The sequence below is a fragment of the Amycolatopsis pretoriensis genome (assembly GCF_900107925.1).
Lineage (GTDB): Bacteria > Actinomycetota > Actinomycetes > Mycobacteriales > Pseudonocardiaceae > Amycolatopsis > Amycolatopsis pretoriensis.
This window is the reverse complement of sequence record NZ_FNUJ01000014.1, coordinates 55,354-110,217: the sequence shown is the minus strand read 5'-3', so window position 1 is coordinate 110,217 and position 54,864 is coordinate 55,354. Positions and strand designations below refer to the sequence as shown.

The window sequence follows — 54,864 nt, the reverse complement described above, 5'->3', positions numbered from 1 at the left end:
CGAACCGGGTGCACTGCCTGGTCCGCGCGCCGGACGCCGAGAGCGCGTGGAAGCGGATCGCCGAGACGGCCGACCGCTACGGCATCGGGAACTTCCTGGACCGCGACCGCGTCACGGCCGTACCGGGCGATCTCGCCGCCGACCGGCTGGGACTGTCCGAAAAGGACTACGACGATCTGGCCCACCGCGTCGGGACGATCCACCACACGGCCGCGCACATCAACTTCGTCGCGCCCTACGCGTCGGTGAAACAGGCCAATGTGGACGGTCTGGTCCGGGTCGTCGAGTTCGCGGCGGCCGGGCCGGTCAAGCCCGTGCACTACACCTCGACCGTGGCGGTGTTCTCGCCGAAGCCGCGTACCGAGCCGATCACCGAGGCCGACGTCCCGGACGACGCCGAAGACCTCACCATCGGCTACACGCAGAGCAAGTGGGTCGCCGAGGAGGTCGCGCGGCTGGCCCGCGACCGCGGCGTGCCGGTGACGATCTACCGCATCGGCCGGATCGCCGGCGACAGCGAGACCGGCGCCCTGCAGACCGAGGACTTCCTGTGGCGCCAGGTCAAGAGCTTCCTCGAGCTGGGCGTCGTCCCGCCGCCCGAGGAGCACGACACCGACCTGCTGCCGGTCGACTTCGTCGGCCGCGCCCTGGTCCGGCTGGCGGCGGCGCGGCCCGCGGAAAACCGGACGTGGCACCTGTTCAACCCGGACATCAAGACGTTCGACGTCGTCTACCGGGCCATCCGCGAACTGGGGTACCCGCTCGAGGAAATCCCGGTGGGGGAGTGGCGGGCCGCACTGGCCGACCGCGCCAACCCGCTGTCCGCGATGGCCCCGCTCTACCAGGAAGGCGCGCTCGACATCGGCGACAACACCTACGCCAACGAGCGCACCGGAGACGAACTGGCCCGGCTGGGCCTGCGCTGGCCGGAGATCACCCCGGCCGTGTTCACGAGAATGATCTCCTATTTCCGTGAAACGGGCGAATTCACCGGCTGAGGCCGCCTCGCCCCCGTTCTTTCCCGATTTTCCCTCTCCAGCAAGGAATGCGCGATGAGGAAGACGCTGCCCGCACGTGCCCGTCCGGTGCTGCACCGCACCCCCGATCCGGGCGCCGAGACCCTGACCGGCTACCCGGCCGCCCAGCAACCCCAGTGGCCCGACCGAGCGGAGCTCGCCGAGGTCCGCGACACCCTCGCCGAGCGGGAGGACGTCGTCGGCCCCGCCGAGGTGCTGCAGCTGCGGTCCCTGCTGGCCCGCGCGGCCGAAGGCGAGTTCTGCGTCCTGCAGGCCGGCGACTGCGCCGAGGACCCGGCCGACACCGGCGTGCGGGCGGTCGCCCGCAAGATCGGCATGCTCGACACGCTCGCCGAGGTGATGCGCGTCGGCTCCGGCCGCCCGGTCCTGGAGGTCGGCCGGATCGCCGGCCAGTACGCCAAGCCGCGCTCGGCGAACGTCGAGGAGGTCGACGGCCGGGAGCTGCCGGTCTACCGCGGCCCGATCGTCAACAGCCCCGAGCCGACGGCCGAAGCCCGCACCCCCGATCCGGCCCGGATCCTGGCCGCGCACCGGGCCGCGCTCGACGTCCGCGCGTCGATCGGGCGCCTGGGCCGGGGCTCCGGCGCCGACCCGGCCGAGCGGATCTGGACCAGCCACGAAGCCCTGCTGCTCGACTACGAGGTCCCGTTGGTGCGCGGGATGCCGGGCGGCCGCCGCTACCTCGCGTCCACGCACTGGCCGTGGATCGGCGAGCGGACCCGACGCCCGGACGGCGCCCACGTGCACCTGCTGTCCACTGTGGTCAACCCGGTGGCCGCGAAGGTCAGCGCGAAGGCGTCGATCGAAGACGTCCTCGAGCTGTGCGGCCGGATCGACCCCTTCCGCACCCCCGGGCGCCTCACGCTGATCCCGCGGTTCGGCGCGGCCCGGATCGGGCAGCTCGCGCCGCTGGTGCGGGCCGTGCGGGCCGCCGGGCACCCGGTGCTGTGGCTGTGCGATCCCATGCACGGCAACACCGTCGTCGCCGACGACGGGCTCAAGGTCCGCTGGCTCGAGGACATCATGAACGAGCTGCGCCAGTTCGTCCGGATCGTCACCGTCGAAGGCGGCGCGTGCGCCGGGCTGCACATGGAGGCCTCCCCGAGCGAGATCTCGGAGTGCCACGGCGCCGGCATCACGGCGTCGCGCGGGCCCGGCTACACGACGCTGTGCGACCCGCGGCTGAACCTGACCCAGGCCGTCGCGCTGACCGCGCACTGGCAGCCCGAGACCACCAGCGAACTGAGGACGGAGCTGGCGTCATGACCGTGACCCTGGTGACCGGCGCGGCGAGCGGCATCGGTGCCGCCACCGCGACCCTGCTCGCCGAGCGCGGGCACACCCTGGCGTTGTTCGACCGTGACGAGGACGCCCTGACCGACGTCGCGAAGCCGCTGCTGGACGCGGGTAGCAGCGTTTACACCTACACCGTGGACGTCACCTCCAGCGCGGAGGTCGACGCCGCCGTCGAGCGGGTCGAGAACGGCTTCGGGCCGATCTCCGGCCTGGCGAACGTCGCCGGCGTGCTGCGGATGGGCCGCGTCGCCGAACTGTCCGACGAGGACTGGAACGCGACCTTCGCGGTCAACGCGACCGGCGTCTTCCACGTCTGCCGGGCGGTGTCCCGCCGGATGGCTTCGCGGAAGGACGGCTCGATCGTCACCGTGGCGTCCAACGCGGCGGGGGTGCCGCGCAGCCACATGGCCGCCTACGCCGCGTCCAAGGCCGCCGCGACGAGCCTGACCCACAGCCTCGGCCTGGACCTCGCCCCGCTCGGCATCCGCTGCAACGTCGTCGCGCCCGGCTCGACCGACACCCCGATGCTCCGGTCCATGTGGACGGACGAGACCGGGTCGAAGTCCACTTTGGACGGCGACCCCGGGCAGTTCCGGCTGGGCATCCCGCTGGGGCGCATCGGATCGCCCGAGGACGTCGCCCGCAGCGTGGCGTTCCTGCTGTCCGACGAAGCCCGGCACGTGACCCTGGCGACCTTGCTCGTCGACGGCGGCGCGGCGCTGGGCGCCGTCTGAACGAGCTGAAGGAGGCCTGATGAGCGGCATCACGATCGAACCGTACGACCTGCCCACGACCGTCCCGGTCAGCACCGCGGGCTGGCGGCCCCACCCGGGCCGCGCGGCCCTGCTGATCCACGACATGCAGCGCTACTTCGTCGGCTTCTACGCCCAAGACGGCGCGCTGCGGCGGACGCTGGTCGCGAACATCGTCCGGGCCCGGGAAACCGCGGACCGGCTGGGGATCCCGGTGTACTACACCGCCCAGCCCGGTTCGATGACGCCGGAGGACCGCGGGCTGCTGCGGGACATCTGGGGCCCGGGCATGAAGGCCACGCCGGCCGACCGGCAGGTGATCGACGAGCTGACCCCGACCCCGGCGGACCTCGTGCTGACCAAGTGGCGCTACAGCGCGTTCCACCGCACCGACCTGCTCGACCGGCTGCGCGCGGCCGGCCGAGACCAGCTGATCGTCTGCGGGATCTACGCCCACGTCGGGTGCCTGATCACCGCGGTCGAGGCGTTCACCCACGACCTCGAGACGTTCTTCGTCGCGGACGCGGTCGCCGACTTCGGCCCGGCCGAGCACCGGCTGGCCGTCGACTACGCCGCGCGCAACTGCGCGGTCGCCACCACGACGTCCGCGCTGGTCGGGGAGCTGGAAGGCGCGGTGGTCGCGTGAGCCCGCTGCCGATCCGCGCGGGGTCGCCGTACGCGATCCTGCACCGGCCCGGCAGCGGCCGCGGCGACCACGTCGAGGTCGTCTCCGGGCCGGTCCGCACGGCCGGGCGGCTGGCCGACCTGACGCTCGACGACGGGTCGTGGGAAGGCCGGGGCCGGCACACGAAGCTGGTCCTGCTCCCGTACCGGCAGCTGGCCGAGCGCGGCTACGACTGCCCGGACGACCAGGTCCCGCTGCAGGTGATGGACATCGAGGCGCAGGCGACGCTGACGGTCGCCGAGACCCTGGCCGCGCTGCCCGACCGCGCCCCGCCGCTGGAGGACCGCGCGTTCGACCTCGGCGACGACGAGTACGCCCGCACGGTCGAGCGGATCCTCGACGACGAGATCGGGGCCGGCGAGGGCGCGAACTTCGTGCTCTCCCGCAGCCTGCGCGGCCGCTTCCCGGGCTTCGACGACGACGTCGCGCGGGCGGTGTTCAAGCGCCTGCTGGGCGCGGAGGCCGGGGCGTACTGGACGTTCCTGGTCTTCACCGGCGAGCGCTACCTGCTGGGCAGCACGCCGGAGCAGCACGTCCGGCTGTTCGACCGCACGGTCACGATGAACCCGATCAGCGGCACCTACCGCTACCCGGAAGGCGGCGCCGACGTCGACGGCCTGCTCGAGTTCCTCCACGACGAGAAGGAGGCCGACGAGCTCTGCATGGTCGTCGACGAGGAACTGAAGATGATGGCCGAGCTCTGCGACCGCGGCATCCGGGTGTCCGGGCCGCGGCTGCGGCGCATGTCGCGGCTGGCGCACACCGAGTACTCCCTCGAAGGCGAGACCGGCAAACCGCTGACCGAGGTGCTGCGGCACACGCTGCTCGCGCCGACCGTGACCGGCAGCCCGCTGGTCAACGCGTGCCGGGTGATCCGCCGCTACGAACCCAACGGACGCGGCTACTACAGCGGCGTCATCGGGCTCGTCGGCAGCGACGACGACGGCCGCCGTTCGCTGGACTCGGCGATCCTCATCCGCACCGCGGACATCTCGCCGGACGGCGACGTCCGGCTCGCGGCCGGGTCGACGATCGTGCGCGAATCCGCGCCGCTGTCGGAAGCCGCCGAGACGACGGCGAAGGTGTCGGCGGTCCTCAAGTCGCTCTCCGGCGAGGCCCGCCAGACCGCGACGCCCCCGCCGCCCACGTCGTCCGACGAGGTGCGCTCCGCGCTGAAAGCCCGCAACAGCGGGAAATCCCGGTTCTGGCTCGACGGGACCCGGCCCGGCCGCGGCTCGCGGGTGCGCATCGCGGTGGTCGACGCCGAAGACGCGTTCACCGCGATGCTGGCCTACCAGCTGAAGTCGGTGAACTGCGCGGTGACGACCGTCCCGTGGGACGCCGGCGAGCTGCCGGAGCACGACCTGGTGCTGCTCGGCCCCGGGCCGGGCGATCCCAACGACGTCGAGGGCGCGAAGGTCGGCCGGCTGCGCGTGATGGCCGCGGACCTGCTGCGTTCGGGGCGGCCCCTGGCCGGCGTCTGCTTGGGCCACCAGGTGCTCTGCGCCGAGTTGGGCCTGCCCGTCCGGCGGCTCGCCCGGCCCAACCAGGGGCGCCAGGCGCACGTGACGATCGACGGCGAGCGCCGGGCCGTGGGGTTCTACAACAGCTTCGCCGCGCGCACCGCCGACGACCGCGTCGCCGTGCCCGGCCGGGCACCCGCCGAGGTCGTGCGCGGCCTCGACGACCAGGTCATCGGCCTGCGCGGGCCGCGGCTGGCCACCATCCAGTTCCACGCCGAGTCGTTCCTCACCGAGGACGGCCCGGCCATCCTGCGTGATGTCGTCGACCACGCCACCGAAGGAGGAAACCCGTGACCACGACCGCCCCGGCGTTCGACCGCGCCCGGCTGAGGGCCTTCCTCGGCCACTTCACCACCGGTGTCACCGTCGTGACCTACCGCCGCGGCGAGCTGGTGCGCGGCGCGACCGTCAACGCGTTCACGTCCGTGTCGCTGGACCCGCCGCTCGTGCTCGTCTCGCTGGACCGGCGCAGCCGCTCGGTCGGCCACCTCGGCGACGGCCCGTTCGTCGTCAACATCCTGGCCGAGGACCAGCGCGACGTCGCCCTGCACTTCGCGGGCAAGCCGATGGAAGACGACGCCGTGCCCTGGGCCGACCTCGACTCGCCGGTACCGCGGCTGGCGGGCACGGTCGGGCACGTCGAGTGCACGCCGTGGCGCGCCTACGACGGCGGCGACCACGTGCTGCACGTGGGCGAGGTGACCGGCCTCGACCTGGCCGGCGGGCGGCCGCTGCTGTTCTTCGGCGGCGAGTTCCCGCGCCTGGCCGAAGAACCCGAAGCACCGCACTGGTCGTGGTCGCTGGACGACCCGATCGCGCCGCAGCCCTTCGCGGCGCCGCACCGATGGGAGGCAGGCAAGTGAGCGAGACGACGACCCGGCCGATGACCGGGGACGAGTACCTGGAGAGCATCCGCGACGACCGCGAGATCTGGGCGTATGGCGAACGCGTCGACGACGTGACCAAGCACCCGGCGTTCCGCAACACCGCGCGGATGACCGCCCGGCTCTACGACGCACTGCACGATCCGGAGAAGAAGGACGTGCTGACCACGCCGACCGACACCGGCAGCGGTGGGTTCACGCACAAGTTCTTCCGCGCCCCGAAGTCCACACAGGACCTGCTCGGCGACCGGGACGCGATCGCCGAGTGGGCCCGGATGAGCTACGGCTGGCTCGGCCGCAGCCCGGACTACAAGGCGAGCTTCCTGGCCACCCTGGGCGTCGACCCGGGCTACTACGGCGAGTTCGAGGGCAACGCCCGGCGCTGGTACGCCGAGGCGCAGGAGAAGGTCCTGTTCTGGAACCACGCGATCATCAACCCGCCGGTCGACCGGCACAAGGCGGCCGACGACGTCGGGGACGTGTTCGTGCACGTCGAGGAGGAACGCGACGACGGCCTGGTCGTCAGCGGAGCCAAGGTCGTCGCGACCGGGTCCGCGCTGACGCACGGCAACTTCATCGCCCACTACGGGCTGCCGGTGAAGAAGCGCGAGTTCGCGCTCGTGGCGACGCTGCCGATGGACTCGCCGGGGCTCAAGCTGATCTGCCGGCCGTCCTACGCGCTGCAGGCCGACACGATGGGCAGCCCGTTCGACTACCCGCTGTCGAGCCGCCTCGACGAGAACGACACGATCTTCGTGCTCGACAAGGTGAAGATCCCGTGGGAGAACGTCTTCGTCTACGGCGACCAGGCCAAGGCGGCGACCTTCCTGTCGGCGTCGGGGTTCCTGAACCGCTCGACGTTCCACGGCGTGACGCGGCTGGCGGTCAAGCTGGACTTCCTGGCCGGGTTGCTGCTCAAGGGCGTCGACGTCACCGGCACCAAGGACTTCCGCGGCATCCAGACCCGGATCGGCGAGGTCCTCGCGTGGCGCAACATGTTCTGGGGCCTGAGTGACGCGATGGCGCTGAACCCCGACCCGTGGAAGGACGGCGCGCTGCTGCCGAAGCTCGACTACGGCATGGCCTACCGCTGGTTCATGACGATCGGCTACCCGCGGGTGCGCGAGATCATCCACCAGGACCTCGGCAGCGCGCTGATCTACCTGAACTCGCACGCGAGCGACTTCCAGAACCCCCAGCTGCGGCCCTACCTCGACAAGTACGTGCGGGGTTCGTCGGGCTACGACGCCGTCGAGCGGGTCAAGCTGATGAAGCTGATCTGGGACTCCGTCGGCACCGAGTTCGCCGGCCGCAACGAGCTCTACGAGCGGAACTTCTCGGGCAACCACGAGAACGTCCGGATCGAGATGCTCACCGCGCAGCAGATGTCCGGGCAGGTGGACGGCTACAAGGGGTTCGCCGAGCAGTGCCTGGCCGAGTACGACCTCGACGGCTGGACCGCCCCGGACCTGATCAACCCCGATCGGCTCTGACGTGGGTCCGGAATGGACGGAGGGCCTCCCCGCGGCGCGGGAAGGCCCTCCGGTCGTGGGCTTCCTAGCTCTCGACGAGCATCAGGCAGAACCCGTCGTGGCCGCGGCTGCCGACGGTCTGCACGGTCGTCGCGGTGACGCGGGGTTCGTCGGCCACCAGCTGGTTGAACCGCCGCACGCCCTGGACCGCCGGGTTGGGGCTGTCGGCCTCCACGACGAGCCCGTCGAGCACCACGTTGTCCACGACGATCACGCTGCCCGGGCGGGTCAGCTTCAGGGCCCAGCCGAAGTACTCCGGGATGTTCGCCTTGTCGGCGTCGATGAACACGAAGTCGAACGGCTCGCCGCCCGCCAGCGCCGGCAGCGTGTCGAGCGCCTTGCCGACGCGCAGGTCGACCACATCGGACAGACCCGCGTTGTCGATGTTCCGCTGCGCCACCTCGGCGAAGGACGGTTCGGCCTCCAGCGTGGTCAGCGTGCCGCCCGCGGGCAGCGCGCGGGCCAGCCAGATCGCGCTGTAGCCGCCGAACGCGCCGATCTCGAGGATCCGGCGCGCGCCGTGGGTGCGGGCGAGCAGGTGGAGGAACTTGCCCTGGTTGGGTGCCACCGCGATCTCCGGCAGCCCGGCCTCGGCACTCGCCTTGGCCGCGAGGTCCAGGGCGGCGTCGTGCTCCACCATCAGGGTCGAGGTGTAGGTGTCGATTTTCGTCCACTGGTCTTCGCTCATGTCTCCCGATCGTACTTGAGGATCGCGTCGGACTTAAGGGAGAATCGAGATTCTTTTGCCACCAACTTGATTTCCCGACGGCAACCAATGTAGGCTCGAAGGAGATCGGGCGGTTGATTTCGCAGCTGCCCCCGCTGATCGATCGAGGCCACTCTCGAGGCGCCGTCTGGGAATGTTCGCCCGGCGCCGGAAGAAAGGATGGCGACCATGACCGAGCACGCTGTGGCGACCCTCGAGTCGCCCCGTCTCGCCCCGCTGCGCGCGGCCGCGTTCCACCACCTGGGCATCCAGACCGCCGACCTGGACAACTGCGTCTCGTGGTACCAGGACTTCTTCGGCTGCAAGGAAAACTGGTCCCTGGCGGAGTTCTCCGAGCTGACCACGAGCCGGCTGCCCGGCATCGTGAAGCTCGTCGAGCTGCGGGCCGGCGGCACCCGGTTCCACCTCTTCGAGCGCGCCGGCGAGGGGGCCGAAGCGCCCGACCCCGGCAACGCGCAGTTCCAGCACGTCTGCATGGAGGTCGGCTCGCCCGCGGAAATACACGCGTGGCAGCGGCACTGGATAAAGCTGTACGAATCCGGTCGATATCATTTCACCCGGGACGAGCCGGCGACGGAGATCGTCACCGACGCCGACGGCGTGCAGAGTTTCTACGCGTTCGACGTGAACGGCCTGGAATACGAATTCACCTGGATTCCGGAGGCCGCGTGATGACCGTCCCCGTGTTGACCGAGGTCCCCGTGCGCGAGGGGTGGGACTTCGGCGACTTCCCCTACGGTCTCGAACCGCTGACCATCCCGGACGCGGGCACCGAACCGGGCGGCGACGGGCCGTGTTCCCGGTTCGCGGGCCTGTGCACGCACCTGGAGCACCTCTCCCGCGGCGGTGCCCCGGGCGCGGTCGAACCCGTCGAGTCGTCCGACCGGCTCTACTGGTTCCGCTGGATCACCGGCCACCAGGTCACGTTCGTGCTGTGGCAGCTGGTCGCCCGCGAACTGGCGCTGGCCGAGCGCGGCGAGCGCGACCGCGAGGCGGCACTGGCCTCGGCGGCCCTGTTCACCCGCGGCTTCAGCGCGATGCTGCTCTACACCAGCTCGACGCCGATCGACGTCTACCACGAGGTCATCCGGCCCAGCATGTTCCTGCAGCACCGCGGGTTCAGCGGCACCTGGGCGCCGGACTTCGCCCCGGTCCGCGACCTCTACCGCGGCAAGGGCTTGCCGAACGACGATTCGCCCGGGGTCAAGGCACTGCGGGACGAAGTCGGCTTCTACCAACGGGTGCACGGCGGCATCGCCGCGAAGCTCGTGCCGAGTGGCCGGTCCCTGCTGCAGGACTCGACCGGCGCCACCGAGACGCACCACCCGGACGTCCTGGGCGCCGTCTACGACAACTACTTCATGACGCTGCGGGCGCCGACGTCGCTGCCGGACGTCGTCGCGCAGCTGCTGCGGCGGCTCAACGCCGTGGCGGTGGACGTGTCCGAGAACGGCGTCGACTCCGTGTCCGATGCCGCCGACCCGCCGGCGGAGCTGACCAGTCCCGAGGTCCGCTCCTGCGAGGCCGGGTTCGTCGGCCTGCTCGCCGACGTCGCCGCGTGCGCCGCCGGATCGCCGGCGGACTGAGCCGTGCGCCACGGCATCGTCCTGCTGCCCGAGCAGCGCTGGTCCGCCGCGCGGGACCGCTGGCGCCGCGCCGAAGAGCTCGGGTTCGACCACGCCTGGACCTACGACCACCTGATGTGGCGCTGGCTGCGCGACGAAACCTGGTTCGGCTGCCTGCCGACGCTGACCGCCGCGGCCGGGGTGACCTCGAAGATGCGGCTCGGCTCGCTCGTCGCGACGCCGACGTTCCGCCACCCGGTGCCGTTCGCCAAGGAACTGATGACGCTCGACGACATCTCCGGCGGCCGCTTGATCTGCGGGGTCGGTTCCGGGGCCGGGGGATACGACGAAAGTGTCTTTGGCGACGCACCCGGCGGGAGCCGCTCCGCGCGGTTCGCGGAGTTCCTCGAACTGACGGAACTCCTGCTGCGGCAGCCGCTCACGTCGTACGAAGGCCAGTACTACCGCTGCGTGGACGCGCGGATGGAACCGGGCTGCGTGCAGCGGCCGCACGTGCCGTTCGCCGTCGCCGCGACCGGCCCGAAGGCGATGGGCCTGGCCGCGCGGTACGGCGAAACGTGGCTCACCGCTGGCGCGCCGGGCCGGTTCGACGCCCGCCGCTGGGACCTGGTCGTGCCGGAGCTGAAGGACCAGCTCCGGGCGTTCGAAGACGCGTGCGTCGCGGCGGGCCGTGACCCGGCGTCGGCGGGGAAGCTGCTGGTGACCGGCGCGACCGTCGGGGGCGTGCTGGACTCCGCGCAGTCCTTTGCGGACGCCTCCGGCACGTTCGCCGACCTCGGCTTCACCGACCTGGTCGTGCACTGGCCCCGCGAATCGGAGCCCTACCAAGGGGACGAGCGCGTCCTCGACTCGCTCGATCTGTCCTGAGAGGAACAGCATGCCCGCGTACGAGATCGTCAACATGTTCGCCGACCACGTCTACGCCGGCAGCGCGCTCGGCGTCGTCCCGAAGGCCGGCGACCTCGACACCGCGGGCATGCAGGCGCTGGCCCGCGAGATCAACCACACCGAGACCGCGTTCGTCCTGCCGCCCACCGGGACCGGTGCCCACTACCGCGTCCGGGTCTTCACGCCGGAAGCGGAATCGCCGTTCGGCGGCCACTCCAGCGTCGGCACGGCGGTGACGCTCGCGCGGCTCGGCCTGGTGCCCGCCGGGCGCGTCGTGCAGGAGTGCGGGCCGAAGCGGCTGCCCCTGGACGTGTCCGCCGAGGCGGGCAAGATCACCGCGAACGACCCCCTGGAGAGCGCACCGCTCGACCCGGGGACCTTGCTCGGCGCCGTCGGCCTGCCCGCCCCCGCGGCCGACGGCGCCCTTCCCGCCGCGTGCGGCTTCGGCCCGGCGTTCCACTTCCTGCCGGTGCGCGCCGACGCCGTCGCGGCCGCGGTACCCGACTTCGCGGCCATGGCCGCCGCCGACCTCGCCGACGTGCTCGTGTTCAGCTGGGACCCGGCGACGAACACCGCGCACGGCCGCCTGTTCGCGCCCGGCTACGGCATGCCGGAGGACCCGGCGTGCTCCTCGGCCGCGCTCGGCCTCGGCGTCTGGCTCGTCGAGGCGGGGTGGCTCACCGGCGACGGCGTCCACGACTTCACGCTGCGCCAAGGCCGGGAGCAGGGCCGTCCATCCACTTTGTACTGTTCGGTCCGGGTCGACGGCGGCCGGCCGGTGTCGGCGTCGGTGTCCGGGGCCGTCTTGCCGGCCGGGGCCGGCGAGCTGGCCGACCCGGACCCGGAGAAGGGAAGCTGACGTGCTCGACCGACCCGAACTGCTCGGCACCCGCGGGGCCGTGTCCTCCACGCACTGGCTGGCCTCGGCCGCCGGCACCGCGATGTTCGACCTCGGCGGCAACGCGTTCGACGCGGCCGTCGCGACGGCGCTGGTCATCCAGGTCGTCGAACCGCACCTCAACGGCCCGGGCGGCGACGTCCCGATCCTGGTCCACGACGGCGCGACCGGCGACGTCGAGGTGATCTGCGGCCAGGGCCCCATGCCGGAAGCCGCGACACCCCAGGCGTTCCGCGACCGCGGCGTCGACGCGATCCCCGGCTCGGGCCTGCTGCCGGCCGTCGTGCCCGGCGCGTTCGGCGCGTGGCTGCGGCTGCTGCGCGACCGCGGCCGGCTCGACCTGGGCACGGTGCTCGCCCCGGCGATCGCGTACGCCGAAGACGGTTTTCCGTTGCTGCCCAAGGCCGCCGACATGATCGAGGTCCTCGAACCGCTCTTCCGTGAGGAGTGGACCGCGTCCGGCGAGGTCTACTTGCCCGACGGACGGCCGCCCCGGGCCGGCGCCCGGCTGCGCAACCGGCCCCTCGCGGCGACGTACCGGCGGATCCTCGCCGAGTCCGAGGCCGCCCCGGGCGGGCGCGAGAACCGGATCGACGCCGCCGTCGCCGTGTTCTACCAGGGGTTCGTCGCCGAGGCGATCGACAAGTACCTGGCCACGGCCGAGCCCTTCGACTGCACCGGCCGCCGCAACGGCGGCCTGCTCACCGGCCACGACCTGGCGTCCTGGCGGCCCACGATCGAGCCGGCCCTCGCGGGCGACTACCGCGGCCACACCGTGCACAAGGCGGGCCCGTGGTCACAGGGCCCGGTGTTCCTGCAGCAGCTGGGCCTGCTCGACGGGTTCGACCTGGCGGCGATGGACCACGGCGGCGCCGAGCACCTGCACACGGTCGTCGAGTGCGCGAAGCTCGCCTTCGCCGACCGGGAAGCCTTCTACGGCGACCCGGCGTTCTCGGACGTCCCGCTCGACCGGCTGCTCGATCCCGAGTACGCCGCCGCCCGGCGTGACCTGGTGGGGGAGCGGGCGTGCGGTTCACTTCGCCCGGGCCTGGACGGCTGGTTCCCCGAGCCGCCGCTGCCCGCCCCGGCCGACCCGGACTGGCGCGTCCAGCTCGCCGACGGCATCCCGGCGGTGGCGAAGCTGACGGCGGCCAAGGGCGACACGTGCTGCATCAGCGCGTCGGACCGCGACGGCAACATGGTCGTCGCGACGCCGAGCGGGGGTTGGCTGAAGAGCTCGCCGCTCATCCCGGGACTCGGCTTCCCGCTCGGCACCCGCGGCCAGATGGCGTTGCTCGTCGACGGACACCCGAACACGGTCGCGCCGGGCAAGCGCCCGCGGACCACGCTCAGCCCGACACTGGTGACCAAGGACGGCCGCCCGCACCTGGCATTCGGCACCCCGGGCGGCGACCAGCAGGACCAGTGGACGCTGAACTTCTTCGTCAGCCACGTGGACGGCGGTCTGCGTCCCCAGGCGGCGGTCGAGCAGCGGGCGTTCCACACCGACCAGGTCCCGTCGTCCTTCGCGCCGCGGTCGGCCCGCCCGAACCGCCTGGTCGTCGAGGCCGGGTGCCCGGCGGAAGTGGTCGAGCAGCTGCGCGAGCGCGGCCACGACGTCGTGCTGGCGGCGGAGAAGTCCTTGGGCAAGGTGTGCGCGACGGGCTTCGCCGACGGGTTCGTCCTGGCCGCCGCGAGTCCCCGGGGTCAGCAGGCGTACGCCGTCGCCCGCTGAGCGGCTACCACGGCACGGGTTCGCCGTGGCGGTCCAGAAACCGTAAGCCGGGCTTTCCGGCCTCGGCTTCGAGCACGTCGACGACCGCCGGGATGCTCTCCTCGGGATCGAGGGGAGCGTCGGGGCCGCCGAGCCGCGTGCGGTTGTGGCCGGGGTCGATGAGCAGCTTGGTCCGGCCGTCCCCGGCCGTGCGAGTCGCGTAGCTGCGCATCAGCTGGTTGAGGGCGGCTTTGCTGGCCTTGTACAGCTCGTAGCCGTCCTCGGTGTTCAGGGAGATGCTGCCCTGCTCGGACGACATGACGGCGATGGTCCCGTCGGGTGTGACGAGGTCGCCCAGGGCTTCGACGGTCCGCAGCGGGCTCAGCGCGTTGGTGACCATCACCTCGGTGAACACGTCGGTGGGGACCTCGCCGATGGGTGTGTTCCCGCGGTCGATGGCGGCGTTGACGAAGAGGAGGTCGAGGTTCCGGCCGGCCAGCCGTTCGCGCAGGGCGGCCAGTTGCACGGGGCTCGTCATCTCGAGTGATTCGATCTCGACGCCGGGCAGGTCGGGGCTGTCGCGGCGAGTGGTCGCGATGACGTGCCGGCCGCGTCGGACCAGCTCGCCGGCGAGGACGAGACCGAGCCCGCGAGAGGCGCCGACGACGAGGGCTTGCTTGGGGGACACGGGTTCTCCTTCGAATGGCTTCACCGCGAGACTAGACGCGACGTTGCGTCTAGACAAGACGTCGCGTCCAGTCAAGGGTGGCCGGGTAGGGTGACGCGCATGCCCGACAGCCGCCGCCCGCGCTCCGGAAACCGGCGCGACGAAGCCGCGCGCCTGGCCGTGCTGCACGCCGCGGACGACCTGCTCGTCGAACACGGCTTCGCCGCGCTGACCGTCGAAGCGATCGCGCGCCGCGCCGGGGTCGCCAAGCAGACGATCTACCGCTGGTGGCCGTCGAAGGTCGAGATCCTCCTCGACACGCTCATCGAGGACAGCGCCAAGCGCTTCCCGGTACCGGAGGGGAAGGCGACGGCCGAGGCCATCCGCGGGTACCTGAGGGCGTTCGCGAGGTTCTTGACCCGCGACCCGGCGGGCAAGGTCCTGCTGGCTTTGCTGGCGCAGGCCCAGCACGACCCGGCGACGGCCGAGAGCTTCCGGGAGCGCTATCTGGGGCCGCGGCGCGAGCAGGAGCGCGCGCTGCTGACCCGCGCGACCGAGGCGGGCGAGATCGCGCCCCGCTTGGGGCCCGACGCGGCGCTCGACGCCCTGGTGGGGCCGCTGGTGTACGCCGCGCTGACGGGTGCGGCGGTGCCGCGGGGCATGGTGAGCGCGCTCGTCGAGGACGTGCTGAAGCCGGCGCTCCCCGCGAACTGAGACCGCCGGCCGCCCCGTGTCTCGGTTCCCGCACGTAGCGTCGAGCCCATGCGCGCGGAGCTCGAAACCACCGGCGACATCGCGCTGTCCACCGGCCGTCGCGCCTGGACCGTGGGCGTCATGTGCACCGCCGTCGGCCTGGTGATCGCCATGGTGACCATCGTCAACGCCGCCCTGCCCGCGCTGGCCGCCGACACCGGGGCGACCCAGCCCGAGCAGACCTGGATCGTCGACGTCTACACCCTGGTCCTGGCCGCGCTCGTGCTGCCCGCCGGAGCCCTGGGCGACCGGTACGGGCGCCGCGGCGTGCTCGTCGCCGGCCTGCTCGTCTTCGCCGTGGGCTGCGCCGCGCCGGTCTTCCTCGACACGTCGACGTGGCTGATCGTCGCCCGGGCCGTCACCGGGTTCGGCGCCGCGATGATCATGCCGGCCACGCTGTCGATCATCACCGCGAGCTTCCCGGCGCAGCGGCGCGGACGGGCCATCGGGATCTGGGCGGCGGTGGCCGGCGTCGGCGGGCTCGGCGGGCTCGTGCTCGCCGGGGTCCTGCTGCAGCACTTCTCGTGGCACTCGGTGTTCCTCGGACCGGCCGTGCTGTCGATCGTCCTGGTGGCCGCGAGCCTGACCGTGCCGACCTCGCGCGGGTCGGCCGGCTTCGACGTCCTCGGCGCGGTGCTCAGCGCCCTCGCGATCGGAGCCGTGGTGTACGGCATCCTGCGCGTCGCCGATCTGGGCTGGGGGAGCGGTGTCGTGCTCGGCTCGATCGCGGGCGGGCTCGTGCTGGGCGCGCTCTTCGTCGGCTACGAGCTGCGTCGCGCGTCGCCGCTGCTGGACGTCCGGCTGTTCGGCAACGCGGCTTTCGCGGCCGGCTCGGTTTCGGTGACCGTCCAGTTCACCGCGGCGTTCGGGATGTTCTACGCGCTGGCGCAGTACCTGCAGCTGGTGCAGGGGTACTCGGCGCTGAAGTCCGGGCTGGCGCTGTGGCCGGTCGCGGTGTCGCTCTTCCCGCTGTCGCTGGCTTCGGCGCCGCTGGTCCGCCGGTTCGGGCTGCGAGCGGTGACGTGCGTAGGGCTCGCGGTGATCGTCGCCGGGATGGTCCTCATCGGACAGCTGGACGCCGGAAGTGGTTATGTCGCCTTGGCGATCGCGGTGTGCGTGCTGGGCGCGGGGATCGGCGTGACGGCCCCGGCCGCGACGAGCGCGATCCTCGACAACGTGCCGCCGGCGCAGTACGGCGTGGCATCGGCGGTCAACGACGCGACGCGCGAAGTCGGTGCGGCACTGGGGATCGCGCTCGTGGGCAGCGTCCTTTCGGCCGCGTACACGGATTCGGTCCGCTCGGCCACGGCTTCGCTGCCGCCGCAGGCACGCGAGGCCGCGGAGGGATCACTGGCGGGCGCGCTCGCGGTGGACGCGCACCTGGCCCCGGCCGCACGCGCGGCTTTCGCGCACGGCATGGGGATCAGCATGCTGGCGCTGGCGGCGGTCGTGGTGGCGGGCATCCTCGCGACGGCGGTGCTGGTGCGCCGGTAGCCGGGAATCGGCACGCTGACGGCGTTCTTCAACGCCTTGGCGGGCGCGGACTACCACCTGACGTACGAAGTCCACGCCGGCAGCTGATCACCCGGTGACTGGTTCGGCGGTCCACGAAGCCAGGATCCGCAACCCTTCGTGAGCCGCCGAGCCCGGTTCCGCCGTCAGGACCATCAGCCGCTGGCCGCTGCCGTCCGGGCTTTCCCACATGTCGCAGTCCAGGGTGAGGTCGCCGACCACCGGGTGGTGGTAGTGCTTGACGCCGTAGCCCTGACTCGTCACGTGGTGGGCCGCCCACCACGTGCGGAACTCCGGGTGGTGCACCGCCAGCTCGCCGACGAGTTCCGCCAGCTCCGGCGCGTCCGGGTCGCGCGCGGCTTCCAGGTGCAGGGCCGCCACCGCCGTCCGGGCCGCTTCGTCCCAGTCCGCGTGGAGCGCGCGCACCTGCGGGTCGGCGAAGAGCAGGTACACGTAGTTGCGGCGGTTAGCCGGGTAGCGCGCGAAATCGGTGAACAGCGCGGCGGCCGAGTCGTTCCACGCGACGACGTCCAGGCGGCGGCCGAGCACCATCGCGGGCGTCTCGGCCAGCTGCTCGAGAAGCCGTTTCATGGCCGGACGCAGCTTCTCGCCCGCCCGGCGCCGCGGCCGGCGGAAGGGCTTGCCGGCCAGTTCGTACACATAGGACTGCTGGTCGTCGTCCAGCCGCAGCGCCCGCGCGAGGGTGGCGAGCACCGACGACGACGCCTGCACGCGCCCCTGTTCGAGCCGAGTCAGGTAGTCGACGCTGATCGCGGCGAGCTGCGCGACCTCTTCCCGGCGAAGCCCGGCGACGCGCCGCGGCGAAGCAGGTTCCACCAGGCCGACGTCACGCGGGTTCAGCTGCGCGCGGCGTGCCTTGAGGAAGTCGCCGAGCTCCTTCGGCTGTCCGGTGGGCTCCATGAGATCGATTCTCCCCCGGGGCGGGCGGCTGTGGGTGGGCAGGTTTCGTCCCCCGGTGCCACGCGTACGGGTTGGCGGCGTGTTCTCGCAGGGCTTCGACCGCGGCCAGGTTGGATCGCCGCGCCCGCCCGCTTGCCCGTGTCACCCGCGCGTGTTCCCGGAGGGGCTTCGACCACCACTCTCGCGGCCGATCGCCGGGCACTTGCCCGCATCACCCGCGCAGCTCGGCGGCCTGTTCCCGCAGCGCCTCGACCGGGGCGGTGGCGGCCTGGCCGGATCGCCGCGCCCATTTGCCCGTGTCGCCCGCGCGGCTCGGCGGCGTGCTCTCGCAGGCTTCGACCTCGGCGATCGCGGCCAGGCTGGATCGCCGCGCCCACCCGCTTGCCCGTGTCACCCGCGCGTGTTCCCGGAGGCCTTCGACCACCGCTCTCGCGGCCGGAGCGCCGGGCCACTTGCCCGCGTCACCCGCGCAGCTCGGCGGCCTGCTCCCGCAGCGCCTCGACCACCGCTCCCGCCCCCGCCGAACGCCCCGGCCGGGTGACCACCACCGCACTCCGCCCGCGCCACGCCGGATCCTCCACCGGCACCACCACGACCCCGGCCGGCACCGACTTCGCCGCGACGCCCGGCAGCAGCGCGACCCCCAGCCCGGCCGCCACCATGCCCAGCCGGGTCGTCCAGCTCCGGACCGCCCACCCCACGCGCGGCTCGGACAGCGTCGGCCACGCCCCGAACTGGGGCTCGCCCCGGCCGCCGCGGCCGACGATCCACGTCTCCTCGCGCAGGTCCGCCACCTCGATCCGCCCCTGCCGGGCGAGCCGGTGCCCGGCCGGGATCGCGACGCGCAGGTCGTCCTCGGTCAGCACGTCCTCCCGCAGGCCCGCGAGGTCGTAGCCCGGCAGCCCCTCGCCGACACCGATCACCACCACCTCCGTGCGGCCGCCGCGCAGCCGGGCGAGCAGCGCCGGGGTCGCCCCTTCGTCGAGCGTGACGACCAGCCCGGGGTGCCGCGTGCGCAGGACGGCCAGCGCGCGGGGGACCAGGACCGCCGCCGCGGCCGGGAACGCGCCGACCGAGAGCCGGCCCGCCAGCCGGTCGCGCAGGCCGGCCAGCTCCTGCTCCGCGGTGTCGACGACCGCGAGCGCGCTGGTCGCGTGCCGGGCCAGCGACGCGCCGGCCGGCGTCGGGCGCACTCCACGCGCGTGCCGCTCGAACAACGCCGTGCCCGCCGCCGCCTCCATCATCGCCACCTGCCGCGAGATCGCCGACTGCGTGTAGCCCAGCGACGCGGCCGCCGCCGTGAACGAGCCGGTCGCCGCTACCTCGCGAACCACCCGCAGGCCGGTCAGCGTCACCTCGCTCATGCCGTCACCTTAGCCATGACCAGACCGCATGGCTCCTATGAAAAGGCATCGCTGGTGCTCATGGGAGAAGAAGCCCACCATGGAAGCATGATTTGGTTCATCACAGGATCTTCGAAGGGCTTCGGCCGCCACTGGACCGAAGCCGCCCTCGAGCGCGGCGACCGGGTCGCCGCGACCGCACGGAACCCCGAACAGCTCGACGACCTCGTCGAGAAGTACGGCGACGCCGTCCTGCCGCTCCGCCTCGACGTCACCGACCGCGCCGCCGCGTTCGCCGCCGTCCAAAGCGCCGCGGACCACTTCGGCGGGCTCGACGTCGTCGTCAACAACGCCGGCTACGGGCACTTCGGCCGCGTCGAAGAGCTCACCGAGGACGACGTCCGCGCCCAGCTGGAGACGAACTTCTTCGGCGCGCTCTGGGTGACGCAGGCGGCCCTGCCGATCCTGCGCGCGCAGCGTCACGGCCACATCGTCCAGGTCACCAGCGAGGGTGGCGTGGTCGCGTTCCCGGGCATCGGCGCCTACCACGCGTCGAAGTGGGCGCTGGAAGGGCTTTCCCAGTCCCTGGCGCAGGAAGTCGCGGAGTTCGGCATCCGCGTCACCAACCTGGAACCGGGGCCCTACGCCACCGAATGGCTGGACGTCGGCTCGCGCAAGAGCACGCCGAACCCGGACTACCCGGCCGCCGGCGAGGGCCACTGGGACGTCGGCGACCCGCACGCGACCCGAGCGGCGATCCTCGAGCTCGTCGACGCCGCCGACCCGCCCCTGCGGATGTTCCTCGGCAAGTCCCTCGCCGCGGTCACCGACGAGTACCAGGCCCGGCTCAAGACGTGGAACGACTGGCAGGACGTGGCCGTCCGGGCGTTCGGCTGAGCGCCGCGTGCGGGTCGTCGGCGGGCAGCCACCCGAGGTCCGGCGAGCCGACGTCCCGGGTGAGCGCCGCGATGGTCGCGCGGACCGGCGCGCGCGTCTCGTCGCGGCGGGACACCAGCGACCACGTCCAGAACGGCGCCGGACCGGTCACCGCCCGGCGCGCGAGGTCGGGCGGGACCGGCGCCGTCTGGCCCTTGGGCGAGTTCAGCACCGGGCGCCGCAGCCGACGGACGTGGTCGAAGAACGCCGCGCCGGTGATGCCGCCGTCGCCGATGCGCTCGACCCGCGCGCCGGTGGCCCGCGCGAACTCCTCGGCGTAGCCGTTCCACGACGCCCAGCTCGCGGTGTCGGCGTCGACGAGCACGACGACGTCCCGCGCTTCGACGTCCGCGGCGCCGGCGCCGATCGCGTGGAGCCGGTCCGCGCCGAGCAGGTGGGCTTCGAGGCCGTGTTCGGCCAGGTCGGCGGCCCGCGTCCAGCAGATCGCCAGGTCGATGCTCCCGTCGGCGACCCGGTTCAGCTGGGCGTGCGAGGGCAGCACCCACGTGTCGACGTGCAGGTGCGCGACGCCCGCGACGCGGTCGAGCAGGTCGGCGGGCCGCCAGTTGACGTACCCGAGCCGCACCGGTTCGCGGGCGGCGATCCCGGCCGCCGAGCGCCGCAGCTCGTCGGCCTGCTCCAGCAGCGCGCGGACCCGCGGCAGCAGCGACTCGCCGCATTCGGTGAGGGTCACCGAGCGGCGGTCGCGGTCGAAGAGCCGCACGCCGAGGTCGCGTTCGAGCGCCTTGATCTGCTGGGACAGCGACGGCCCGGCGATGCGCAACCGCTCCGCGGCCCGGCCGAAGTTCAGTTCCGTGGCGACGGCCACGAAGTACCGAAGCTGGCGTAGCTCCATACCGGGAGCTTAATGCGGTGGGAGGTCCGGCCTTCCAGCTGAGAGCGAACCGGTCGTGGCGGACGGCGTCCGCCGCGCTCATCCTCGGCTCAGGAAGCACCACCCACCAGGAGGTTTTCATGAGCACCCAGAAGGTCGCGGTCGTCACCGGCGCCTCACAGGGCATCGGCGCGGCCGTGGTCGAGGCGTACCGGAAGCTCGGCTACGCCGTGGTCGCGAACTCGCGGTCCATCACCCCGTCGGGCGACGCCGGGATCCTCGCCGTCGCGGGCGACATCGCCGACCCGGCGGTCGGCGCCCGCGTGATCGAGCGGGCCCTGGTGGCGTTCGGCCGCGTCGACACGCTGGTGAACAACGCCGGCGTGTTCGTCGCGAAGCCGTTCACCGAGTACACCGCGGCCGACTTCGACCTCGTGACCGGCGTCAACCTGCGCGGCTTCTTCGAGGTCACCCAGCGCGCGATCGCCGCGATGCTCGAGGTCGGCGGCGGGCACGTCGTCAACGTCACGACCAGCCTGACCGACCACGCGAACAGCGCGGTGCCCTCGGCGCTGGCGTCGCTGACCAAGGGCGGGCTGAACGCGGTCACGAAGTCACTGGCGATCGAGTACGCGACGCGCGGCGTGCGCGTGAACGCCGTGTCGCCGGGCATCATCCGCACGCCGATGCACCCGGCGTCGACGCACGACGCGCTCGCGGGCCTGCACCCGGTCGGGCGGATGGGCGACCCGGGCGACATCGTCGACGCGGTCGTCTACCTGGAGGGCGCGCCGTTCGTGACGGGCGAGATCCTGCACGTCGACGGCGGCCAGAGCGCGGGGCACTGACGTCATGGACATCCTCACCGGCGTGCTGGACGCGTGGAAGTCCGCGGTCGACGCGCACGAGCCGGCCCGGGTCGCGGAACTGTTCACCGAAGACGCGATCTTCCAGGGTCTGCACCCGTACAGCGTGGGCCGCGACAGCGTCGCCGCGTACTACGACTCGCAGCCGCTGGGCATGACGGCGGACTACCGGGTCGTGGAGTCCCGCCGACTTTCCGACGACGTGGTCCTCGGCTACGCGGCGGTGGATTTCGGCTTCACGGACCGGCCGACGCTGCCGGTGCACCTGAGCGTGGTCGTCCGGCGCGTCGGTGGGGCCTGGCTGATCGCGCACTACCAGGTATCGCGGCTCTGACGGTCGATCAACCCTGCGGCTCGTCCGGCTCGGCGTCTTCCGGAGCGGGCATGTGCCGGATGCTGTCGCTGCCCTTGTGGTCGTGGGCGCGGGAGTACCGGGTGTCCAGCGCCCGGCCCAGTTTGTGCGCCGCCCCGGTGTAGGCGTCGTCCACAGTGGCCGCGTGGTGGGTGACCGCGACGGGTTGCTTGCCACCCGGCCGCGCCTCGATGACGCACTTCTTGTCGTCGGGTTTGCTGCCGCCGTCCTCGCTCAGGTGCACCTCCACCCGGGTCAACCACCCGTCGAACCGGGAGAGGCTGTTCTCCAGTTCGGTGGTCACGTAGGTGGCCAGCCCTTCGCCACCGTGGATGTTGTGGTCGGTGTTGACCTGGATCTGCACGAGCACCCTCCAAAGCGGGACAGCGGTGAAACCGGTCAGTACCACGGTCGCGGCAGGCTCAAACCCGCCCGCCGGCGGGTATCGTCGCCCGATGGGGTTCGGCGAGCGGGCGCGCAGGGTGAGGAACGGCCGGCTGGCCCACGGCCGGCGGGTCGCGGCGTTGTGTTCGTGCGTGCGCATGTACCACCCGATCGGCCACCGGGCGACGTTGAGCTTCCTCGAGGAGCTGGCGGGGCCGTACCAGCAGCACGAAATGGCCTTGCTGCGCGCGTTGAAGGCGCTGGAGGCCAGCCGCACGGCGTGGCGCGAGGAGGTTGCGGCGTACGCGGACTCGCGGGTGAAGCAGAAGCAGCTCGGTCGGCGCGTGCCGGCGGACGGTGGTCCGCCCTCGGGCCGGATGGGCGGGCACTGGTACGCGTCGACCCCGGATGTGTCACGCCGCGCGGCGTTGCACGCACTGAAGCTGTGGGAACTCGAGCCGGGCGCCGAGGACGAGGAGGTGCGATCCCTCGTGCGGAGCTGCATCGCTACCGGCGGGCGGCTGACCGAGGAGCAGCTGCGGACTGCTTCGAATAGGCCGGAGTTCCGTTGGCCGATGACACTCGTGGCGTCCGCCGCTGGTGCGGTCCGGGCGTGACCCCGCCTCGGCCGGACATCGGCTTCCTTTTCAGCGCAGGGCGTTCTCGACCAGCGTGACGGTCTCGCGCGGGTCGTCGACCTGGAGGACCAGGCGGGCGTAGCGCTCGTCGGCGAGTTCGATCACGACCGCCTTCGACGCGTCTTTGACGTCCCAGAAGACCTTTTCGCCGTCGAGGTGGAACGTGCCTGCCGTGATCACGCCGGGCAGGTGGGCACCGGGCGCGCGGATCCCCTTGGGATCGGCGGCGATGCCGGGGTCCGCGGTCGCGCCGCGGACGTTGGCCAGCGGGATGGTCAGGCTGCTCTTTAAGGCCCAGAGCTTGTCGAGACCCTCGATGACGACGACGAGGTCGTTGCCGTCGATGTGGACCAGTGCCATGTCATTTTTCCTTGTCAGTCAGGAGAATCGAAGCGTCGGGTGAGCGCGGCGCCGACACCGTCGGGGTTGCCGCGCAGGAGGATTCCCAGTGCGGCGGCCGTGAGGCCGCCCGCCAGGGCGGTGGGAATGTCGAGCGCGCCGGCGATCGCCTGGTCGAGCGCGGCCAGTGCCGCGCTCACTTCGGTGGCCACCTCCTCGTCGGCCGGGGCCTGGTCGACCGCCGCGAGCAGCAGCAAACCGAGGTCGGCCGAGGTGACGAGCCGCAGCGCGGTCGCGGCATCCGGTGCCGCGGCGAGCGCTTCGGCCAGGGGGCAGACGTCGTCGGCGACGTGTCGACGCAGGGCGACCAGGTAGAGGCCGCGTTTGCTGCCGAACGTCTTGTAGAGGCTGTTGCGGTGCACACCGAGGTGGGTGACGAGGTCGTCGACGGAGACTCCGTCGAACGCACGGCCACCGAACAACCCCACGGCGGTCCGCACCACCTCGTCCTCGTCGAACGCCCGTCGCCTGCCCATGCCCTGACGGTATCCTTTTGAGGAACGATCAGTCAAGAACGATCGTTCCTCAAAATCACCGCTGTCGCTCATCGGGCACGTGAGGACGTTGCAACGCTCGATCTTGGTGTGGGATTTCAGCGGCGGCGGTCGAGCTGGGTGCGCAGGGCCCGGCCGAACCAGGTGAACACCGGTTCCAGGTCCGGGAGCGGGGGCCAGCCGTTGATGGTGGCCACCAGCTGCCAGTACCGCGTGACGCGGGGATCGTTGGCGATCTCGAGCCGTTCGAGGATCCACCGCTTCAGCTGGTCGTCGTCGGCCTTGCCGAACGTTCCGGCGTAGGACGCGGTGAGCGTGGCGACGATGCCGCCGGCCCGCGGTGAATCCGGTGCGATCCGCTCGGCCAGTGCCCGGCCGACGTCCTCGCGCACGGTCTCGGTCAGGTCGTGGTGCAAGCCGGTGGTGTCGCCGTCGGCGCGCTGGGCCGCCTGGTACTCGGCCATCCGCCGCACGGAAGTCCGGAAGTCGTTGTCCTGGATCAGTTCCACGAGCTCCAGCCAGGCCTCGACCTGGCCGGGCGTGGCGTCTTCGGGGAGCTCGGGCATGCTCGAACGCAGCAGTTCCACCATGGCCGGGTTGGCGTCGACACCGCCGAAGGTGTCGTCGACGAAATCGTGGACGAAGCGGCGCCGTTCGGCGTCGGACAGGTTCACCAGTTTGTGCATCAGGTCCATTTCCCGAGGGGTCGATTGCCGGTTCGCGACGGCGGTCAGCACGGCACGCCGCAGCCGCAGCACCCGGATGTGGGTGTCGAGGGCCGCGGCGTGCGCGGCCGCGACCTCGGCCAGCGAGGTCTCATCGGCCAGCACGCGCCGGACGGTGGCCAGATCGATGTCCAGCGCGCGCAGCGTGCGGACGAGTTCCAGCCGGGCCAGGGCCGCCACGTCGTAGAGGCGGTAGCCGGCCGGGCTGTGGCAGGTCGCGGGAACGATCCCCTTGTCGGCGTAGAACCGGATCGCCTTGACCGACAGCCCGGTCCGCGCGGCCAGGGCCCCGATCGTGAGGAGGTTCTCGTCGTCCATGCCCACAGCCTGCAGCCTCCCCTTGGCGGAGACTCAAACCATAACGGGGAGCATGTCCGAGAAGCCGCACCGAGCGGCTGATTCACCGTGAGCCGGACCGATACGTTGTCCGCGGTCGGTAGCGCGAGAAGAGGGGTGGCCATGACCGAGGTCCGGCTGGATCCGATGACCAGCGAGGAATACGAGACATATCACCGCGCTGCGGTACTGGCCTATGCCGAGGGCCATGTTTCGGCGAAGAGCTGGCCGGCCGAGGGTGCACGACAGCGCGCCATCGACGAGTACGCGGAGCTCTTGCCCGAGGGTGTGGCCACGCCCGGCCACCACCTTTACACCGCGCGGAACGGCGATCGGGCGATCGGCATGATCTGGTTCGCCGAACGCCCCCACGGCGCCTACCTCTACGACATCAGGGTCGACGCAGACCTGCGTGGCCAGAAGTACGGTGAAGCGCTCATGCGGGCGATGGAACACGAGGTCCGCGCCGCCGGTCTGAAAGCCGTGCGGCTCCAGGTCTTCGGCAACAATTCGGTCGCGAGGTCGCTTTACCGGAAACTCGGCTACCTCGAGACCAACGTCGTCATGGCCAAGAACCTCGACTAGCACGCGCTGCGGCGGCGGAGCAGTGATCCCCGTCGGACGAGGAGAACACGCCCGCGAGTCCATCCGGACCTGTACGTGCGCGCCGGTCGAGGGTGCGGGAGTGCCATCCGACTCGTACGTCCAGGAGTCGACGGTAAATGCGCCAGGTGCAGGTGGCGGGGAATACGCCACCTGCACCCAAAGCCCTGATCCGGGAGAACGGACCTCAGACGCAGCTCGCCGCGTCCACCATGGTCACCGGGTCTGCCAGTGGGCGGCTTGTGATCGCGTCCTGCTCCAGTACTGTCAGCGCGCCGGCTCGCAGGCTGTAGATCGTGCGCGTGCCCGTGTACGTGATTTCGCCGGCGGGAGCGCTGATGTCGTCCGCCGAGGAAACCACCGTCACGAACAACCGGTTGCCACCCGGAGCCATGCACATATAACCGACGTGCGCGGCGATTCCGCCTCCTTCCGCGACTTCGAACGGCTTGTTGTCCGCGCCGACGACCTGGGTCAGGTTCCGGCCGTCGAAGTCCAGCACGGCGAAGAACGCCGTGTTGGCGCCCAACGTCGTCGCGACGAGCAGCTCCGCCCGGCCGTCGGCGTCGAGGTCGGCCACCCGCGGTGCCACGATGCCGAACCAGGGGTCCGCGGGCAGGACGATCGCCGTGCGCTTGCCGTTCACGGTCGCCGAAATCACCTGCTTGCCGTTGATCGCCGGTCGCGAGATCACGGTGTCGCGTGTCCCGTCGCCGTTGAGGTCTGCGGAGGTGAAGATCGGTTCGCCGGCCGGCGCGGCCAGTGCCGGTGCGGCACCGACGAGGCCCAGTGCGGCAGCGAGGCCGGTCAGCGTGATCGTGCGGACGATTCCCTTGCGGTACATGGAAAGCTCCCTCCAGTCATCGGCGATGTGTTCGCCGGATGTGCTCTCCACGGGAAGACGGATACCCCCGTCCCGCGTGCAGCGGGGGTGTGATTTGCCACACAAAGGCAACCCGGAGCGTGTGCGTGCCTGCGGGTGCAGCCGGACGAAAGACTGTCAGCGGCAATAGCGGACGTTCGATTGCCATGCTGCGACTTGACCGTCGTGGCTGTGAGCCCAAGAAATACGGGGGACGTTCCCCGAGAGCGGGGTGGTCATCGCTGCTTTCGCGGGTCGCCCGCAGCGGGTCGAACGGCGAGCCCCCTCGTCTCTCCGTGCGCCGACTGCGAGCGATCCGCGGTTTCACGATCGCATCCGGGCTGTACACGATGAGCACATCCGGCGAACATTGAGGGATTGACGCGGGCTCGGGCGGAGGGGTGTCGTGGAGTTTCTGCTCCTGGGGTCGGTCGACGCGCGATCGGGCGCCGAGCATCTGCGGCTGACCTCGCAGCGGCAACGCGCTCTCCTCGCGGCCCTGCTGATGACGCCCAACGTGGTGGTGCCGCTGCAGCGGTTGGTGGAAGTCGTCTGGGGGGAGGCTGCGCCGGCGTCGGCGATGGCGAACCTGCGGACGCACGTTTCGCGGCTGCGACAGCAGCTCGCCGCGTTGGGCGGCGGGCAGCGGATTCAGGCCCGGGCGGGCGGGTACCTGATCGAAACCCGGCCGGACGAGGTCGACGTCGAACGATTCCGCCGCATCGCCAGTCACGGACATCGTGCGTTCGTGGCCGGAGACGACGCATTGGCCGCACAGCTGCTTGGCCAGGCGTTGAGCCTGTGGCGAGGGCAACCGCTGTCCGGTCTGCCCCCGACCCCGGCGATCGACGGTGAGGCCCAGCGCCTGCTCGAGGCCCGGTGGGCTGTCGTCGAGGACGACTGTCGGGCTCGGATGAACCTCGGGGCGTGCGCCGACGTTGCCGGTGAGCTGCGCCGGCTGGTCGCCGATCACCCGCTCCACGAACGGCTGTGGTCACTGCTGATGCTTGCGCTGGCCGGCGCCGGGCAGCAGGCGGCCGCGCTGGACGCCTACAGCGTCATCCGCGACCGGCTGGCCGACGAACTGGGCGCCGAGCCAGGACCCGACTTGCGCGACGCTCACTCGGCGGTCCTGCGGCAACGCGGTGTTCCCGCCACATTGCCCGTGACGCCCGCGCAGCTGCCCCGGGCTGCCACCGGGTTCCGTGGGCGTCACACCGAACTCCTCGCGCTCGACCGGCTCTTGCTCTCCGGCGACGGTCCCTGCCTCGTGGTCATCGCCGGGACTGCCGGAGCCGGCAAGTCCGAGCTCGCGACCCAGTGGGCGCACAGAGTCCGCGAGAAGTTCCCCGACGGCCAGCTCTACGCGGACCTCCACGACACGTACGGTCCCGCCTCGATTCTTGCGCGGTTCCTCCGGGCGCTCGGTGTCCCGGCTCAACAGATTCCGCGCGACGTCATCGAGGCAACAACGCTGTACCGGTCGGTGCTGGCCGTGAAAAGCGTGCTCTGCCTCGTGGACAACGTCACCGACGCCGCCGAGGTTCGGCCGCTACTGCCGGCGGCTTCGAGCTGCGCGGTCGTGGTCACCAGCCGTAACCGCCTGGACGGGCTGGTCGCCCTCGAGGGTGCCCACCGCATCAGCTTGGACGTCTTGCCGCCGGCCGACGCTGTCGCTGTGCTCACCGCTGCTGTGGGCGCAGAACGCTCGACAGAAGAACCGACGGCCATCGCCGAACTCGCCGAGACGTGTGCGCGGCTGCCCCTCGCGCTGCGCATCGCCGGCGCGCAGATCCGGCACCGCGCCGGGCGCCGGGTGACAGACCACCTCGCCGACATGCGCAACCACGGTGTGCTGAACAGCCTGACCGTCGACGGCGACACCAGTGCGGTCCGCACTGCCTACGACCTGTCGTACCAGGCTCTCGACAGCGCTACCCGCCGCACGTTCCGCCTGCTCGGCCTAGTGCCCGGAGGCGACATCACGCCGGACGCGGCCGGTGCGCTGACCGGTGCGCCGGCCGCAGTGATCACTCGCCAGCTGGAGCGCCTGGCCTCCGCACACCTGGTTCAAGAGCACGCACCGAACCGCTACCGCCTGCACGACTTGCTCCGTCACTACGCTGCCGAACGCGCCCAGACCGAGGACGACAGCGAGGCAGCGACGCGAGCGCTTCTCGGGCACTATCTCGCCTATGCCGACGCGGCGGCAGATCTCTTGTACTCGCCCATGCTGCGCCTGCCCGGGCCGCGCTCCCATTCGGATGCGTTCGCTGACCGGGATACCGCGCGGGCATGGTTCGGATCTGAATTCCCCAATTTGGTCGCTGCGATCCGTCACGCCCACACGCGCAATACCCCCGTGTCGGTGTGCCGGCTCGTCGACGCCCTGCGTGGGTACTGCATGAACAACTGGTCTGCCGAAGGGCCAGAACTCGCCCGGATCGGGCTGGAATCGGCGAACGCTACCGGCCGGCCCGATCTGTGCGCGGTCGCGCACAACCACCTCGCGGCATCCCACGCCCTCCGCTGCGATTTCCCGCCCGCCATCAGGCACTTCGAAGCCGCCTTGCACCTCTACCGAGCACTGCGGTCACGCCGCGGCATGACCGCTGTCTTGAACAACCTCGCTATGCTCTACCTGACCACCGGAGACCTGGAACGTGCGACCACAGCTTTCGCGGAGGCGATCGCGCTGGAGGACGCGCCCAATCCATGGCGTCAGCTGAACCTCGGCATCCTGCACGAACATCGTGGGGACCTGACGAAGGCCGCAGCCATTTATGCGCAGCAGGTGGCCGATGGTCCCCAACCTTGCGCCCTTGTCCTGCTCGCCCGGGTCGGCGTCCGCGTCGGTGACTACGGCGCAGCTCGCCACGCCGCCGAAGAAGCCGCCGAACAAGCCCGGTGCATCAACGACCACAGCTTCGAGTCGCGCGCGCTCACGGTGCTCAGTACGGTCCATGCCGGTGTCGGCAACCACGCAGGCGCGGTGCAACTGGCTGAAACCGCGCTCGAATCCGCCGCCGGCGCCACCGACCCCACCATCGAAGCGGCCGGGTATGCCGCCTTGGCGGCAGGCCACCTCGCAGGCAGTCAGTACCGGCTCGCGCTGCTCAACGCCCACCACGCGCTCCAGCTCACCCGTCGGCTCGGTACCCGCTTCGAGGAATGCGAGGCACTCCTGCAGTTAGCCCACATCCACCGCGCCGCCGGTACCCGAGCAGAGGCCGACCACTACTTCGGTGCGGCCCTGCGAATCGCCGAATCCCACGGCTACCGCGGCCTTGCCGACCGCGCACTGGGGTAAGCGGCAAGAACGCGGTAGTTGTGGAGTGCTGACCCGAGCCACGGTGTCACGCAGGCGTCCGCCCATCGGAATGTGAGGACGTCACAACGCTCGCACATCAGCTCTCGAGCGTCGTCGGTTCGAGCACAGCCGACCGCCTGCGACTTCGCCATGAGTAACGCGGTCGGCGGTCATATGATCATGGCCAAGGTCGGAAGGCCTTTTCTCCGTCGTCAGCAGGGAGGCCGTCACTCGTGGCAGACGTCGAGGTCACCTACGACAAGGAGGCCGATGCGGCCTACGTCTACTTCACCGAACCGCGAGAACGCCGGAGCGTGTCGCACATGTACCCGTGTGATCCGGTTGGGGTGGGAGGAATGATCAACCTGGACTTCGACGAAGGCGGACAGCTCGTCGGTGTCGAGGTGTTGTCAGCGAGTTCCAAGCTGCCTCGGTACCTGCTCGACGCGGCCGTACGAATCGATGTCGAGGATCAGTAGCGCGGCTGACTCCCTGGGCTGTCGCGGTCGACGGCCTCATTCGCTCGCTGATCTGTATGAGCGCGCGTCCGATGGACGACCGACCAGCGGCACGAGTGCATGTTCGCAACCTTGATCACCAGCTGGCCGTTTGTGCACGGCGGTGCGCTGGGTATCGTTACCGTGGGCGACGTGGAACGCCGTATCGACCTCAGCAACCTGGACCTCGACCGGGCGGCCGCGATGGCGGCCGCCAGGCAAGGCGACCGATGTCATTGGGTGTGCGGGTGTACTCGGAGGCGGCGGAGACGGAGTTCGTGCTGTACGCCGGCGGCTGGACTGACGTGAGCGTCATTCATCCTGGCATCGACGAGCCGGCCAGCGAGTATGTCGAACTGGAGGACGTCGAGGAGTTCGGGTCCGTGCTCGACCGCGTCGTCGGGCTCCTTGCTTGAACCGATCGGGAGCGACATCGGTTGTCGAACGTCTCAAGGCTTGCGTGCGACCTCTACGCGGCATGAGCGGACGCCGGCGAGGATACTTGCCGAATGCCAAGCAACGAACGAAGGAGGCGGGCAGTCAAGCGCAGTGCTGCTGTCGAGGGGGTGGCCGCTTACCTCGCCGACGAGGACGCGAATGTCCACAACATCACCGAGGCCGCCGTCCGACAGGACGCAGCGCTGGCAGCGTTGAACCTGACCGCGCTGGCGGCAGCGGCTGTCACCGCCCTGGCTGAGGCAACGGGCCGTACACCGATTGAGGCCTTACGCTCGATCGAGGGCGGAGGACGTTGACGAGGCATCACGCTGCCCACAGCCTTCACGAGTATGGCGTCAGAAGCATGAATTGCAGCCTTTGCCATCCATCCGTCGCCTCGGCCATCCGCTTCTCAGCATGTGAGTGCGTCGCTGCGGCCCCGTTGGTGGGCTCGGACCTTGCGTGCGATCAGTGACCGTGATGCCCGTGAGGAGGCTGAATCACGGGAAGAGTAGAACGTAGTGGCCGCGCGAGTGCCTGCACGACGGGTTCCGGTAGCCCCAGCGTCGGCATCGTTTGCAGTTCCGCCTCGAAACCAAGGTCATCCTCGCCGCAGCCGCAGTCCAGGTATTCCTCCGCGGCAAAGCATCGACTGGCCAGGTCCGACTCGAAGTCCGGGGGTGCGAGCCGTGCCAGCAGGCGGATCATCGGCCCGGTCACCGCGGCCGGCCGGGCACGAAGGTCGTCCGCCATCAACCGGGCGACGAGGTCCACTGTCGTACCTCGCCCGGGCACCAAGATTCCGTGCCGGTCGCACGCGGCGGCTACCAGCGGATCGGTGTCCCAGCCGCTGGCTCGTCGGCTCAGGCCGGCCAGCTCGGCGATCTCGGGATCGTCGTTGCCTTCCAGCAGCAGGCTGACTGCGACGTCCGGCCAGTCGCCCGGCTTGAGGAGACCGCAGAATTCGGCCGCCTTCGCCACCAAGAACGTCGTCCGGAATGAAGCATCATCCACCAACCGACTCTAACGCCCGCTCGTCGGCATGAGCGTGCGTCCTGGCGAACGACCGATCACCGGCATGAGAAGACAGCAGCGGGATAGGCTCTTTCCTCGTGGAGGGTGCGGAGTTCGCAGTTATCGCTCGAGGCTGGGACGGGCCGTTCTACCGAGTCAGGACCTCGGTCTTCGAGGTGACCTTCATGGTCGGCGGTGGCGAACGAATCGAGGCGGTGGAGAACGTCGATGTCGAAGTTCGCTTGCCTGACGGCTCTCGCTGGAGCGCGACGATCTTCACGCTGGCTGAGGTCGAACGTCTTATGTCGGAATGGGTTGAGACTGGAGAGTACGGCGGGGTGGTCATTTCTGGTGCTGCGACGGTCTGATCGTCCGCGAGTCCGGCCTGGATCACATGATCGTCGCGCTGGCGGGCCTCCACCAGAGCGGTAACTTTCGCGACGCGCTTAATCGCCTCGATGAACCGGCCGGGTAGTTCCGGCAGCACGGTCCGAGCTGGACCGGACGTACCGCGCGCGAGAGAGAGCAAGCTTTTGCGGTGGGTGTTGGCGCGGATGACGGGTTACGTCAGCGCCGCGCTTGCCCGTGTGTGTGACGGCCGAGCGGCGCAGCTAGTGGTGGTCCCCTTCACCCGGTGAAGGGGACCACCACTAGGCCATCTGACGGCACCACTGGACCCGTCAGGTAGCCAGCGACAACCAGGCTCACTCCAGCTTAGCCCAATTACGTTTGATGGTGATCACCGAGATAACGAACGGAATCACAAACAGAACCGTCATGATGATGGAAACGGGATTGCGCCAGATGATCGACACGACACCGAGGGCAATGAGCACCGCTGCCGAAAACCCGGTGAAAGCTATGCTCACGGACTTGCTCATCAAGTTCGGTTCCTCTCTTGTCCTGGTTGGTTCGGCTAGCCGTTGCGGCAGTTGAGCGCCGTGCCGCCGATCGCACCCACCACGGCGAAGGACGACGACACCGCGAGGGGCGCTGTGATGCCGCCGGTGGCCACACTGGCGGCCCAGATTCCCGCCGTGGCCAGCAGGCCGAAGGCCGCGGTCGCGCCGGCGTTCACGCAGCCCGCCGACACCGTGCCGGTGGGGTCAGTGCGGTTGATCGGGTCGCCTTGGCCGTAGGCGTAGCTGTTGGCTTCCTGCCCGGTGGGGTCGGTTTGGGTGAAGCGGTTGTAGGCGGGGTTGTAGTGGCGGTAGCCGGTGAGGTACTCGCTGCTGGCCAGCTGGTAGCTGCCGAGCCAGCGCAGCCGGTTGGCCGAGCCCGCGGCGCCGGTGATGCTGGTGTTGTAGCCGTAGGGCGTGTAGCCATACGTTGCCGTCACCGTACCGCTGTCGTCGACGAGAGCCAGGACGCTGCCCTGGTGGTCGGTGACGGCGTTATGGTGCTTGCCCGCGGTGTCGACGAGCCCGGTGAGGGTGCTGTCGACGTCGTGGGCGTAGGTGGTGTTCGCGCCGTTGTCCACGGTGCGTGAGATGCCCAGCGCGGTGCGGGTGAAAACATGCGTCGTGCTGCTCGACCCGGACTGTTCGGTGATCGACCCCGGCTGGGTCTGGTCGAGGGTGTCGTAGGACGCGGTGAACAGGGGGGTGCCGGTGTCGGAGGTGACCGAGGTCAGCTGGTTGGTGTCGCTGTAGTTCGCCTGGCCGCCGGGGTTGGTGGTGGTCAGGTTCCCTGCGCCGTCGTAGCCGACGGTCGTGGTGTCGATCTTGGTCATCTGGTTGGCGTTGTTGACGGTGTAGGTGTGGCCGTCGCCGGCGGTGATGTTGCCGGCGTTGTCGTAAGCGTAAGTGCGGCTGCCGCCCTTGGTGAGGCGCCCGAACCCGTCGTAGGTGTTGTCCGCTGTTCCGGTGGCGTCGGTGCGGGACTGGATCTGGCCGGTGTCGGTGCCGTCGAGGCGGGTGTAGCGGTAGGACGTCGAGAACACCGCGGTTCCGGTCGGGTTCTTGACCGTGATACCGGTTTGGCGGGCGGATTTGTCCAGGGTGATGGTTTCGGTGGTGCCGCCGGGCAGCGACGCCGAGGTGCGGTGGTCGGCGTTGTCGTAGCCGTAAGTGGTGGTCTTGGCCGCCTGGTCCTTGACCGAAGTCAGCCGGTTCGCGGCGTCGTAGCCGTAGTAGATCCAGCCAGTCGGGTCGTCGACGGCGGTGACGTTGCCGGCGCGGTCGTAGTGGTAGGTCGCAGTACCGGTGGCCGTGCCCGCGGTGCGCACGACGCGGGTCAGCAGGCGTCGTTCGTAGCTGTTGGCCAGCGTGGCGCCCGCGGTCTGGGCGACGATGCGGTTGCCGGTCTTGTCGTAGGTGTACGCGGCCAGGCCGGTACCGTCGGCCTTGGCGACCGAGACGACGCGGTCGAGCTTGTCGTAGCCGTAGACCAGTTTGACGCCGTTGCCGTCGGTGACACTGGTGACTCGCGAGAGCGAGTCGTAGGTGTAGGTGGTCGGCTTCAGCGGCAGCGGCGGGGTGACCGTGGTGAGGTTGCCGGCGGTGTCGTAGCCGTAGGCGGTGGTGTGCCCGTTCCCGTCGATCGCCGAGGCGACCAGGCCGCGCGCGTAGGTGTACCGGGCGACATCGGCGTTGAGCGCGGCGGAGTGCACCGCTGTGACATTGCCGAACGTGTCGTAGCTGCTGGTCACCGTGTTACCGGAGAAGTCCGTGATCTGGGTGGGCAGGTGTGGGTGGGCGGTGTCGGTGTAACCGGCGCTCATCGATGCCCCGGTGGGCAGCTTGCCGCCCTTGAGGTTGTTGAGCGGGTCGTAGTCGTAGGTGGTGGAGTTTTTCAGCCCGTCGGTCAGCAAGGCGACGTCACCGTGGGCGGACCAAGACTGGGCGCGGCTGTGACCGAGGGCGTCGGTGGCCTCGGTCTGCCGGCCGTCGCTGTCGAACGTGTAGGTCGTCTTGTGGCCGTTCGGGTCGGTCACGGTCGTCGTGCCGGCCCCGTAGGCGTAGCCGGTGGTGCTGGCTACCCCGTCGTAGTTGGGCTCGGCCACCTGCGTCACAGCGCCGTTCGCGTCGTAGGTCAGGGTGTAAGCCCGCCCGAGCGTGGTGGTCAAGGACGTGATGTGGCCGTCGGCGTCGAGGCCGAAGCTCATCTTGTCCCCGGCTCGGTTGGTGATGGCCATTCCTCCGCTGTTCCAGCTGTAGGACGCGGCGACCTGCCCGGTCGGGTCGGTCACCGACTGCAGCCACCCGTCGCTGTCGCGGTTGAGGGTGGTGACCCGGCCCTGGGTGTCGGTGATCGACGCCAGCGAATAGTCGGCGTTGTAGCGGTAGGTGATGGCGTAGCCGTTGCGGTCGGCCTGGGACGACAGCTGCCCGTCACCGGTGAACGACCACACCTGGCCCGAGTCGTCCTGGGTGAGGTGGTAGGTGCCGTTGGCGAGCTTCGTCAGCGTCGCGTGCGAGCCGGACGGCGTGGTGTAGCTGCCGTCGGCGTTCTGCGTGTACTCCGAGCAGTACCCGGTCGCGTCCCGGACGATGACCTCGCCGAGCATCACCCGCAGGTAGATGTCGTGCCCGGCCGAGACCGTCCAATGTCCACCCAGTTCGTTGCCCCACGCGTCCTGGCTGTTGTAGGTGGCGTCGAAGGACATGTCCAGGCCGGTGCCCTTGACCGTCAGCTCGCGGTCGGTGAGCACGGCGTTGCCGTTGGCCCGGTTGACCAATAGCTCGGTGCGGTCGGAGATGGGGTAGCGGTCCATCGCGAACCACGGCTGGGTCCCGACCTGCCCCTCCATCGCGCAGGTCACCGTTCGCGGTGACTGTGCCGATCTCGGAGCCGTCTGTGCCGGTCTGGCCGGGAGCCGGTCGGCCGGAATGCCGGTCGGCGTGCGGTTGACGTTGGCCGGCGGGGTCCAGGACGCCGGCAGCGGCACCCCGTGGTGCGCCGGTTCCGGGGTCGCGGACGCGGTGGCCGGAACCGCCGCGATCAGCGCGGCGGTGGAGGTGATGGTGATTGTGCGCAGCACAAGGTGCCGTAACGACTTTCGTCGCATGGAAAGGTGACTCCCCTCGGAGCCTTCCGGCTCCACCCGATGGTTCTCGCGAACGTGGACGGCAGTCCGCGCTGTCGACCGCGTGCCGACAACGACTGCCGCTTGCTGGTGTTTCGACGCACGCGGCCGAAGGCCGCGGTGCGGAGAGCCAGCCACACCTCGGGAACTGAGAGTGGGCCACCGGCGCGCCGAAGATCACGCGCCGCGGGAAACATTACCCGCCCCCGGTCGCCGCAGAACAGGTCCGTTCGGAGGGACGTGTCACCGTTGTGGTTCTACGGCCCGTGGTTCACGTGTTCGAGGTCCACCCGTTTGGTCTATACCTGCGACGGCTTGATCGCTTAGGCTTGTCCGGCTCGGCTCTCGACACGACGTGAGGGCGGTACCCAGGGGAGGGGTTTGATGAGCACGCTTCATACCCGTGTAGCCACCGGGACCGGCGCAAGTGCCGGATTCTGCCGGGAGACGAGCCTCGCGTCCGCGCGGCGGAAATCCGCGCTTTTCGGAGCTTGAGCCGTGTCGCGCGATGCGTCGCTGAGCTGACGAGTCTCTGGGCGCGATGTTTTAGCAATTCGACGATGCCTCGCTATTTCACACTCGCCCCAGTTCGGGGCCAGCGGTGCCTTCGAGCGTTTACCCGGTCTGACGGGATCGTCCGGTTGAGCAGGCAGCCGGGCGAACCGCGGGCCGCACCACAGCTTCATCAGTCCTGGGGAGTGGTCGTGACCACGAGAAACCCGAAGAGCAGACGCCACGAGGGTCAGTGGCTCGTCTTCGACGAAGAGAGCCTGCTTTACGCGATCGGAGATGTCCTTTACACCGGCGTTTCGCTGAACAACGCCGATCTGGCCGTCCGGAAAATCGTCGCACCGATGATGGAAAGGGCTCGCAAGACCGGCGTCGAGCAGCGGGAGACAATGCACTTCGGCTACGACGCCTTCGACGTCGGGGTCAAACCGGCATTGGGTGGCCGTGATGGTTCGCTCGTGGCGCTGCAGGCGTGCTACGTCCCGACCGGAGAGCGATTTCCGGCGAGGCCGCCGATCGCGGTGTGGGAATGGGACGAGCCGGCGCCGGGCGGCGGCGCGTTGCTGCGCCATTGGTGGGGCGAAGAGGCACCACGCTTCTACGGAGTCGAGCCGCCCAGCGCAGACTGGCACGGTGGCGCGAGCGGCCGTGATCCCTACCGGTTCATGGACAGCGTCCTGACCGACGAGTTCCGGGTGGCGATCGCCGCGCTGATGCAGGACTTCCGCGACGCGGAGATCGACGAGCCGGTGATCATGTTCATGGCACAGCGGCACGTCGCCATGGGGTCGCTTCGGGGCGTCCGAGCGGTCGGACGCCGGAAATCCGGAAGCTACTACGCCGGCTTCTCGGCGAACGTAGGTCTGAGCGAGGTGCACCGGGCCGTGTCCGGTCCATTGATGCGGCAGCTCGGCGCCTTCGCGGCGATCGTCACCGACCCTCTCATGGTGGTGGACGTGGTGCACGAGGCGGTCGTCGTCACGAGCGATGACTTCGCGCACATCGACGTTCCGGTGCCGGCGAACAGCAGTCTTCGGGCCATGGTCCACGTGGACGATGTCGACGACGTGCTGGAGCTGGTTCGGTATTGCGCGAAGCATCCCGGTGAGCGGAGCCGGCCGGTCCGCGGCTCCCTCCGGACTCGCGCAGGCGCTTGGCTGGACGTCTTCGTTCACGCGGTGGGGACTAGCAACACGGCGAGGTCCGTCACGAAGTTCGTCATGTGCCGGCTGGAGGTAACGTGAGTTCGGGCCAACAACCGGTCGTCGGCATGACCGGACGTCGGGCCGACGGGGCGCGAAGGTCTGCGCCGCTAGTGACCCATGAACCTGGTGGGATAGAAGGTTTTCGGAGCATCTTCCCAGTCCGAGTACAAGGCTTCGTGTTGGAAGTTCCCCGTGATGACGTCGAAGAGGAAGTCGACCGCCGAACCGTCGTAGGCTCCCCAGCTCGGCCCGGTGTTCTCCAGGAAGACGATCGGCCAGGTGTCCGGGTCGCGACCCCCCGAGGGGTCCCAAAAGTAGCAGTGATCGTCGTCGATGGCCCAGAGGATGAGGCCGTCGAACTCGGGGTGGAACTTGTGCGGGAACGTCTCGGGAGCGATGTCCCGGGCGTGGGTGAAGTAGCTGTACCAGTTCTCGGCGTTCGTCCGGAACAGCTCCAAGGTGCCGGTGTCTTGCACCGGTGAGATCACGCGGATCCCGTCGGCGAATTCGCCAGACGGGAACACGTCGAGCAACTCGCGGTAGGTCGCCGGGTACTGCACTCTCACCGACCCCGCGACGTCTTGCCAGCTCAGCTCGGCTGACGCCGTTCCGGTCCATCCCACCAGGTCGGCCAGCTCATCGACTCGTCGCACGCGGCTCAGCTTGCCATTGCACGCCGCACGGTTGTGAGCCGACACCGGCGAGCGCGGTGGGTCCGGCTACTCCGCCGAGCGGCGAGCTGCGTCGACGAAGCAGCCCTGTCATGTCCGCTCGTCGGTATGACCGTGCGGAGCCTGTGCGCGGGGCGTGGCGCCGATGGAATACTCCGGTGGTGAACGATTTTCCGGCGGACGTGGAGGCGCACTGCCGCTGTCTGGCGGTGCAACGTCGCTGGCCGCCGGAGACGGAGGCCGCGTTCCGGGCGACCGTCGCGTGGTACCGGGCTTTGGACGACAGCCCCGAACCTCGTCAGTACTTCGAGTACGTCGATCACGAAGGCCTGGTCGACAAGGGAGCTCGCTGGCTGTGGGAGGCCGTCGTCGTCAACGGCGAGGCAGTGGCCATCAGACAGATCGAGATGGGTTCGTCCGGGGCCGCTCACTGTTACTGGTGGCGGCACCTGGAGAATGATGTTGGCGGGCTCACCGATCAGGCCCTTGACCTCACCGAACCCGGCCTTACCACAGTGTCCGGCTCTAAGTTTCGTGCGCTGTGGAAGAGCGGAATGAGCGCATCTCGCTGAGCGCGCTCGGCGGCATGAGCGGACGATGTCGAGCTGCGTCGCGGCACAAGCGAGGGGCTCCCTCACCGAGGCCGGGTGGCGCCTTCGGCTGGTGTCGGGACCACGTGTTCGAGCCTCGTCCAGCCGGTCCAGCCGCGCGTTCTCAGCAGCTGGACCAGCCGGCGAGCCGGCGGGGCGGTGTCGAAGGCCAACGTGTCCATCAGTTCGGCGAACGGTGGCTCGACGTCGGTGTCGCTGCCACCGTCCTCGGCCATGTGCGTGATGTAGGCGGCCAGCTTGTCGGCCAGGTGGACCAGTTCCGGATCGCTGTCGGCTCGGTCGAGGGCCTGTCCCAAGGTCAGGTAGAAGTCGATGAGCGGGGGGTCGGTGATCTGCGTCCGCTTGCGGGCCGCCCACTCGGGGATCCGCTCGGGTGAGTGCGCGGCGAGCAGGATCCAGCCGTCCCGCTCGACCCGGACGATCCGCTCGTCGACGCCGAGCGTGCGCAGCCGGTCGAGGATCTGGACCACCTCGGCGGGCAACGCCAGGCTGTCTCCGGAGGCGAGGCGGCGGATCCGCTCGCGATGCCGCTGCCGCTGCCGGATTTCCGCCCGCAGCCGCTTGTCGATGTCGGTGACCGCCGCGCCGAACTCCTCGTCGCCGGCCTGGAGCAACTCCCTGACCCGCGACAGCGGGACTCCTGCCTCGGCGAGGGTTCTGATCCTGATCAGCTCGACCACGGCGCCGGCGTCGTACCGGCGGTAGCCGGAGTGGTCGCGCTCGGGTTCGGGCAGCAGCCCTTTGGCGTGGTAGTGCCGCACCGCGCGCACGGTGACTCCCGCGTACGACGCCAGTTCGCCGATGGTCAGCATCGGTCCAGTGTCCTCGCTGTCCGCGTGTCGTGGACCAGCCGGGCGATCTCCGGAGCGTGGGTGACGACGAGCCGGTGGTCGGCGTCGAGCCACGACGTGGCGACGTGCGGCCGCTCGCGCACGAGGCGCTCGATGCCGGCCCGCCAGTTCTGGTTGCGCCACCGCGTGCGTGCATCACTGCTGTTGCCCGCCATCGCGGTCGACATGATCATGTGGATCGGGCGGTCGATCTCCCGGTACCGGTCGAGGATGCCGGAGCGCACCACCTCGATCTCGAGGTTGAGGTCCAGGAAGTCTTGCGCGGTCAGGAGCACCTGATGCGGGGTGTCCTTGGCGCGCTTGAGCTCGTGCTGCAGTTCCTCCGCCATCGCGCGGAAGTCCGGCAGGTCGGCGTCGGTGACGAACGGTTCGGGTACCGGGTTCGCGCCGTCGACGAGAACGAGCCCGGCCACCGCACCGGGATGCGCGGCGGCGTAGTGGACGGCCAGATCCGCGCCCAGCGAATGTCCCACGAGGAGCGGCGAGCGATGTCCCAGCGCCGTCACGACGGCGCCGAGGTCGCCGAGGAAGGCCTCGAAGGTGTACCGGTCGGCGGGCGAGGAGAGCCCGTGGCCCCTGAGGTCGAAGGTCACCACGTCGAAGTCGCGGCGCAGCAGGTCGATCAGCTCGTGCAGGTCGGCCTGGGTGGTGAGGAGCCCGGGACACAGGACCAGCGGCTGTCCCCGGCCGCCACGGGAGACCGGGATCGTGACGCCGTCGTGGTGGACTTCGAACCGGCTGGCTTTTGTGGTCATGGCAGTCATCCTGCGGGGTTGACCTTGCGTCAGGGTCAAGGCGTCGGCGGGATCGGCGTCGGCGCACTGACGTTCTTCGCGAGCTTCCTCCCGTGGTTCGTGCCCGAGTTCTCAAGGAAAGTTCCGCGTGGCGGTACACGGATCGCGCGGGACAGCAGTCTTCATAGTGATGGCTGACTACGAGGACTTCGTCCGGGCGCACCTGCCGCGGTTGCTGCGCTACGCGACGATGCTGACCGGCGAGCGGGAACAGGCCGCCGACCTGGTGCAGGACGTGCTGGTCAAAGCGTACCGACGGTGGTCGCGGGTCAGCGACGCCGAGCACCCCGACCGCTATGTCCTGCGGATGGTGACCAACGACTACCTGTCCTGGCGGCGCAGCCGGTCGGCGCGCCTGATCGCCGTCGGCGACCCACCCGACGAGGCACGCCTCGATGACTTCGCCTCCGACCACGCGGCACGCGAGGACATGTGGCAGCGCCTGGCGCGGTTGCCCCGCCGCCAGCGCGCGGTCGTGGTGCTCCGGTACTACGAGCAGCTCGCCGACGCCGACATCGCCGACCTGCTCGGCTGCGCCCAGGCCACCGTGCGGGCCCACGCCCGCAAAGCCCTGACGACCCTGCGACACGGCCTGGACATCGACCGGATGGCTCAGGCGAAGGAGAGCTGATGGACATCGAGAACCTGATCAAGGACACCTTCACCGCCCACGAGCCCGACGCTCCCGACAGCGACCAGGTGCTGGCGGCCACGCGTCAGCGCCTCGACCGCAAGCGCGCCGTGGTGAGCCCGCCGCTCGCGGCCGGCGCCGGGGTGGTCCTGCTCGTCCTGGCCGCGGTCGCCGTCGTCGCGCTGAACCGGCCCACCCGCGACAACCAGGTGGCCACGGGCACCGGTCCGGCGCCCGTCGCGGCACCGGTCAAGCCGGCCATCGCGGAGCTGAACATGCCCTATTCGCTCGGCTGGCTGCCGCCGGGCCAGGCCGACTACCTCGCGCGCCGGATCAACATCGGTGGCAGCGCGGCCGATCCCGACAAGCCGGTGTACGGCGGCGAGTACATGCTGACCGTCACCTCCGGGCGGCAGGTCCTGCTCGTGGACGTGCAGGAAATGCGGATGATGCCGATCGAGCAGGCCGCCTTCAAGTCCGGTCCGGGCCGGCCGGTCACCATCGGCGGGCGCGCCGGCGTGGAGAGCTCGCACTCCGGCGGCCCGGGCGGTTACGAGCTGTACCTGACCCACCCCGACGGCGGCTCCCTGTACGTCAACGTGTCCGCGCAGCCGGGCAGCACGGCGCCGGCGCAGCAGCTGATCGACGCGGGCCGCCGCGTCGCGGAGAACGTCACCTTCCCGGGCAACACCACCGTCACCCCGGCGTTCGGCCTCGGCAAGCTGCCCGACGGCCTGCGGATGTGCGCGTTCGACGTCGAGAAGGGCGGCCCGATCGGTCCGAGCGGTCTGCGCACGGGCTACTCGGTGGGCACGTGCAGCGTCCTGCCGCCGGTCTCGGTGCGCAGCGACGAGGCCGGCCAGGTGCGCGGTACCGCGGGAAAACCGGTCCAGGGACACGAGACCCGCTACGTGGACGAGAAGGGTTACCGCACGCTCTGGATCCTCAAGGCGGTCCACGACGCGCCGGTCGCCGTCTCGGGCGGCGGGCAGGCGGAGCTGTACGCCGTCGCCGATCACCTCGTCCTGCCCCGCTGAGGACCCGAGGTCGGTGGACGCCGGCGCCACGACGAGGCTCGCGGCCGCTGTTCGGCGTGCCTGGGCTCAGGCACCGGCCAGCAGCTGCACCAGCCGCGCGACCTCGTCACGCATCCGGTCGCGGCCGGGGGAGAGGTACCGGCGCGGGTCGGTCAGGCTCTCCCGCTCGGCGAGCGTCGCGCGGACCGCGCCGGTCAGGACCTGGTTGAGCCGGGTGCCGACGTTGACCTTGCGGATGCCGCGCCCGACCGCCCGGCGGACGCCGTCGTCGGGGACCCCGGACGAGCCGTGCAGGACCAGCGGCACGGGCACGGCGCCGGCGAGCCGGCCGATGAGGTCGTCGTCCAGCACGGCGTCGCGGCCGGCCATCGCGTGCGACGACCCGACGGCCACCGCGAGGGAGTCGACGCCGGTCGCGGCGACGAACGCGGCCGCTTCGGCCGGGTCGGTCCGGACGCCGGGTGCGTGCGCGCCGTCCTTGCCGCCGATCTCCCCGAGTTCGGCCTCCACCCAGCACCCCGCCGCGTGGCAGCGCTCGGTGACCGCGCGGGTCCGCGTCACGTTCTCCTCGTACGCCGAACTCGCGGCGTCGAACATGATCGACCGGATGCCGAGCGCGAGCCCTTGGTGGACCAGGGTCTCGTCCTCGATGTGGTCGAGGTGCACCAGCACCGGCACGGAGGCGGCGCCGGCCATGCTCAGGCACGCGGCGCCGAACGGGTCGAGTGAGCCGTGGTAGCGGACGGCGTTCTGGGAGATCTGCAGGATGACGGGAAGGCCGGCTTGCTCGGCGCCCGCCACGATGGCCTCCGCGTGTTCCAGGAGGATCGCGTTGAACGCCCCGACCGCCCCTCGCAAGCCGGTGAAGATGCCGGGGGCGTCGGTGTTCACGCGGTCTCCTTCACGGCGAGTGCGTCGAGCCAGCCGGCCCGGGCCTCTAGATCGACTTCGCCCGCGACGGGGCACCGGACGGCGGCGGCCGACGTCGCGACGACGTCGGCCAGCGCGGCGGGCCAGTCCACTGTGGACACACCGGCCGCCAGGTGGCGGGCGAGCGCGGCGGCGGCCGCGTCGCCGGCGCCGGTGGGGTTGCCGACGACCTTTTCGACCGGCCGGACGACGAACTCGCGGTCGGCGGTCACCGCGACCACGCCCTCTTCGCCGAGCGTGGCGACCACGGCGGCGGCGCCGTCCCGGACCAGCCGCCGGCCGGCCGCGAGGACGTCGAGGCGGGTTCCGGACAGTTCGGCCAGTTCGTCACGGTTCGGCACGAGCACGCTCCCCGTCGTCGCCGCGGCGCGCAAAGCGGCGCCGGAGACGTCGGCGATCACCGGGACGCCGGCTTCGGCGCCGAGCCGCGCCAGCCGGGCGGGCACCTCGTCGCCGAGCCCGGGCGGCACGCTCCCGGAGATGACCACGGCTCCCACACCGGCCGCCAGCTCGGCGCGAAAGGCCGCGACGACCTCGTCCCGGGTCCCGGCCGCCACGGCGGTGCCGCGCTCCTGCAGGCTCGTCGTGACGCCGTCGTCCGCCACCACGGCCACGGTCCGGCGGACCGCGGCCAGCGCCGGGACCAGGCGGTGGGGAAGCCCGAGCCGGTCGAGGCCGGCCCGGAACTCGTCCGGCTCCGCGCGTCCGGACAACGCCAGGACGAGGCTGTCGCCGCCCAGCTGCCGGGCCACCGCGGCGACGTTGACGCCCTTGCCGCCCGCGCGGCTGCGCACCTCCGTCACCCGGACGGTCTCCCCGACCGCCAGCCCGGCCACGCGGTAGGTGACGTCGATGGCCGGGTTGAGGGTGACGGTGAGGATCCTGGTCACGACGCGGCTTCCCGCGCGGGGGCAGCGGCCGGCTCTTCGCCGCTCTTCTCCGTGCTGTAGACCATGAGCGAGGAGCCCACGAGGGCGAGCACGATGCCGGCGACCTGGAACCCGCTCGGCAGGGTCCGGAAGACGATCAGCGAGAGCACGATGGTCAGCACGGGCGCCAGCGCGTTGGTGATCGGCGCGACGATCGTGGCCTTGCCCCGGCTCATGGCCATCACGAGGAACAACGCGCCCACGGCGTTGAGCAGCTGCGTGATCGCGGTCAACGCGGGAGCCTGCCACGGGAACGACAGGGGGAGGCCGCCCATCATGATCAGCGCGACCGGGATCAGCAGGAGCCCGCTGACGGTCATCCAGCCGAACGTCGTCGCGTCGTTGACCCCGACGACGGCCGCCTTGCGCATGAAGTACGCCTGGACGCCCCAGGCGACGCAGACTCCGATCGCCAGCCACAGATAGGTCCCGCCGGTTTCCTGCGAGTCGCCCGAAGACACCGAGAACAGGACGATCGCGACCAGCGCGAGGCCGACGCCGATCCAGCTGAGCGCGGTGAGCCGTTCCCGCAGGGCCGCGAAGGCCATCAAGACGGTGATCGCCGGGGAGAGCGCCACGATCGGGAAGATGATGTAGGCCGGGCCGATGGTGAGCGCCTTGAACAGCACCAGCTGCCCGCCGGCGCCGGTCAGGCCGATCAGCAGGCCGTAGACCGCGGCGATGGGCCGGCGGTCGATCTTCCGCCCGCGCAGGGAGAAGTACGCGGGGATGAGCATGGTGATCGACCAGATGACGTAGACCATCGGGTCGGGGTAGCCGTACTTGGAGGTGGGCAGGCTGGAGAACGCGCCCCAGACGCCCCAGAACAGGACCAGCAGGCCGGCGTAGGGAATCCAGGCGGCGCGGCGCTTCGATGCGCTCATGACAACCCCTCCAAGCTGGGGACGGCGGAGATCCGGTCGAGCGGGATGGGGTGGCCCGCCAGCCGGGCGGCGTAGACCGCCGCGCCGACGTGCGGGGGCAACAGGGGTTCGCGCAGTTCGTAGCCGTGGCCGCCGTGCTCGAGCGCCTCGCGGAAGGAACCCAGGAGGTGGGCCGAGCCGAACATCCCGCCGGAGTAGGAGACCGGCACGGCCTGCCCCGGCTCGAACCCCAGCGCGGTGGCACCGGCTTCGACGTGCAGGGCCAACTCCCGGCCGGCGCGGCCGAGGATGACGGCCGCGGTGGGGTCGCCCGCCTCCGCGGCGCGGGTGACGACCTTGCTGAGGTCCGCGATCTTCCCGCGATCGCCGTGCCAGCGGTTCATCACGATGTCGATGGCGTCGAGGTCGGTGCGCACCCCGAGCGTCCGGCGCATCTCTTCGACCAGCGCGCTCGCCGGCTGGCGCCCGTCGCTCATCCGGGAGAACGCGCCGAGACCCTGGACCGCGACCCAGTAGCCGGACCCTTCGTCGCCGAACAGCTCGCTCCAGCCGCCGGCCCGCCACCGCCGTCCCCGGTGTTCCCCGTAGGCGATGGACCCGGTGCCCGCGACGACGTTGATCCCGTCCGCGCCGCCGAGGGAGGCCGCCCAGCCACAGATCATGTCGTTGCCGCAGGCGTAGCCGACGTCGCCCAGGATCCGCCGGGGGAGCGCGTCGAGCACCGGGACGTCGGCGGAGATCTCGCCGTAGCAAGGAATGCCGAAGAAGGCGTGGGAGAGGCCGGCGACCTCGATGCCCGCGGTGGCGCAGACCTCGCCGATTCCCTGACGCAGCAGCGGCTCGACGATGCCGATGCCCTGCTGCAGGTAGTAGATGCCGGCCGTGCGGGCTTCCGCGACGAGGCGTCCCCGCGCGTCGATCAGGCTGAAGGCGGTTTTCGTCCCGCCGCCGTCCACACCGAGGAACATGGCTCAGCCCTCCGGGTATTCGTGGATGACGACGCCCCGGACCACGCGGTTGACCTCGCCGCCGGGGAACGGGTTGTCGGGAGTCAGGCCGTGGGCGAGCGAACACGCCAAGGCGATCGACTGCGCCGGGATGGCCGCCACGATGGCCCGCAGCGAGTCGGGCAGCCGCGTGGTTCCGGGGATCGGCCAGTCACCGTCGTCGCCGCCGATTACCAGCACCCGCCCGGCTCCCAGGGCCTCCACCAGTTCGCGCGTGATGTCCTCGTCGTAGCGGTGGGTGTACCGATCGCCGGACGGGAAGACGATCGCGACGGTCCGTTCGTCGAGGACCGACTTGGGGCCGTGCCGGAAGCCCAGCGGGGTGTCGGCGACCGCGACGACCGCGCCGGCGGTGAGTTCGAGGCACTTCAGCGCGGCTTCGCGGGCGAGCCCCTTGAACGCGCCGGAGCCGAGGTAGACCAGCCGCGCCGGATCGGCGGCGGCGACCGCTTCCGCCCGGCTCGTCGCGGAGTCCAGGACGTCTTCCGCGGCTCGGGCGGCGGCGTCGACGTCGACCTCGAGGCCCAGGGCCAGCAGGGCGGCCAGCGTCATGCCGGTGAACGACGACGTCATGGCGAAGCCGCGGTCGTTCAGCCGGTCGGGAAGCGCCACCACGACCGCGTTCTTGGCGTCCGCCCAGCGCCGGGCCAGAGCGCCGGAGGGGTTGCAGGTGATGACGATGTGGTGCAGCGCGGGAGTGAACCGCTGCAGCAGATCGGCCGCGGCGGACGACTCGGGGCTGTCGCCGCTGCGGGCGAACGACACCAGCAGCACCGGCCGGTCATCGGCGACGGAGCGCGGGTCGGCGACGATGTCCGTCGTCGCGATCGGCTCGATCGGCCGGCCGAGGTGCCGGGCGAGGTCGGGGGCCACGACTTCCCCGATGTAGGCCGAGGTCCCCGCGCCGGTCAGGACGATCCGGGTCCGCGGGTCGACGAGCGCGTCGCCGAGCAGGCGTTCGATGTCGGCCCGCGCGGCGGCGACGGTCCGCGCCACCTCGGGCCACGTGCCGGGTTGCTGCCGGATCTCGGCGGCGGTGCGGCTTTCGTCCGGCTGCTCTTCGTGCTCCACCCACATCACCTTTCGGGTCGCGGCCGGTTCGGCCGGCTCCGCCAAGTGGTACGTCGTGCCGTGACCGGTGAGCAAGAGTTTCCGCGCAAACGAGCATCGCGGATGTTCGTTTGCCGCGTTGCCGCTGGTGAGTTGTCGGATCGATGCGCGAAAGTGCGCGAAAACCTGTATAGTGTGCAGTTATGGACCTTGCTGATGTGCGGGCCCGTGGGCGTGCGCCCCGGTCCGAGCGGATGGCGGAGATGGTGCGCGAACTGGGCGAAACGGGCCGCCTGCGCGTCGGTGAGCTCGCGCGCCGGTTCGGCGTCTCCGAGGCCACGCTGCGCCGGGACCTGACGGCGCTGGAGGACCAGCGGCTGCTGACCCGGACCCACGGCGGCGCGCTGGCCCAGGGGGTGGCCGGCGAGCTGCCGGTCCGGTACCGGGAAGGGCGGTCGAGGGACGCGAAGCGCGCGATCGCCCGGCAGGCGGTGCGCCGGCTCCCCGCGGGGCCGCACGTGATCGCGCTGACCGGCGGCACGACCACGGGCGAACTGGCGAAGGAGCTGCCCGACCGCGCGGACCTCACCGTGGTGACCAACGCGCTGAACACGGCCATGGAGATCGTGCTGCGGCCCCGGGTGAAGCTCGTCGTCGTCGGCGGTGTCTCCCGTCCGCGGTCCTACGAGCTCGTCGGCCCGTGGGCGGAGCAGGTGCTGGCGTCGATCAACATCGGCACGGCCTTCATCGGAGTCGACGGCATCGACGCGGCGGGCGGCATCACCACCCACGACGAGAACGAGGCGCGAACGAACCGCGCGATGCTCGCCCGTGCGCAACGAGTGGTCGTCATCGCGGACGGCAGCAAGCTCGGCAAGCGAACGCTGGCGCGGATCGGGGACATCACCGAGGTCGACGAGCTGATCACGGATTCATCGGCCGACGCGGGCAGCGTGGCGGCGATTCGTGCGTCGGGAGTGCGGGTGACGCTCGTCGACGTGCCCGCACCCGGTGGTCACGTCATCGCGTGAAGACCGCGAAGAACCCGCTCCATGAAGTCGATGCTGGGACGATCGCCGGGGGCGAGCTGCGCGTCTTGGACGGCCACCAGGCCCCGGTCGGCGAGGTCGGACACCAGGACCCGTGCGACGCCCAGGGGAATCCGCCGGTACGCCGCGATTTCCGCGACCGATTGCGAGGAGCGGCACAGGAGGCAGATCGCGGCCTCTTCGCGGGAGCAGGCGTGCTCCGGGGTGCGGCCTCGTTCGGTGGCCGAGATGAGTGTTTCGACGGGGAGCGTGCGCGTGGGCCGCGTACGTCCATGGGTGCGGAAGTACGGCCGGACGAGATCTGCCGTGTCCGGGTCGAGCCCCAACGGCGGCTCCACTTCGGCTCCTCACTGAAAGTATCGACTACCGGAAATTATTTGCCGGTCAACCGATCGTCGGCAATCGACCGAACGGGTAGGCGGTGGTGACAGTCCGCGCCCTCGCTGCCCGAGACCGCCGGGCGGACGACGGCATTACCCGGGTCGTGGCGCCGGTGCGTAGGCCGTCCTGAGGTCCGGACGGCCGCGATTCCGGCCGGCTCGTGCGGTGGTCAGTCCACTGTGGATGGACCTGGGCGCTGAACAACACGTCGTCGAGGCTCACGGCCGAAGCCGGGGCAAGTCCACTTCGGACACGACGGGTCAGATCACCCAGACCCTCGCCGGCTGAACAAAACGGGCCGGCTCCCCCGAAGCGAGGGAGCCGGCCCGTCGTCGTTCAGCCGCGAGCCGCGGCCACCTGCGACGGGGCAGGCGGCATCAGCTTCGGGTATTCCTTCTGGAACTTCTCGATCATCGTGGCGGACGGGACGATCCGGTTCGGGTTGCCCTGGCTCGTCGCCTGCTTCTCACCCCAGGCGCCGGCGGCCTTGCGCTGGTCCGGCGTGCCGTGGCTGTGGTAGCAGTCGCCGATGGAGGCGTCCAGGTAGGTGACCTCCTGCTGGGTGCGGGCGTCCCACGCGAAGCCCTTGGCGTGCGCGACGAAGTAGCCGCCGTAGGCGTCCGGCCCCATCTCGGAGGACTCGTTGCGCGGGTAGTTTTCGTGCGCGAAGTCGACCTGGTGGCCGTACTCGTGGCCGACGACGGACTCCACCGAAACGTCGTCGAAGCCGAGGATGTTGACGGTGTCGAGCAGGCCGTCGCCGAGCGCCACGCGCTTGCCGCCGAGGCTGCCGGCCGGGGCGGAGAACGCGTTCAGGGTGATCAGCGGGTTGCGGCCGCCCTGCATGGCCGGCACTTCGTAGAGCACCTTGGTGGCGAGCGCGGCGGCGTCCTTCACCTTCGCCGGCGCGAGGCCGAGGCTGAAGGTCTGCGCCATCTTCGCCTGGCTGCCGAGATCGGTGCCCTTCCAGGCGACGAGCTGGATGTTCCAGCTTTCGATGTCCCAGAAGGCACGCAGCTTGTCGATCGTGGTGGTGGCGCGCGGGGTGTACTGGCCGTCGCTGCCGAAGACCTGCGGGGTCTTGTCGGAGGCGACACCCTGCACGTAAAGCTGGCTGAGGCCCGACAACGCGTCGAGCGCTTGGCCTTCGAGCGGGGTGAGCTGTGCCGCGAGCTTGTTCGCGTAGGTCAGCAGCGAACCCTCGGTGCAGCCCGGAATCGGGCCGGCCGCGGCCCGGCTCCGCGGACCGATCCGCGGAACGGGCGACTCGATGAGCCGGTCCACACCACGCAGAGCGCTGTCGGGCAAGCCGTTGTAAAGATCGATGACATCTTGGTAGAGCTGCGCGACGTCCTGCTCGACGGTGGACGGCGCGGCCGCGGCCGCGGGAACGGCGGTGGCGAGCACGAGAGCCGCGGCGGTCCCCGCCGCGGCGAGGGTTCTGCCGAGAATTCCGGTTCGGACGGGCAAGGTGGTTCCCCTCTTCGGTTCCGGTTCAAGATCACCAAGCACCGCCACAGTAGGTCGGTGGTTGGCGGCGAAACCGGCTCCAGGGCAAGAACCCCGAAATGGCCCACGTCTTACGAAGGGGTTGCGGGCCCGGACATCGGCCGAAAGTACTCGGCCGAAAGTACTAGGTGCCGCCCCGAGCGCGAGCACCCTCGCCGCGTGGTTGACGCTGCGAGGTCAGTTTCGCAGGAGTCGGCGCAGCGCGAGTACACCGAGCTCACCCGGTGGACCGCCGACAAGCGAATACTCTTCCGCGACATCCACGTCGCCGCCAACGACTGGCCAGATTTGCTGCGCCGGGCGGAGCGCGCCTTCCACTCGGCGCTCTACGAGGCCGCGCTGCTCTGCGGCGCCGAGGTCTGCGACCTGGTCGACGAGACCGAAGACGAGCTGCTGCGCCTGACGGCCGCACTGGGCAGGGCCACCGACTACCTGCCGGCAGCGGACCCCGAACACGCCGCTCAGGCCGCGGCCGCCGCCCTCGTCGAGGACTTTCCCGCCCTGCGGGACCGCCTCATGTCCGCGATGCGCTCCGAGCAGGCCGGCCGTTCAACGCCCAAACGATAACCCGCGCCGCCGCTTCACGAGGAAACGACGGCTGCCCGCGGGCTGGGATTACGGCGTCGAGACGAGCGCGACCCGGCGATTGCGCCGGCGGCCCGCCGGCGTGTCGTTGGTGTCGACCGGCTTCGATTCGCCGCGCCCGGACGCGTGCAGCCGGCCCGCGAGCGACCCGTCCTCGGCGACGAGGGCCGCGACCACGGCGTCCGCCCGTCGCTCCGAAAGCCTCTGGTTGTACTCGTCGGTCCCTCGGGAGTCCGTGTGCCCCACGATGTCCGTCGACGGCCTCGCCCGCAGCGCCGGCATCGCGGCGGCCAGCACCGCTCGGGCTTCGGGCCGCATGGTCGCCGAGTCGAAGTCGAACAGCAGGTCACCGGTCAGGACGAGCGGCGGTGCGGGTGGCGGTGGCGGAGGTGGTGGCGGCGCGGGCACCCACCGGTGCTGCACGCGCCAGTGCCACCACATGTACTGGGTCGCCTGGCCGCTCAGCACCGGCTGGTCGGCGAACCTCCCGAACGACCCCCGGCTCATTGGCATGTGCGTGCGTCGTGGATCGCGATGTCAGGCTGATTCCTGGTTGTCGGGCGAGGGAGAGAGCGCGTCGAGGCTGTGGCGCAGAGCTTCGGCGCCGTACTCGAAACCTTCCCGGACAGAACACCTAAGTCAGGTAGCGGCGTAGCGGAGGGCGGTGTTCGCGTCGTTACCGCCGGTCGGGAAGGCGGTGTGGACAGCGTCGCCGCACACCCAGGGCCTCGCCGCTCAAGTGTCGTACCTGCCGCTGTCCCAGGGCTCGGTGAACGCCATGTAGTTGCCTGGACGTAGCTCCACCCACCACGGATCGTCCTCCTCGTCGCCGGGCCGGGGGATGAGACCGAAGGTGGTGCCGAACCGCTCGACAGCGAACGGTGCGACCTCGATTCGAGTGAAAGTGACCTGGCCGAGTTCCCGCAGCCTGGCCTCATATCGACTCTGGCGGTGGTCCCGATCCATTTGGGCTCGCGGCCCGAACTCGTCGATCTTGGCTTCCAGCAACCGTCCGGATTGGTCGAACAGGAACAGGGCGACGAACTCGTTCCCCGGGCCTTTCGCAGCCGGTTCGAACGGCGTGGTCAGGAAGAACTGCCGACCGTCAGCCGTGCGGCCGACATGCTCGGCGTGGTAGGTGTCGTGGTCGATCGCGATGAGATCCGGTGCGCCCATGAGATCAAAGAGTAGCCAGGCGGGCGTCATGGACGTGGGTGCCCTTCTCAAAGGCAGTTTCTGCGCGTTCGGCCCGTTACTCCGGAGCGAAGAAGATCTGCGATGCGCGTTCGCGGACGTCGGCGTCGGAATCGTTGCGCAGTGCGGACACCAGTTCGCGCCACGGACGTGGCCAGCCGGCGTGGGGGCCCGCTTGGCTCGCGATGCTCGCTGCCAGCAACGCCTCCGCCGGGCTTGCCGTGAGGCCTTGAGCGGTGCCGAACAGTTCGGAGCGGCCCGGATCGTGGCCGGCGAGCCAGGCCGCGAGCCGGTCCGCCGCCTGCCAAGCCGGTGCGGGACGGTCGGCGAGGGCGGCGATCCGGCGGAGCGCCGGCAGCAGGTCGCCGCGGCCGGGCAGGGCGCTGACGGCGAGCAGTAGCGCGTCCGTTCGGTACTGCGCCCGTTCCGCCAGCGTCGTGGACAGCTGCTCCACCGCGGTGCGCATCGCCTCGCCACTGGCGTCCAGGCGGGCAGCGAGGCGGACGAGGAACAGGCGAAGTCGTTGCCGCGCAGGCTGGTCCCGCCCGGCGACGACCACGTCGGCCTTCTCGACGAGCGTCGTGACGACGTCGTGCACCGGCGCCGGATCGCCGGTGACCGCGCACGCGGTGAGCACCGCTTCGACCGCGTACCGCCAAGTCGCGGTGCTCGTCAGGTCGCCGATCAGGGTGACCAGCGCGGCAGGTCCTTCGCGGTCCCAGAGGCTCCACGCGGGCCAGGCGGCCAAGCCGATCCGCGCGGTGTCCGAGTCGGCGTTGACCGCCACGGCTCGCACCAGCGCGCCGTAGCGTGCGCGGTGCTGCTCCGCGATGGTCAGCGGGACGGCTTCATTCACCGCCGCGGCCACCGCGGTCATACCGGTTGCTTCGGTGAGCCATTGCCACGCCCGTTCGTCGTCGAGCAGCCGGCGCGCGGCCGACACGATGGCGCGGCGGAGGTCGCGGTGCAGCTCCGGGTCGGCCCACAGCGCGGCCAGTTCGCCGGTCGCGCCGGGCACGCGGTGCTCGGCGAGCAGCCGGATCGCCTCCTTGCGCGACGTCACCTTCTTGCCGGCCAGCACCGGCCGGAGTGCGGCACCCAGTTCGGCCGGCGGGATGGTCCGGGCGGCCCGGCCGGCCGCGTACACCGCGACCCGGGCGCGGTCGGTGTCGGCGTGACCAAGCAAGATGCCCAGCGCAGCGCCGGGCCGGTCGGTCCGGCTCAGCCCGGCCAGTGCAGCCTCGACCACGGCGACTTCGCCGTCCTGGAGGAACGGCTCCACGTCCTCGATGCGGGCGCCGGGCAGGCTCGCCAGGCGCCGCACAGCGGAGACCCGCTCCCAGACCGGCTTGCGGGGCGCGGTGGCGAGGTCGGCCAGCACCTCGGCGTAGCGGGCGACCTGGCGCGGCAGCCAGTGCCGCAGCGACCCGCCGAAGGTCGGCACCAGGCGGACGCCGCGGGTGGCGAACCGGCCGCGCGGCGGTCGATCCAGCACCCGGTCGAGCAGGTCGGTCCGGCGTCCGCTGACCGCGTTCGCCACGGCGGTCACCGTGATCGTGGACGAGTCGCGCCGCAGCACGGCCTCGACGCGCTCGTCGCGGGTCGCGGGCGGGGCCAGCCACAGCTGAAGAGCTCGGTGGACCGTGTTGTCATCGGCCGCGCCGGTCGCTTCGCCGACGACGGTCTGCAGGTCGGGCATCGTCCATGCCCGTCGGTGCAGTCCAGCGGCCAGTGACAGGACCAGGTCGTAGCGGCCGGCGCGAGCGTCGGAGGCGATGCGCGGCCGCAGCGCGGACCACACGGCGTGCTCGGCGCCGCGAGGCAAAGACCGGTCGAGCCGGTGCAGGGTGAGGGTGTGCGCGTGGCCACCGGACAGCTCCAAGATCCGCAGGCCGCCTTCGACCAAGCCGGGCCGCATCGCGAGTGTGCCTTGGCGGACGAGGTCGACGGCGGTGGTGCCGACCGCTTGCCGGGTACCCCAAGACGCGTCCCTGGCCTGGACGGCGTCGGTGGCCAGCTTGACCAGGGTGGCCGGGTCGGCCGACCGCAGCAGCCATCCCGGGATCGCGGCGACGGCGGCGAGCGCGGCGTGGCGGACCGGGTCCTGCTCGTTGGCCAGCCGGGTCAACGACGCCAGCAGGCCGGCGACGACGTCCGGGTCCCGGGTCGCGGCCGCCGCGCCGATCAGCAGCGGGTAGCCGAGGGCTCGCTCCGCGGCGGTGGGCCGGGCGATCGCGTCGCGCAGGAGGGGCTCGGCTTCCGGCCACGGCAGCCGGGCGGTCGCCTGCCGTCGCAGATCGGGGTGGTCGGCCACCTGGCGAGTGGCGAGCAACCGGCGGGCTTGCTCGTGCCGGGACCGCCACGGCAGGACGTCGAGCATCGTCATCGGCAGACCGGCCTGCTGCAGGTTCCGTTCGCCCAACGCTCCACTCAGGACGGTGGCGCGCCGGCCGGGTGGGAGCCCGCGTACCAACGCCGTCAACCGCGTCACGTCGGTGAGGCAAGTGCGCGCGAGCGAAGTGAGAGACTCGTCCGTTGCCCGCCGCAGGGACCGTTCCGTGCTCCGGCCCGGCTGGAACCGGATCTGCCGCGTGGGATCGGCGAGGATCGCGGCAACCCGGTCCGGATCGGCGGCAATTGCCGTGGCCAGCCAGCGGTTCGTGCCGGCCGGGAGCCCGGTCAGCGGTCCCGAGCGCGAGAGCAGGTCGACGAGCTGGACGGGGTCGTGCCGGACCAGGTGCTTCAGCGCGGGCCCGAAGCGCGCCCAGGTGGCGTTGCGGCCGGCGTCGCCGGCTTCGGTCAGCCGCCGGCGCAGGTGCGCGAGCACGACGGCGGGGTGCCGGCGGGCCAGCGCGGCGAGGTTGGGCACGGCGAAGTCCAGTTCCGGCAACAAGGCCGTCACCGTGCGGGCTTCGCACGCCGGCAGCACGGCGGCTGCCTCGTGGTCCCCGAAGCGGATGCGCACCAGGGGAAGGAGAGTTTGAGCCCACTCGGTGGCACCGGTGGCGCGCACGGCGCGGTAGAGGGTGTGCCGCCACGCGAGGGGCGCGGTCGGGAGCGCCGCGGTGAGGACGTCGAAATGCCGGCCGCGGCGGGCGCAGTGGCTCATGGCCAGACCGGCGACGAGGGCATCGGCCGAGACGAGGCTGCGGCGCAGGTGCGTGTCGTCGCCGGCGATGACGGCCATCATCGCCGCCCAGGTGCGGGGAAGTCCGGGGACGGCATCGAGCTCCGCGAGCAAGGCGGTGAGCTCCGGAGTACCGGCCAGCGCGCGGGCGGTGTCGGCGAGGACCCGCCGCCGGGCCGGTGCGGCCAGCGGATCGATCCGGGCGAGAAGGGCGCGCATGTCCATTCCGGCGATTGTTCCCGATCATGGAGCACGCACCAACACAATTCCGTATGGCGGCGCGTCGTCGCGGACGCACCGGCTGCGGACACGCGGACCGGCATCGCACGCACTGAAGATCCGCCCACGCGGGGGAGGGGTGGTTATCATGTAGCCGGGGTGGGGGATGTCATGTTGTGCATGGTGTTCAATGCGCAGGATTTGCAGCGCGTTCGGCTGGCCGGCGCTGCGGATCCGATGTGGGAACTGACGCCCG

General features: G+C 70.8%; 58 protein-coding genes (2 of these 58 cut by a window edge). 31 read left to right on the top strand and 27 right to left on the bottom strand.

Annotation, left to right across the window (positions count from 1 at the left end; genetic code table 11):
- The 7 genes in view from BLV96_RS44090 to BLV96_RS44060 are tightly spaced (at most 54 nt apart) and all read left to right on the top strand, a layout consistent with a single transcriptional unit that may run on beyond the window.
- Window positions 1-998, top strand: the final stretch of a protein-coding gene (locus BLV96_RS44090) for a non-ribosomal peptide synthetase family protein (protein WP_086678487.1). The gene continues 3,418 nt to the left of window position 1, outside the view; 998 of the gene's 4,416 nt are visible here — the last part of the coding sequence; its start codon lies off the left edge, out of view; it ends in the stop codon at window positions 996-998.
- A 54-nt stretch (window positions 999-1,052) separates the two neighbouring features.
- The gene (locus tag BLV96_RS44085; protein ID WP_086678488.1) at window positions 1,053-2,303 is read left to right on the top strand and encodes a 3-deoxy-7-phosphoheptulonate synthase; all 1,251 of its coding nucleotides are present in this window, start codon (window positions 1,053-1,055) and stop codon (window positions 2,301-2,303) included.
- Window positions 2,300-3,067 (top strand): 2,3-dihydro-2,3-dihydroxybenzoate dehydrogenase, encoded by a 768-nt coding sequence (locus tag BLV96_RS44080; protein ID WP_086678489.1) that lies wholly within the window; start codon window positions 2,300-2,302, stop codon window positions 3,065-3,067. The genes BLV96_RS44085 and BLV96_RS44080 overlap by 4 nt, the downstream gene beginning before the upstream one ends.
- A gap of 19 nt (window positions 3,068-3,086) precedes the next feature.
- On the top strand, window positions 3,087-3,731 hold the full coding sequence (locus BLV96_RS44075; RefSeq protein WP_086678490.1) for an isochorismatase family protein: 645 nt from the start codon (window positions 3,087-3,089) through the stop codon (window positions 3,729-3,731).
- Window positions 3,728-5,587, top strand: coding sequence for an anthranilate synthase family protein (locus BLV96_RS44070; RefSeq protein WP_086678491.1), 1,860 nt, complete (start codon window positions 3,728-3,730; stop codon window positions 5,585-5,587). The genes BLV96_RS44075 and BLV96_RS44070 overlap by 4 nt, the downstream gene beginning before the upstream one ends.
- The gene (locus BLV96_RS44065; RefSeq protein ID WP_086678492.1) at window positions 5,584-6,156 is read left to right on the top strand and encodes a flavin reductase family protein; all 573 of its coding nucleotides are present in this window, start codon (window positions 5,584-5,586) and stop codon (window positions 6,154-6,156) included. The genes BLV96_RS44070 and BLV96_RS44065 overlap by 4 nt, the downstream gene beginning before the upstream one ends.
- Before the next feature lie 20 nt (window positions 6,157-6,176).
- Window positions 6,177-7,670: a 4-hydroxyphenylacetate 3-hydroxylase family protein gene (locus BLV96_RS44060; RefSeq protein ID WP_244180948.1), complete on the top strand. Its 1,494-nt coding sequence runs from the start codon at window positions 6,177-6,179 to the stop codon at window positions 7,668-7,670.
- Window positions 7,671-7,734: 64 nt separating this feature from the next.
- On the opposite strand, the gene BLV96_RS44055 is transcribed toward BLV96_RS44060, so the two are convergent.
- Window positions 7,735-8,397, bottom strand: a complete 663-nt coding sequence (locus tag BLV96_RS44055) for an O-methyltransferase (protein WP_086678494.1) — start codon at window positions 8,395-8,397, stop codon at window positions 7,735-7,737.
- 207 nt (window positions 8,398-8,604) lie between these two features.
- On the opposite strand from BLV96_RS44055, the gene BLV96_RS44050 reads away from it, so the two are divergent.
- The 5 genes from BLV96_RS44050 to BLV96_RS44030 are packed head-to-tail and all read left to right on the top strand — an operon-like array spanning window position 8,605 to window position 13,543.
- Window positions 8,605-9,108, top strand: coding sequence for a VOC family protein (locus tag BLV96_RS44050; RefSeq protein ID WP_143051124.1), 504 nt, complete (start codon window positions 8,605-8,607; stop codon window positions 9,106-9,108).
- Window positions 9,108-10,022, top strand: coding sequence for a hypothetical protein (locus tag BLV96_RS44045; RefSeq protein ID WP_086678495.1), 915 nt, complete (start codon window positions 9,108-9,110; stop codon window positions 10,020-10,022). Before BLV96_RS44050 ends, BLV96_RS44045 begins: the two co-directional genes overlap by 1 nt.
- A gap of 3 nt (window positions 10,023-10,025) precedes the next feature.
- Window positions 10,026-10,889 carry an LLM class flavin-dependent oxidoreductase gene (locus tag BLV96_RS44040; RefSeq protein WP_086678496.1) on the top strand — a complete coding sequence of 288 codons (864 nt, stop codon included), beginning with the start codon at window positions 10,026-10,028 and terminating at the stop codon, window positions 10,887-10,889.
- Window positions 10,890-10,899: 10 nt separating this feature from the next.
- A complete protein-coding gene (locus tag BLV96_RS44035) occupies window positions 10,900-11,769 on the top strand; it encodes a PhzF family phenazine biosynthesis protein (RefSeq protein ID WP_086678497.1) in 870 nt (289 codons plus the stop codon).
- A 1-nt stretch (window position 11,770) separates the two neighbouring features.
- Entirely contained in the window at window positions 11,771-13,543 is a 1,773-nt protein-coding gene (locus BLV96_RS44030) for a gamma-glutamyltransferase family protein (protein ID WP_086678498.1), read from the top strand.
- Between the two features lie 4 nt (window positions 13,544-13,547).
- Here the strand turns inward: BLV96_RS44030 and BLV96_RS44025 are convergent, their stop codons facing one another.
- Complete coding sequence (locus BLV96_RS44025) at window positions 13,548-14,210, bottom strand: SDR family NAD(P)-dependent oxidoreductase (protein WP_208608494.1); 663 nt, start codon at window positions 14,208-14,210, stop codon at window positions 13,548-13,550.
- A gap of 99 nt (window positions 14,211-14,309) precedes the next feature.
- Here BLV96_RS44025 and BLV96_RS44020 point away from each other — a divergent pair, with 99 nt between their 5' ends.
- Together BLV96_RS44020 and BLV96_RS44015 are read left to right on the top strand one after the other, a co-directional pair.
- Entirely contained in the window at window positions 14,310-14,903 is a 594-nt protein-coding gene (locus tag BLV96_RS44020) for a TetR/AcrR family transcriptional regulator (protein WP_086678500.1), read from the top strand.
- 48 nt (window positions 14,904-14,951) lie between these two features.
- Window positions 14,952-16,436, top strand: a complete 1,485-nt coding sequence (locus BLV96_RS44015; RefSeq protein ID WP_086678501.1) for an MFS transporter — start codon at window positions 14,952-14,954, stop codon at window positions 16,434-16,436.
- Between the two features lie 87 nt (window positions 16,437-16,523).
- On the opposite strand, the gene BLV96_RS44010 is transcribed toward BLV96_RS44015, so the two are convergent.
- The 3 genes from BLV96_RS44010 to BLV96_RS44000 all read right to left on the bottom strand — a co-directional run bounded on the left by BLV96_RS44010 (window position 16,524) and on the right by BLV96_RS44000 (window position 18,739).
- Window positions 16,524-17,375: a helix-turn-helix domain-containing protein gene (locus BLV96_RS44010; protein ID WP_086678502.1), complete on the bottom strand. Its 852-nt coding sequence runs from the start codon at window positions 17,373-17,375 to the stop codon at window positions 16,524-16,526.
- A gap of 211 nt (window positions 17,376-17,586) precedes the next feature.
- The gene (locus BLV96_RS44005) at window positions 17,587-17,769 is read right to left on the bottom strand and encodes a hypothetical protein (protein WP_143051123.1); all 183 of its coding nucleotides are present in this window, start codon (window positions 17,767-17,769) and stop codon (window positions 17,587-17,589) included.
- A 67-nt stretch (window positions 17,770-17,836) separates the two neighbouring features.
- A complete protein-coding gene (locus BLV96_RS44000) occupies window positions 17,837-18,739 on the bottom strand; it encodes a LysR family transcriptional regulator (protein WP_086678504.1) in 903 nt (300 codons plus the stop codon).
- Between the two features lie 87 nt (window positions 18,740-18,826).
- Here BLV96_RS44000 and BLV96_RS43995 point away from each other — a divergent pair, with 87 nt between their 5' ends.
- Entirely contained in the window at window positions 18,827-19,615 is a 789-nt protein-coding gene (locus tag BLV96_RS43995) for an SDR family NAD(P)-dependent oxidoreductase (protein WP_208608493.1), read from the top strand.
- Here BLV96_RS43995 and BLV96_RS43990 read toward each other — a convergent pair.
- On the bottom strand, window positions 19,566-20,510 hold the full coding sequence (locus BLV96_RS43990; RefSeq protein WP_086678506.1) for a LysR family transcriptional regulator: 945 nt from the start codon (window positions 20,508-20,510) through the stop codon (window positions 19,566-19,568). The genes BLV96_RS43995 and BLV96_RS43990 overlap by 50 nt on opposite strands.
- A gap of 119 nt (window positions 20,511-20,629) precedes the next feature.
- Here BLV96_RS43990 and BLV96_RS43985 point away from each other — a divergent pair, with 119 nt between their 5' ends.
- Entirely contained in the window at window positions 20,630-21,337 is a 708-nt protein-coding gene (locus BLV96_RS43985) for an SDR family NAD(P)-dependent oxidoreductase (protein ID WP_086678537.1), read from the top strand.
- 4 nt (window positions 21,338-21,341) lie between these two features.
- Entirely contained in the window at window positions 21,342-21,689 is a 348-nt protein-coding gene (locus BLV96_RS43980) for an SgcJ/EcaC family oxidoreductase (RefSeq protein ID WP_086678507.1), read from the top strand.
- Between the two features lie 7 nt (window positions 21,690-21,696).
- Here BLV96_RS43980 and BLV96_RS43975 read toward each other — a convergent pair whose 3' ends face one another.
- Window positions 21,697-22,077, bottom strand: a complete 381-nt coding sequence (locus tag BLV96_RS43975) for an HPF/RaiA family ribosome-associated protein (RefSeq protein ID WP_244180937.1) — start codon at window positions 22,075-22,077, stop codon at window positions 21,697-21,699.
- Window positions 22,078-22,162: 85 nt separating this feature from the next.
- Here BLV96_RS43975 and BLV96_RS43970 point away from each other — a divergent pair, with 85 nt between their 5' ends.
- Complete coding sequence (locus tag BLV96_RS43970; RefSeq protein WP_244180936.1) at window positions 22,163-22,708, top strand: hypothetical protein; 546 nt, start codon at window positions 22,163-22,165, stop codon at window positions 22,706-22,708.
- A 30-nt stretch (window positions 22,709-22,738) separates the two neighbouring features.
- Here the strand turns inward: BLV96_RS43970 and BLV96_RS43965 are convergent, their stop codons facing one another.
- From BLV96_RS43965 to BLV96_RS43955, 3 genes are all read right to left on the bottom strand, one after another.
- On the bottom strand, window positions 22,739-23,089 hold the full coding sequence (locus tag BLV96_RS43965; RefSeq protein ID WP_086678508.1) for a hypothetical protein: 351 nt from the start codon (window positions 23,087-23,089) through the stop codon (window positions 22,739-22,741).
- Window positions 23,090-23,103: 14 nt separating this feature from the next.
- Window positions 23,104-23,604 (bottom strand): TetR/AcrR family transcriptional regulator, encoded by a 501-nt coding sequence (locus BLV96_RS43960; protein WP_167379926.1) that lies wholly within the window; start codon window positions 23,602-23,604, stop codon window positions 23,104-23,106.
- Between the two features lie 116 nt (window positions 23,605-23,720).
- The gene (locus tag BLV96_RS43955) at window positions 23,721-24,665 is read right to left on the bottom strand and encodes a MerR family transcriptional regulator (protein ID WP_086678510.1); all 945 of its coding nucleotides are present in this window, start codon (window positions 24,663-24,665) and stop codon (window positions 23,721-23,723) included.
- Between the two features lie 87 nt (window positions 24,666-24,752).
- Here BLV96_RS43955 and BLV96_RS43950 point away from each other — a divergent pair, with 87 nt between their 5' ends.
- Window positions 24,753-25,268, top strand: coding sequence for a GNAT family N-acetyltransferase (locus BLV96_RS43950; RefSeq protein WP_425266219.1), 516 nt, complete (start codon window positions 24,753-24,755; stop codon window positions 25,266-25,268).
- Window positions 25,269-25,473: 205 nt separating this feature from the next.
- Here the strand turns inward: BLV96_RS43950 and BLV96_RS43945 are convergent, their stop codons facing one another.
- Window positions 25,474-26,130, bottom strand: a complete 657-nt coding sequence (locus BLV96_RS43945; RefSeq protein WP_086678512.1) for an FG-GAP repeat domain-containing protein — start codon at window positions 26,128-26,130, stop codon at window positions 25,474-25,476.
- Window positions 26,131-26,554: 424 nt separating this feature from the next.
- On the opposite strand from BLV96_RS43945, the gene BLV96_RS43940 reads away from it, so the two are divergent.
- The 4 genes from BLV96_RS43940 to BLV96_RS43930 all read left to right on the top strand — a co-directional run bounded on the left by BLV96_RS43940 (window position 26,555) and on the right by BLV96_RS43930 (window position 30,710).
- Window positions 26,555-29,458, top strand: a complete 2,904-nt coding sequence (locus BLV96_RS43940) for an AfsR/SARP family transcriptional regulator (RefSeq protein WP_086678513.1) — start codon at window positions 26,555-26,557, stop codon at window positions 29,456-29,458.
- Between the two features lie 233 nt (window positions 29,459-29,691).
- Window positions 29,692-29,937, top strand: coding sequence for a DUF2283 domain-containing protein (locus BLV96_RS43935; protein ID WP_086678514.1), 246 nt, complete (start codon window positions 29,692-29,694; stop codon window positions 29,935-29,937).
- A 266-nt stretch (window positions 29,938-30,203) separates the two neighbouring features.
- Window positions 30,204-30,371 (top strand): hypothetical protein, encoded by a 168-nt coding sequence (locus BLV96_RS50145; RefSeq protein ID WP_158104175.1) that lies wholly within the window; start codon window positions 30,204-30,206, stop codon window positions 30,369-30,371.
- Between the two features lie 93 nt (window positions 30,372-30,464).
- On the top strand, window positions 30,465-30,710 hold the full coding sequence (locus tag BLV96_RS43930) for a hypothetical protein (protein WP_086678515.1): 246 nt from the start codon (window positions 30,465-30,467) through the stop codon (window positions 30,708-30,710).
- A gap of 151 nt (window positions 30,711-30,861) precedes the next feature.
- Here the strand turns inward: BLV96_RS43930 and BLV96_RS43925 are convergent, their stop codons facing one another.
- On the bottom strand, window positions 30,862-31,407 hold the full coding sequence (locus BLV96_RS43925; RefSeq protein ID WP_086678516.1) for a hypothetical protein: 546 nt from the start codon (window positions 31,405-31,407) through the stop codon (window positions 30,862-30,864).
- A gap of 176 nt (window positions 31,408-31,583) precedes the next feature.
- Here BLV96_RS43925 and BLV96_RS50370 point away from each other — a divergent pair, with 176 nt between their 5' ends.
- On the top strand, window positions 31,584-31,775 hold the full coding sequence (locus BLV96_RS50370) for a hypothetical protein (RefSeq protein WP_208608492.1): 192 nt from the start codon (window positions 31,584-31,586) through the stop codon (window positions 31,773-31,775).
- A 336-nt stretch (window positions 31,776-32,111) separates the two neighbouring features.
- On the opposite strand, the gene BLV96_RS50140 is transcribed toward BLV96_RS50370, so the two are convergent.
- Window positions 32,112-32,288: a hypothetical protein gene (locus BLV96_RS50140; protein ID WP_158104176.1), complete on the bottom strand. Its 177-nt coding sequence runs from the start codon at window positions 32,286-32,288 to the stop codon at window positions 32,112-32,114.
- 35 nt (window positions 32,289-32,323) lie between these two features.
- Entirely contained in the window at window positions 32,324-35,158 is a 2,835-nt protein-coding gene (locus BLV96_RS43915; protein ID WP_244180935.1) for an RHS repeat-associated core domain-containing protein, read from the bottom strand.
- A gap of 980 nt (window positions 35,159-36,138) precedes the next feature.
- Here BLV96_RS43915 and BLV96_RS43910 point away from each other — a divergent pair.
- Window positions 36,139-37,188 (top strand): hypothetical protein, encoded by a 1,050-nt coding sequence (locus BLV96_RS43910; protein ID WP_086678518.1) that lies wholly within the window; start codon window positions 36,139-36,141, stop codon window positions 37,186-37,188.
- A gap of 68 nt (window positions 37,189-37,256) precedes the next feature.
- Here BLV96_RS43910 and BLV96_RS43905 read toward each other — a convergent pair whose 3' ends face one another.
- Window positions 37,257-37,847 carry a hypothetical protein gene (locus BLV96_RS43905; protein ID WP_143051122.1) on the bottom strand — a complete coding sequence of 197 codons (591 nt, stop codon included), beginning with the start codon at window positions 37,845-37,847 and terminating at the stop codon, window positions 37,257-37,259.
- Window positions 37,848-37,981: 134 nt separating this feature from the next.
- Between BLV96_RS43905 and BLV96_RS43900 the strand changes: the two genes are divergently transcribed.
- The gene (locus tag BLV96_RS43900; protein WP_143051121.1) at window positions 37,982-38,392 is read left to right on the top strand and encodes a hypothetical protein; all 411 of its coding nucleotides are present in this window, start codon (window positions 37,982-37,984) and stop codon (window positions 38,390-38,392) included.
- A 62-nt stretch (window positions 38,393-38,454) separates the two neighbouring features.
- Here BLV96_RS43900 and BLV96_RS43895 read toward each other — a convergent pair whose 3' ends face one another.
- Window positions 38,455-39,243, bottom strand: coding sequence for a MerR family transcriptional regulator (locus BLV96_RS43895; RefSeq protein WP_086678521.1), 789 nt, complete (start codon window positions 39,241-39,243; stop codon window positions 38,455-38,457).
- Window positions 39,237-40,037, bottom strand: coding sequence for an alpha/beta fold hydrolase (locus BLV96_RS43890; RefSeq protein ID WP_208608491.1), 801 nt, complete (start codon window positions 40,035-40,037; stop codon window positions 39,237-39,239). Before BLV96_RS43890 ends, BLV96_RS43895 begins: the two co-directional genes overlap by 7 nt.
- Before the next feature lie 169 nt (window positions 40,038-40,206).
- Between BLV96_RS43890 and BLV96_RS43885 the strand changes: the two genes are divergently transcribed.
- Window positions 40,207-40,707, top strand: a complete 501-nt coding sequence (locus BLV96_RS43885; protein ID WP_167379925.1) for a SigE family RNA polymerase sigma factor — start codon at window positions 40,207-40,209, stop codon at window positions 40,705-40,707.
- Window positions 40,707-41,744 (top strand): hypothetical protein, encoded by a 1,038-nt coding sequence (locus BLV96_RS43880; protein WP_086678524.1) that lies wholly within the window; start codon window positions 40,707-40,709, stop codon window positions 41,742-41,744. The genes BLV96_RS43885 and BLV96_RS43880 overlap by 1 nt, the downstream gene beginning before the upstream one ends.
- A 66-nt stretch (window positions 41,745-41,810) precedes the next feature.
- Here BLV96_RS43880 and BLV96_RS43875 read toward each other — a convergent pair whose 3' ends face one another.
- From BLV96_RS43875 to BLV96_RS43855, 5 genes are read right to left on the bottom strand one after another with little or no spacing between them, the layout of a single operon-like run.
- A complete protein-coding gene (locus BLV96_RS43875; protein WP_086678525.1) occupies window positions 41,811-42,635 on the bottom strand; it encodes a class II fructose-bisphosphate aldolase in 825 nt (274 codons plus the stop codon).
- Window positions 42,632-43,564: a 1-phosphofructokinase family hexose kinase gene (locus BLV96_RS43870; protein ID WP_086678526.1), complete on the bottom strand. Its 933-nt coding sequence runs from the start codon at window positions 43,562-43,564 to the stop codon at window positions 42,632-42,634. Before BLV96_RS43870 ends, BLV96_RS43875 begins: the two co-directional genes overlap by 4 nt.
- Window positions 43,561-44,487 (bottom strand): DMT family transporter, encoded by a 927-nt coding sequence (locus tag BLV96_RS43865; protein ID WP_086678527.1) that lies wholly within the window; start codon window positions 44,485-44,487, stop codon window positions 43,561-43,563. Before BLV96_RS43865 ends, BLV96_RS43870 begins: the two co-directional genes overlap by 4 nt.
- The gene (locus tag BLV96_RS43860) at window positions 44,484-45,455 is read right to left on the bottom strand and encodes an N-acetylglucosamine kinase (RefSeq protein WP_086678528.1); all 972 of its coding nucleotides are present in this window, start codon (window positions 45,453-45,455) and stop codon (window positions 44,484-44,486) included. The genes BLV96_RS43865 and BLV96_RS43860 overlap by 4 nt, the downstream gene beginning before the upstream one ends.
- Before the next feature lie 3 nt (window positions 45,456-45,458).
- Window positions 45,459-46,565, bottom strand: coding sequence for an SIS domain-containing protein (locus BLV96_RS43855; RefSeq protein WP_244180934.1), 1,107 nt, complete (start codon window positions 46,563-46,565; stop codon window positions 45,459-45,461).
- Window positions 46,566-46,747: 182 nt separating this feature from the next.
- On the opposite strand from BLV96_RS43855, the gene BLV96_RS43850 reads away from it, so the two are divergent.
- On the top strand, window positions 46,748-47,575 hold the full coding sequence (locus BLV96_RS43850; protein WP_091390343.1) for a DeoR/GlpR family DNA-binding transcription regulator: 828 nt from the start codon (window positions 46,748-46,750) through the stop codon (window positions 47,573-47,575).
- Here the strand turns inward: BLV96_RS43850 and BLV96_RS43845 are convergent.
- Both BLV96_RS43845 and BLV96_RS43840 read right to left on the bottom strand, forming a co-directional pair.
- Window positions 47,560-47,931, bottom strand: a complete 372-nt coding sequence (locus BLV96_RS43845) for a DUF742 domain-containing protein (protein WP_086678530.1) — start codon at window positions 47,929-47,931, stop codon at window positions 47,560-47,562. The two genes, BLV96_RS43850 and BLV96_RS43845, sit on opposite strands and share 16 nt — an antisense overlap.
- Before the next feature lie 379 nt (window positions 47,932-48,310).
- On the bottom strand, window positions 48,311-49,444 hold the full coding sequence (locus tag BLV96_RS43840; protein WP_086678531.1) for a hypothetical protein: 1,134 nt from the start codon (window positions 49,442-49,444) through the stop codon (window positions 48,311-48,313).
- Between the two features lie 198 nt (window positions 49,445-49,642).
- Between BLV96_RS43840 and BLV96_RS43835 the strand changes: the two genes are divergently transcribed.
- The gene (locus tag BLV96_RS43835) at window positions 49,643-50,050 is read left to right on the top strand and encodes a hypothetical protein (protein WP_086678532.1); all 408 of its coding nucleotides are present in this window, start codon (window positions 49,643-49,645) and stop codon (window positions 50,048-50,050) included.
- 48 nt (window positions 50,051-50,098) lie between these two features.
- On the opposite strand, the gene BLV96_RS43830 is transcribed toward BLV96_RS43835, so the two are convergent.
- The 3 genes from BLV96_RS43830 to BLV96_RS43820 all read right to left on the bottom strand — a co-directional run bounded on the left by BLV96_RS43830 (window position 50,099) and on the right by BLV96_RS43820 (window position 54,614).
- On the bottom strand, window positions 50,099-50,575 hold the full coding sequence (locus tag BLV96_RS43830; protein WP_158104177.1) for an OmpA family protein: 477 nt from the start codon (window positions 50,573-50,575) through the stop codon (window positions 50,099-50,101).
- 228 nt (window positions 50,576-50,803) lie between these two features.
- On the bottom strand, window positions 50,804-51,274 hold the full coding sequence (locus BLV96_RS43825) for a hypothetical protein (protein WP_244180933.1): 471 nt from the start codon (window positions 51,272-51,274) through the stop codon (window positions 50,804-50,806).
- Window positions 51,275-51,320: 46 nt separating this feature from the next.
- A complete protein-coding gene (locus tag BLV96_RS43820) occupies window positions 51,321-54,614 on the bottom strand; it encodes a hypothetical protein (protein WP_091390340.1) in 3,294 nt (1,097 codons plus the stop codon).
- A gap of 174 nt (window positions 54,615-54,788) precedes the next feature.
- On the opposite strand from BLV96_RS43820, the gene BLV96_RS43815 reads away from it, so the two are divergent.
- Window positions 54,789-54,864 carry the start of an ArsR/SmtB family transcription factor gene (locus BLV96_RS43815; protein WP_086677201.1) on the top strand. Its footprint extends 749 nt past the window's final position, so the window shows 76 of its 825 coding nt (coding positions 1-76); the start codon lies at window positions 54,789-54,791; its stop codon lies beyond the right edge, outside the window.

Excerpts from the sequence above, each read along its gene's own strand:
- BLV96_RS44085 (WP_086678488.1), top strand. The coding sequence starts at position 1,053 with ATGAGGAAGACGCTGCCCGCACGTGCCCGTCCGGTGCTGCACCGCACC.
- BLV96_RS43865 (WP_086678527.1), bottom strand. The coding sequence starts at position 44,487 with ATGAGCGCATCGAAGCGCCGCGCCGCCTGGATTCCCTACGCCGGCCTG.
- BLV96_RS43890 (WP_208608491.1), bottom strand. The coding sequence starts at position 40,037 with ATGACCACAAAAGCCAGCCGGTTCGAAGTCCACCACGACGGCGTCACG.
- BLV96_RS43930 (WP_086678515.1), top strand. The coding sequence starts at position 30,465 with ATGCCAAGCAACGAACGAAGGAGGCGGGCAGTCAAGCGCAGTGCTGCT.
- BLV96_RS43990 (WP_086678506.1), bottom strand. The coding sequence starts at position 20,510 with ATGGAGCTACGCCAGCTTCGGTACTTCGTGGCCGTCGCCACGGAACTG.
- BLV96_RS43980 (WP_086678507.1), top strand. The coding sequence starts at position 21,342 with ATGGACATCCTCACCGGCGTGCTGGACGCGTGGAAGTCCGCGGTCGAC.
- BLV96_RS44010 (WP_086678502.1), bottom strand. The coding sequence starts at position 17,375 with ATGGAGCCCACCGGACAGCCGAAGGAGCTCGGCGACTTCCTCAAGGCA.
- BLV96_RS44080 (WP_086678489.1), top strand. The coding sequence starts at position 2,300 with ATGACCGTGACCCTGGTGACCGGCGCGGCGAGCGGCATCGGTGCCGCC.
- BLV96_RS43885 (WP_167379925.1), top strand. The coding sequence starts at position 40,207 with ATGGCTGACTACGAGGACTTCGTCCGGGCGCACCTGCCGCGGTTGCTG.
- BLV96_RS43880 (WP_086678524.1), top strand. The coding sequence starts at position 40,707 with ATGGACATCGAGAACCTGATCAAGGACACCTTCACCGCCCACGAGCCC.
- BLV96_RS43965 (WP_086678508.1), bottom strand. The coding sequence starts at position 23,089 with ATGGCACTGGTCCACATCGACGGCAACGACCTCGTCGTCGTCATCGAG.
- BLV96_RS43955 (WP_086678510.1), bottom strand. The coding sequence starts at position 24,665 with ATGGACGACGAGAACCTCCTCACGATCGGGGCCCTGGCCGCGCGGACC.
- BLV96_RS43850 (WP_091390343.1), top strand. The coding sequence starts at position 46,748 with ATGGACCTTGCTGATGTGCGGGCCCGTGGGCGTGCGCCCCGGTCCGAG.
- BLV96_RS43830 (WP_158104177.1), bottom strand. The coding sequence starts at position 50,575 with ATGAGCCGGGGGTCGTTCGGGAGGTTCGCCGACCAGCCGGTGCTGAGC.
- BLV96_RS44060 (WP_244180948.1), top strand. The coding sequence starts at position 6,177 with ATGACCGGGGACGAGTACCTGGAGAGCATCCGCGACGACCGCGAGATC.
- BLV96_RS43895 (WP_086678521.1), bottom strand. The coding sequence starts at position 39,243 with ATGCTGACCATCGGCGAACTGGCGTCGTACGCGGGAGTCACCGTGCGC.
- BLV96_RS44035 (WP_086678497.1), top strand. The coding sequence starts at position 10,900 with ATGCCCGCGTACGAGATCGTCAACATGTTCGCCGACCACGTCTACGCC.
- BLV96_RS44055 (WP_086678494.1), bottom strand. The coding sequence starts at position 8,397 with ATGAGCGAAGACCAGTGGACGAAAATCGACACCTACACCTCGACCCTG.
- BLV96_RS43945 (WP_086678512.1), bottom strand. The coding sequence starts at position 26,130 with ATGTACCGCAAGGGAATCGTCCGCACGATCACGCTGACCGGCCTCGCT.
- BLV96_RS44015 (WP_086678501.1), top strand. The coding sequence starts at position 14,952 with ATGCGCGCGGAGCTCGAAACCACCGGCGACATCGCGCTGTCCACCGGC.
- BLV96_RS43825 (WP_244180933.1), bottom strand. The coding sequence starts at position 51,274 with ATGACGCCCGCCTGGCTACTCTTTGATCTCATGGGCGCACCGGATCTC.
- BLV96_RS44020 (WP_086678500.1), top strand. The coding sequence starts at position 14,310 with ATGCCCGACAGCCGCCGCCCGCGCTCCGGAAACCGGCGCGACGAAGCC.
- BLV96_RS43915 (WP_244180935.1), bottom strand. The coding sequence starts at position 35,158 with ATGGAGGGGCAGGTCGGGACCCAGCCGTGGTTCGCGATGGACCGCTAC.
- BLV96_RS44050 (WP_143051124.1), top strand. The coding sequence starts at position 8,605 with ATGACCGAGCACGCTGTGGCGACCCTCGAGTCGCCCCGTCTCGCCCCG.
- BLV96_RS43820 (WP_091390340.1), bottom strand. The coding sequence starts at position 54,614 with ATGGACATGCGCGCCCTTCTCGCCCGGATCGATCCGCTGGCCGCACCG.
- BLV96_RS43960 (WP_167379926.1), bottom strand. The coding sequence starts at position 23,604 with ATGGGCAGGCGACGGGCGTTCGACGAGGACGAGGTGGTGCGGACCGCC.
- BLV96_RS43860 (WP_086678528.1), bottom strand. The coding sequence starts at position 45,455 with ATGTTCCTCGGTGTGGACGGCGGCGGGACGAAAACCGCCTTCAGCCTG.
- BLV96_RS50140 (WP_158104176.1), bottom strand. The coding sequence starts at position 32,288 with ATGAGCAAGTCCGTGAGCATAGCTTTCACCGGGTTTTCGGCAGCGGTG.
- BLV96_RS43985 (WP_086678537.1), top strand. The coding sequence starts at position 20,630 with ATGAGCACCCAGAAGGTCGCGGTCGTCACCGGCGCCTCACAGGGCATC.
- BLV96_RS44000 (WP_086678504.1), bottom strand. The coding sequence starts at position 18,739 with ATGAGCGAGGTGACGCTGACCGGCCTGCGGGTGGTTCGCGAGGTAGCG.
- BLV96_RS43995 (WP_208608493.1), top strand. The coding sequence starts at position 18,827 with ATGATTTGGTTCATCACAGGATCTTCGAAGGGCTTCGGCCGCCACTGG.
- BLV96_RS43970 (WP_244180936.1), top strand. The coding sequence starts at position 22,163 with ATGGGGTTCGGCGAGCGGGCGCGCAGGGTGAGGAACGGCCGGCTGGCC.
- BLV96_RS44045 (WP_086678495.1), top strand. The coding sequence starts at position 9,108 with ATGACCGTCCCCGTGTTGACCGAGGTCCCCGTGCGCGAGGGGTGGGAC.
- BLV96_RS44075 (WP_086678490.1), top strand. The coding sequence starts at position 3,087 with ATGAGCGGCATCACGATCGAACCGTACGACCTGCCCACGACCGTCCCG.